We start from the raw sequence: 57,449 nt of genomic DNA on the forward strand, positions 1-57,449 counted from the left end.
TACGAGAGCGTTCAGTTTCGCGCACAGAATCTTCGGTCCGGGCAGCGATTTCAGCCTCCTGGGCGACGCGCAGGGTTTCAACCCGTTCCTTTTGTTCGATGCGGGCCTGCTCTTCGTCCTGCTCGATCAACAGTTTCTGACGCTGGGCCTCCATCGCCGCACGGCGCACCGACACATCAGCATCCGCATCAATCTGGGCGCGCTCCATCTTTGATGTCGCAATCACCTCGGCCAGCTTGCGCATACCAACAGCGTTAAAGGCGTTGTTTTCGTCCAGCGCTTCAAACGGGGTCTGGTCCAGCGCTGTCAGTGACACGGATTCCAGTGAGAGACCGTTTTTGGTCAGATCTTCGGAAACCGCGTTTTGCACCTCCTGGACAAAATCAGCCCGGTTTTCATGCAATCCATCCATGGTCATCTGTGCCGCAACCGCGCGCAGACCATCAATCAGCTTACCCTCGATCATCTCGCGCAGCTGCTCCACATCAAAGGTGCGATCCCCCAATGTCTGGGCTGCGCGGGCAATCCCCTCAGAGGTCGCCATCACCGAGACGTAGAATTCCACGCCAACGTCGACCCGCATCCGGTCCTGGGTGATCAGGGCCGCCTCGCCGTCGCGTTTCACTTCCAAGCGCAGGGTCTTCATGTTGACCGGGCTGACTTCATGCAGCAAGGGCACCACAAGAACGCCACCATCCATGATCACCTTCTTACCGCCTGAACCGGTTCTAATAAGGCTAACTTCGCGGGTTGAGCGCCGATACAAGCGCCCAAGCACCAGGCCAATAACAAGAAGAAGTGCCAGTACACTGGGCACACCAATAATCAGAAAATCCATTTGAATTTCTCCATCGTCCAATAAAATTTCGGCCGTTTGTTCGGTTGTTTGTTCAGCTGTTTGTTCGATTATTTGTTCGGTTGTTTTCTTGGCCATATCAAACCCGCCTTTGTGTCAGCAGATGAATGGCTGCAATAGGCGTCATTCCGACAATGGGATCAGAACATAGGCATCCTGCCGCCTGTCCCGGATCACCAGCACTTCGGTGCCCTGTGTAATCTCTTCGCCCTTGGCAAAGGGTTCGGCGCGCAGATAATGCGCATTGCCATAACGATCCATCACCCGCACCTCGGCGGCGCGCCCTGTGGCGGCAGTGCCTTGGGTGATGACCCCTCGCCGACGCCCCAGGCTACGATCTGATAGGGCTTCGGTTTCGGTCTGCGGCAAAACCCGCGCAAAGACAGCGCCAAAGCTGCGGGCAAACCACAGACCAAAGGCCCCCGCCGGAATCGCAACCAACCAGGCCGACAGCGTAGCGGACAACAGGGATTTCACCCCCAGTTGCAGCCCGATACCGCTCAGGCCGAAACCCAGTAGCAACACGGCAAGCCAGATCAGCATCGGCATTTTTCCCAGCCCCAGCCAGCTGCCAACCCCGCCAGAGGCGTCAACCGGCAGCGTGTCTTCGGCCAGGTCAACGCCATCAATATCCGCAAGATCAAGATCGCCCAGGGCATCCGTGTCCAGAGACAGGTCCCCCGCAACATCACCCATGTCGCCCAGTTCAGGCCCATCGGCGCCATCAAGGCCCGCCTCGGCCTCACCGCTGCCAAGGAAACTCGCACCGATAAGCAGGGCCGCCAGTTCCAACCCGGCAAGACCAAAGAGCAGCGCCAGCGCAAAGGTGAAGGGCAGAAAACCGGGATCAAACAGGTAGACAAACATCTATGGCAAGATCCTCGAGTCAAAAAATCGTTCAGTATGCAATGGTATGCATTCTATCTGGTGTCATGTCTGGGATACTTCAAGACATCCGGTGAATGACTCCCGTTATAGCTGCGCGGGAATAGATCGCAAACAAGTGTAAAAGCAGTGTAAATGGGACCTGATCCCAGGAGCGCTTTCAAAAATGCTCTGAAAGGTCCAGCCGGGGTTTTCGTGTCGCGCCGCATGGGGTAGACGGAGCTCTGACTTTACACATGGGTGGATGGCATGGCACGCGTTCTGATCACTTCGGCAATTCCCTACATTAACGGGATCAAGCACCTGGGAAATCTGGTTGGCAGTCAGCTGCCGGCTGATCTTTATGCCCGGTTCCAGCGCGCCACCGGCAACGAGGTGCTGTTTCTTTGTGCCACCGATGAACACGGCACCCCCGCCGAACTCGCCGCCGCCAAGGCGGGCAAGCCCGTCGAGGACTTCTGCGCCGAAATGCATGAAGTCCAGGCCGGGATTGCCAAGGGCTTTGGCCTCAGCTTTGATCACTTTGGCCGCTCTTCCAGCCCACAGAACCACGCGCTGACCCAGCATTTTGCCGGTAAGCTGGCCGAGGCAGGCCTGATCCGCGAAGTGGACGACAGCCAGATATACTCTCACGCCGATGGCCGCTTCCTGCCCGACCGCTATGTCGAAGGCACCTGCCCCAACTGCGGCTTTGAAAAGGCGCGCGGCGATCAATGTGAAGAATGCACCAAGCAGCTGGACCCCACCGACCTGATCAATCCACGCTCGGCGATCTCCGGCTCCACCGATCTGGAAGTCCGCGCCACCAAACACCTGTTCCTGTGCCAAAGCCAGATGAAGGACCAACTGGACGCCTGGATCAACAGCAAAGCCGACTGGCCAGTGCTGACCACCTCGATCGCCAAAAAATGGCTGCATGACGGCGACGGCTTGCAGGATCGCGGCATCACCCGCGATCTCGACTGGGGGATTCCGGTCAAAAAAGGCACCGAGGACTGGCCCGGCATGGAAGGCAAGGTGTTCTACGTCTGGTTCGACGCGCCCATCGAATACATCGCCGCCGCTGGCGAATGGGCCGAGGCCAATGGCAAAACGGATGCCGATTGGCAACGCTGGTGGCGCACCGACATGGGCGCCGACGATGTGAAATACGTCCAGTTCATGGGCAAGGACAACGTGCCTTTCCACACCCTGTCCTTCCCGGCCACCATCTTGGGCTCTGGCGAACCCTGGAAACTGGTCGACCACCTCAAAAGCTTCAACTACCTGAACTATGATGGCGGCCAGTTCTCCACCAGCCAGGGGCGCGGCATCTTCATGGATCAGGCGCTGGAAATCCTGCCCGCCGACTATTGGCGTTGGTGGCTGCTCAGCCATGCCCCCGAAAGCTCTGACGCCGAATTCACCTGGGAGAATTTCCAGCAGTCCGTGAACAAGGACCTTGCGGATGTGCTGGGCAACTTCGTCAGCCGCATCACCAAGTTCTGCCGCTCCAAATTTGGCGAAGCTGTTCCCGAATCCGCCCCCTATGGCGAACCAGAACAGGCGCTGATTGCGGACCTTACCAACCGCATTCGTGCCTATGAGCAGCACATGGAAAACATGGAAGTGCGCAAATCCGCTCAGGAGCTGCGGGCGATCTGGGTTGCCGGCAACGAATACCTGCAAAGCACCGCCCCTTGGTCCACGTTCAAGACCAATCCCGAACTGGCTGCCACCCAGGTGCGTCTTGGCCTCAACCTGATCCGGCTCTATGCGGTGCTGAGCGCGCCTTTTATTCCCACCGCCTCCGAGGCGCTGATGCAGGCGCTGAACTGCGACGACAGCAGCTGGCCGGCTGATGTAGAGGCCGCGCTGTCCAGATTGCCTGTGGGCCATGGGTTTAGCGTACCGGAAAATCTCTTTGCCAAAATCACCGACGAACAACGGGAAGACTGGCAAGAGCGCTTCGCCGGGACCCGCGACTAACAACGCCTCCTCAAGGTGCCAATCCGGCGCGCGCAAGCGCGCCAAAACCTGCAAAGCCCGCCTTATTCAAGGCGGGCTTTTCCTTTTGGTAGCGCCGCTTTTGCCCCTTTTGGTTCAGACAGGGAAAATCATCAACACTGTTTCCCGTTTGTGGAATAATACATCGCGAAGTAATATTTTCCGACAAAAATAGTCAGAAAGGGTTTTCTGATAGATTTAATCAGGTATAAAGCCCGCAGCCAACCTGACTCGACAGGCCAGCCCGGAGCCACATCACACAAATAGAAATTGCCACCATGTCGATCAAAAACCACCAGACCCGCACGCCTTCCCCCTGCCCCAATCCTGAAACGGCAGTGGAGCGCGAGGCAATTTGGGCCCCGGTTTTTGCCCCCAGCGGCGCCCTAAGCGGCCTGTGCCTGGAATGGCTTTTGGACAAGGCGGAATTCAACAATGGGCGACCCACATGAACCAGATGACATCAAACCCAGTGCCAACCACCGCAGCATCTCCCGAAGTATTCCCAACCTACCACGCTGAGGATCTCACCCGTGGGGGCATTCAGGCCCGCATTCTGCTCAACGGCCAAGTCTACAGCCTGCGCATCACCCGCGCCGGAAAGCTGATTCTGACCAAATGAGCCTACCGCAGGTCTGCAGACGTGGCAGCACTACGCCCCTGCCGACGCGGCTCCGGTGACCCATCATAGACCCCCTCAAGCGACACTATCCAAGGATTTCAAAATGAAAAATCTGTTTTTGACGGGCTCTGCCCTGGCAGGTCTCGCCCTCGGCGCGACACCAGTTATGGCCGCGAGCAAGGGCGAGGTTCTGGCCAACTATGCCAATATCGCCGAAGCCACCTACCAAGACAGCCTCGCCACCGCCCAGACGCTGCAAAGTGCGGTAAATGCCTTGGTCGCCGCGCCCTCCGCCGAGGCCCTGACCGCCGCCCGTCACGCCTGGCTGGCGGCCCGCGTGCCCTATCAGCAGTCCGAAGTCTTCCGCTTTGGCAATGCCGTTGTTGACGATTGGGAAGGCAAAGTGAACGCCTGGCCGCTGGATGAAGGCCTGATCGACTATGTGGATGCCGCCTATGGTGGCCCCAGCGATGAAAACGCTCTGGCAGCGCTGAACGTGATCGCCAATCCAAGCTTTGATCTGTCTGGCAAAACCATCGACACCAGTGCCATTACCCCGGCGCTGCTCTCCGATACGCTACACGAGGCCGATGGCGTCGAGGCCAATGTGGCCACCGGCTATCACGCCATTGAATTTCTGCTCTGGGGTCAGGATCTGAACGGCACCGACCACGGCGCAGGCAACCGCCCCTGGACCGACTATGCGACAGGTGACAGCTGCACCAATGGTCATTGCGACCGCCGTGGCGCCTACCTGAAAGCCGCTACCGACCTGTTGGTTTCTGATCTGCAATGGATGGCGGCCCAATGGGACGCGACCGGCGCAGCCCGCTCCACCCTGCTGACCAATGAAGGCGCCGGGATTTCTGCCATGCTCACTGGCATGGGATCTCTGTCCTATGGCGAACAGGCGGGCGAGCGCATGCGCCTGGGCCTGATGCTGAATGATCCCGAAGAAGAGCACGACTGCTTTTCCGACAATACCCACAACAGCCATTACTACGATGGCCTCGGCGTGCAAAACGTCTACCTTGGTGAATATGTACGGGTGAATGGCGCACTGATCTCTGGCCCGTCGCTGTCCGATCTGGTCGCCGCCGCCGAGCCGGGCCTGGACCTTGAAATGCAGACCAAACTGTCCACCACGATGCGGGCCCTAGGGCGGATCAAATCCACCGCCGAAGCCGGCTTTTCCTATGACCAGATGTTGCAACAGGGCAATGCCGCAGGCGAGGCCCTGATCATGGGGGGCGTCAATGGGCTGGTGGATCAAACCCGGTCAATCGAGCGCGTGGTCAAACTGCTCAATCTGAATGGTTTGGAATTTGAAGGCTCAGACAGTCTTGACAATCCTTCGGCGGTCTTCGAATAAAGCACCGCAACGTGATATCATAACAAATCATCAGAGCTAAGACCCAAGAGGCCTGGCAAATCCAAACAGCCAGGTCTCCCCACCAGAAAGAAGACCGTCCATGAATACCAAGACAAAAGCCGCGCTGGCTTTCAGCGCGCCCCTATTGCTGTGCGCAAATGCTGCCGCTGCCGAACAAGGCTTCACCTGGGAAGGTGAAATCGAAGTTGGCAACGAACAGGTTGTCTCCTCCGATGTGCCTGCCAATGAAATCCGCAACACCTATGCCATCATCACCGCCACCGGCACCTATACCTTTGGCAATGGTATGGCGATCTTTTCGACCCTGACCGGCGAGAGCGTCACCGATCCAACCGCCGATCGCACCTTTGACGACCTTGGGCTCTATGTCGAAGAGCTCGGCTTTAGCTTTGGCATCGGTGAATCCACCACCGTCGCCATTGGTAAGCTGCACCCGGTTTTTGGCTCCGCCTGGGATGACACTGCCGGCTTTTTTGGCGGCACGCTCGCCGAAGACTATGAGCTGACAGAACAGTTGGGCATCCTGGCCGATGTCGAGCTGAACGGTGCCGGCACCCTGTCCTTTGGCCTGTTCTTTGCCGATGACACCTCGCTCAGCCGCTCCTGGGGCACGGATCGTGGCCGCAACCGTTCCAATACCGGCGGCGCGGGCAACACCGGTAAGTTGGACAGCTTTGCCATTCAATGGAACCACGAGGTGGACAACACCCGTTTCCACATCGGCGCGCGGCACCTGAGCGCCAGTGTGGGCGACGTGGATGACGAACAGGGCTTTGTCGCCGGTCTTGGCCATTCCTTTGACGCTGACCTGGATGTCTTTGCTGAGGTTGCCAGCTTTAGCAATTTTGGCGGCACAGCCGATGACGCAACCTTTGTGACCCTGAACGCGGCCTATTCCATGGGCGACTGGACCCTGTCGGGCACCCTGTCGCAGCGTGACCTGGACAGTTCCGGCAAAACCGACCTTCACTCGATTGCGCTGGAGCGCGAGTTCAGCAACGGCATGGTTCTGGGCGGCGCTTTGGCGCGGCAGGATGATGGTGGCGTAAAAGATACCATTGTTGGTCTCAACCTGATCATCCCACTCGGCGGCTAACAGTGAGGATACCTGCGGGCTCAACACCGCAATTGCAGCTGATCTGACGGGTTACGCCTTCCCTCGGACCCCGCTAGAATCGCCACACGCCAGATGGGCCGCAGCTTTGCGGCCCATATTTTTTTTCAAACCCCTATTACCCGATAGAAACAATCAGATTTAACCCTTGTATTCCGATTATTTTAGTCAGATATTGCATCGACTCGATAGAACCACGGTGCCACACATTCCCAGGGGTCTTTTGCATGATCATCTGCCACTGCACTTCAATTTCGGACCACGATATCCATGCCGCCATTGACTGGATGCGCAGCGCGGACCCGGAAACCATTATCACCCCTGGGAAAATCTATCACGCGCTTGGCAAAGCGGCCGATTGTGGCGGATGCATGCCGCTCTTCCTCGACACCATGCGCAGCAATGATAGAATGAACGTACCGGCAGAGCTGCAGAACCTACGCCGCAGAACAACTCAGGAGAGCACCAATGAAGGGCGACCCCAAAGTCATCGACTATCTCAACAAAGCGCTGCGTCATGAGCTGACAGCGGTCAGCCAATACTGGCTCCACTATCGCCTGCAGGACGACTGGGGCCTGGGCAGCATGGCCAAGAAAAGCCGTGAGGAAAGCATCGAAGAGATGCAGCACGCGGACAATCTGATTGAACGAATTCTGTTTCTGGGCGGCCATCCCAACCTGCAAAAGCTGGATCCGCTGCGCATCGGTCAGACGCCTAAGGAAACGCTGGAATGCGATCTTGCCGCCGAAGAAAGCGCCCGGGCGCTGTACAAAGAGGCGCGCGAGGTCTGCAACGAGGCCGGCGATTACGTCACCATGAAGCTGTTTGAAACATTGATGGCAGACGAAGAAGGCCATATCGACTTCCTCGAAACCCAGCTTGACCTCCACGACCGGATTGGTGCCGAAAACTATGCACAACTCAACGCCACCAAAATGGAAGAGGTCGAAGAGTAAGCTCCTTCTGGCTGCCGCGCTTGCGGCGGCCTCTCCCGCCTTGGCCCAGGATCCCACACCCGCGCCACCCCTGGATTTGTCAGCTCTTTCGCTGGGGGATCCCCACCTAAACACCCTGCCGCGCAGCGCTGCAGAGCAGGCCCGCGTGACCAAGGTCGCGGCGGCGACGCAGGATTTCACCGCCCCCGAAGCGTTTGAGGACAACCCCGGCGGCAGCGCCACTGTTCGGGCGCGCCGCGATGATGAGGCTTTTTCCCAGCACAGCGCCAATCTCTCCTTTGAACAAGAGCTGGAATTCAAGCTCGGCAACGGCTTGTTCAAAAAGATCTGGGTGTTCGCGCCTGCCTCGACGCTGGCCTCCGACGGGCTGGGACCCCTTTATAATGCCCGCAGCTGCCAGCGCTGCCACATCAAGGATGGGCGCGGCGCGACTCCCAAAGGCCCGGACTATCGCTCGGCCTCGATGTTTTTGCGCATTTCCACCCCCGGTGAGACGCCGCAGAACTTGCAGGCGGTGACAGATTACATCGGCACTGCCCCTGACCCCACCTATGGCGGCCAGTTGCAGGATTTTTCCCCAGCCGGCATCGCGCCTGAATACCGGCTGGGGGTGGACTACAGCACATCGACCATTCCCCTGGCAGGTGGCGAAACGGCCGAGCTGCGCATCCCCAGCTACAGCGCCGCGGACCTTGGCTATGGCCCGCTGCACCCAGACTCCATGTTATCGCCCCGCATGGCACCGCCAATGATTGGTCTGGGATTGCTGGAGGCGATCTCGACAGCGGATATCCTCGCTAATGTCGATGAGGGTGACAGCAATGGTGACGGCATATCCGGGCGCGCCAACCTCAGCTGGTCGCGCGAATATCAGCAGATCATGCTGGGGCGCTTTGGCTATAAGGCCGGCATGCCAACCCTGCACCAGCAATCGGCAGCGGCCTTTTCCGGTGATATCGGCATCTCGACACCGCTGTTCCCCAGCCCAGCGGGGGATTGCACCGCAGCGCAAACCCGCTGCCTCAGCGCCCCCCATGGGGATGGCGATGTCCGTGGCAGCGAAATTGACCAGGCCAATATGGATTTGGTGACCTTCTATTCCCGCAACCTCGCCGTACCTGCGCGCCGCGACAGCGATGATGCTCAGGTGCTACGCGGCAAGGAGCTGTTTTACACCAGCGGCTGCACCAGCTGCCACACGCCCAAATTTGTCACCCAGCGGCTGGCGGATCGGCCCGAGAACAGCTTTCAACTGATCTGGCCCTATAGTGACCTGCTGCTACATGACATGGGCGACGGGCTGGCCGATAACCGCCCCGAAGGCCGCGCCACGGGTCGCGAGTGGCGCACCGCACCGCTTTGGGGGATCGGGTTGACCAAGCAGGTAAACCCGGACGCGACTTATCTGCATGACGGCCGCGCCCGCAGCCTGCTGGAGGCCATTCTATGGCATGGCGGCGAGGCAAAACCCGCACGTGATCATGTTATCTCGCTGTCACCCGATGACCGCGCCACCCTCATTCGTTTTCTGGAGAGCCTCTGATTTGAAACATCTTCTGTTTGCGCTTGCCGCCAGCCTCGCGCTTGTCACCACATCGGCGCGCGCCGATGTGGTGGATGAAATCCTCGACGATCAGATCCTGCCCGCCATGCAGGCCCTGGTCGACAGCAGCCAGGATCTGGCCGAAACCGCCGGTCGCACATGCCAACCCGATGTCGCCCCACTGCAAAACGCCTACAGCCAGGCCTTTGACGACTGGACCCGGGTCAGCCACCTGCGCTTTGGCCCTACTGAGACGGACAATCGCGCCTTTGCCCTGGCTTTTTGGCCCGATAGTCGCGGCAAGACACCCAAAACCCTGGCCAAACACCTGCGTGACGCCGATCCTGCCCTGCTGACGCCACAGGGCTTTTCTCAGTCCTCAATTGCCGGTCGCGGTTTTTATGCGCTGGAGTTCATGCTCTACGATGCCAGTTTTACCAGCGCCGAACCCGCGGAGTATCGCTGCGCCCTGATTGCCACCATGGCCCGCGATATTGCCACCACGGCTGAGGCCATTCAGCAGGACTGGCAACAATCCTATGCGGCGCAGATGCGCAGTGCCACCGGGCGCTATCAGGATAAAACCGAGGTCAAGCAAGAGCTTTTCAAGTCACTGAACACAGGGCTGCAGATGCTGGCGGATATGCGTTTGGGCCGCCCTTTGGGCAGTTTTGACAAACCCCGCCCCAAACGCGCCGAGGCCTGGCGCTCAGGCCGCAGCCAGCACCATATCGTCCTGGCTCTGCAAGCGCTGCAGCCGCTGGCCGTCGCGCTGGCGCAGGATGACGACGATCTGGTGGCGCGACTGGAAGCCGCCTTTCAAAAACCGATCCTGCGCGCCCTGCGTCTGGAAGATCCCAGCCTCGCAGGGGTTGCCGACCCGGCCAAACGGTTCCGCATCGAGGCGCTACAGCAAGAGGTCAACGATCTGCGGGCGCTGATTGAGAGCGATCTAGGGCCCGCGCTGGGGGTTTTGGCAGGCTTTAACGCACTGGACGGCGACTGACAGCCGTCAACACGGAACAGCACACGGCACAAAGGACAACCCATGACCTCTCGACGCGGTTTTATCGCCGGCCTATTGGCCACCGGCCTGGCCCCTGCCCCCAGCTGGGCGGACCTTGGCGGCCCGGCCTTTCTGGCGGCGGCCAAAGATCCCGGTGGGCACTACCTGCTGGCAGGCCTGTCTGAAACCGGGACACTGCGTTTTACCTGCCCGCTGCCGGGGCGCGGCCATGCCGCCGCCGCCCACCCCTTTCGCCCCGAGGCCGTTGCCTTTGCCCGCCGCCCCGGTCGCTTTGCCGATGTCATCGACTGTCGGGATGGAACCCATCTGGCCCGTCTGGAACCGCCGCAGGGGCACCACTTTTATGGTCATGGCTTGTTCTCGCGGGATGGCAGTCGCCTGTTCACGACTGAGAATGACTATGAAAATACCCGTGGCGTGATCGGCATTTGGGAGGTCACGCAGGGGTACCGTCGCATTGGCAGTTTTGGCTCTGGTGGGGTCGGGCCCCATGATATGCTGCTGCGCCACAGCCAGGACGGTGACCAGCTGGCCATTGCCAATGGCGGCATTGAAACGCACCCCGACAGCGGCCGCGCCAAGCTGAATCTGCCACAGATGCGCCCGAACCTCAGCCTATTGTCGCTGGAGGGTGAGGTGCTGGACGTGATGGAGCTGAATCAAGAGTTGCGCCTGAACTCGATCCGCCACCTTGCCCTGTCATCAACGGGCATCCTGGGTTTTGCCATGCAATGGCAGGGAGATCCCGGTGCGGAGCTGCCACTGCTGGGGCTTTATCAACCCGGCGCTGCACCGCAGCTATTGGCACAGGGCGACCCCAGGCTGCGCAATATGCGCAGCTATGGCGGCTCTGTTGCCTTTGCCGCCGACGACCAATCCATCGCGGTGTCCTCCCCCAGGGGCGGGCTGGTGCAGGTGCTGGACACCCGCAGCGGTGAAATCATTCGCGAACATATTCTGCAAGATGTCTGCGGCCTTGCCACCGCCAACACTGGGTTGATCGCCAGCACCGGGCTGGGCCAGATCTTGGCGTTGACCGAAGGCACAGCAAAACCACTGCAGTACCACGATCTGGCCTGGGACAACCACCTGATCCGCCTGACCTGATGCCCCCGCCTGAAAGCAGGGATACACACGCATGTGTTTTCGATATTTCATATATCGCAAGTCAAACGAAAACATGTGGTGACAAAACCGACATGATCCGATAGGCATTCCCACAAAAAGGAAAGCCCATGGACGCCACGAGTCGCCACAGCAAGATTCTAGACCTGCTGAACAGCCAGGAACGGGTGGAGGTCGAGGACCTCGCGGCGCGCTTTGGGGTGTCTTTGCAGACGGTTCGCACCGACCTGCGGGATCTATCTGCGCGCGGAGTGTTGTCGCGGGTGCATGGCGGCGCAGTGCGGGTTAGCTCTGCCGCCAATCGCGCCTATGCCGACCGGCGCAAGCAAAACGCCACCGCAAAACAGACCATGGCAACCCTCCTGGCCGAGTTTATCCCCGACAATTGTTCGCTGGCGATCAACATCGGCACCTCGACCGAACAGGCGGCACGGGCCCTGGAAAACCATCGCGGCCTTACCGTATTATCAAACAATATCAACATTATAAACCTAATGATGGGTGGCGAGGCAAAAGAGCTGATCCTGGTTGGCGGCACCGTCCGGCAAAGCGACGGGGCGATCATCGGCGAAGATGCGGTTGAATTTATCTCTCGCTACAAGGTCGACTACGCCATCATCGGCGCCTCGGCGCTGGATGAGGACGGCGCGGTACTGGACCATGATGCCCGCGAAGTCTCCGTCGCCCGTGCCATCCTGAAAAACGCACGGCGCACCATCCTGCTATGTGATGGCAGCAAATTTGCCCACTCCGCGCCCGTGCGGATCTGCGGTCTGGCCGACCTGGATGTGGTGATCACCGATCAACGGCCCCCCGCCCCCTTCTGCGAAGCCGCCCGTGCGGCAGGCACGCAAATCCTGTGCACGGAATCCCAGGAGATCAAAAACGAAAGCAGCGAAAATGACCGGATCCAAAATGACTGAGCCCAAAATCACCGATCTCTTTATCATTGGCGGCGGCATCAATGGCTGCGGCATCGCCCGCGACGCCGCCGGGCGTGGCCTCACTGTCACCCTGGCCGAAATGAACGATCTCGCCTCGGCCACCTCTTCCGCCTCAACCAAGCTGTTTCACGGTGGGTTGCGTTATCTGGAGTATTTTGAGTTCCGGCTGGTGCGCGAAGCCCTGATAGAACGCGAAGTTCTGCTGCAGGCGATGCCGCATATTTCCTGGCCGATGCGCTTTGTGCTGCCCTTCCACAAGGACATGCGGTTCGACAACGACACGCCGACCTCAAAACTGCTGACCACCTTTATGCCTTGGATGAAAGGGCGGCGTCCGGCCTGGCTGATCCGCCTGGGATTGTTCCTGTATGATTCCCTGGGCAAGCGCGGCATCCTGCCGGGCACCAGCACGGTGGATCTGACCACGAATGAGGCGGGCCGGCCGCTGAAATCGAAATTCAAAAAGGCCTTTGAATACTCCGATTGCTGGGTCGAAGACGCCCGGCTGGTGGTGCTCAACGCCCGCGATGCGCAGGCCCGTGGCGCCACGATCATGACCCGTACCGAAGTCTTGCATGCAGAGCGCCGCGCCGATCACTGGGTCATCACCGTCAAGGATCACGCCAGCGGCGAAACCGCAGAGCATCACGCCAAGATGCTGGTCAATGCAGGCGGGCCATGGGTTGCCGACCTGCTGCGCCAGACCCTAGGCCAAAACAGCCGCGAAACCGTGCGTCTGGTACGCGGCAGCCATATCGTGGTGCCAAAACTGTTCGACCACGGCCGCTGCTATTTCTTTCAGGGTGAGGACGGCCGGATTATCTTTGCCATCCCCTATGAGGAAGACTTTACCCTGATCGGCACCACCGATGCGGACCACCCGAACCCACAGGTCGCACCGGAATGCACCCCAGAAGAGCAGGATTATCTGGTCAAATTTGCCTCGCAGTATTTTGACAAGCCGATCAGCCGCGCGGATGTGGTCTGGACGTATTCCGGGGTGCGCCCGCTCTATGATGACGGGGCAAGCTCGGCCACGGCAGCAACGCGCGAATATGTGCTGACACTGGACCAAACCCAGGCGCCGCTGCTCAATGTTTTTGGCGGCAAAATCACCACGTACCGCAAACTGGCCGAGGCCGCCCTGGCCAAGATTGGCGAGGCCCTGCCGGGACTCTCGGACAACTGGACCGCCGGCGTGGCGATGCCCGGCGGCAATTTTTTGGTCGCGGATGTGGCCAGGCTGACGGCGAAACTGGCCAGCGATTATCCCTTCCTGTCCGCCTACGCCAGCCGCCGCCTGATGCGCGCCTATGGGCTGGAGGCCTGGGAGGTGTTGGGCGATGCCAAAACCGCGCAGGATCTGGGCCAGGAGTTTGGCGCAACCATCACCGCGCGCGAGCTGGACTGGGTAATCAAAAACGAATGGGTGCGCACTGGCGACGATTTCCTGCTGCGCCGCACCAAGCTGAACCTGCGCCTGGATCCTGATCAGCGCGCAGCGGTGGACACCTACATTCGCAACAAGCTGACCTAAGCGCCGCAACCACACCAATTGGCAGTATCAGCCCAGAGCACCCCCTGGGCTGATATGAACTTAAAATTCCACGCCTTTTTGCGCCTTAACACCAGCACGGAACGGGTGCTTGATCTGGCCCATTTCAGTGACCAGATCGGCAATCTCGATCAGTTCTTCCTTGGCATTACGCCCGGTCAAAACCACATGGGTCATTGGGGGCTTTTCTTCCACCAGGAATTCCAGCACCTCTTCCAGATCCAGATAATCATAGCGCAGGGCGATGTTGATCTCATCAAGCAGCACCATGGTATTGCGCTCGTCGCGGATCATCTCCTTGGCCTTTTCCCAGCCCTTCTTTGCCGCAGCAATGTCACGCGCCTTGTCCTGAGTTTCCCAGGTAAAGCCCTCGCCCATGGCGTAAAACTGGCACAGATCGCTAAAATTCTCTTCGATCAATGTGCGCTCGCCGGTCTGCCAGGCGCCCTTGATGAACTGCACCACCGCCGAAGGCATCCCATGGGCAATACAGCGCATGATCATGCCGAATCCCGAGCTGGATTTACCCTTGCCGGGGCCGGTGTGGACGATGATCAGCCCCTTTTCCCCATCCTTGTTTTTCATCATGCGATCACGCGCGGCCTTCTTCTTGGCCATCTTGGACGCGTGACGTGCCGCTTCCTCTTCTGAAATGCCGGTTTCGGACGTATCGCTCACGGTGTTCACTCCTGCTGTTTGCCCAAGTCTTGACAAGGAAGGCCTCGATAGCGCAAGGGGTTTTCGTTGGTTCCTGCAAATTGCAGGCGAAGAGGGAATGTGACAGGCTGATACTTGGCTTTGGTATCGGCTTTCAAGCACAGCCGCCCCCGCGACCGTGACCGGAGAGGTCTCTGATGCCACTGGCCCGTGTGTTTTGCACATCGTCGGGAAGGCAAGAGCACCGCAGACAGGCCCTGGCCTGTTGGAATCCGCAAGCCGGGAGACCTGCCAACGGATGAGACAACGAGCGGACGGGGTGTGTCGCGACTGGTTGTGGGAGTGCACCCTCTGCCCTCTCTCCACTGGCCCAGCCCCCGGTCCCTCACATACAAAGGACGCGCGCGCTGATGGCAGAAGATATGGCACTCCCCGCCACTGAAGATACCGCAGAGGTTACTTTGACCATCTGCACCACCTGCAAACGCGACGGCGTCGACCCCGAGGCCACCCGCCCCGGCGCGCTGTTGATGGCCGCCCTGTCCGATGCCAGCCTGCCTGCAGGTGTCACGGTGCGCGGTGTAGAATGCCTGTCGGCCTGCAAACGCGGCTGCGCCATGGTATTGACTGGCGGAGAAGCCCGCTGGAGCTACATCTACGGCGATCTCGACCCTGACGCCCATGTGGACGACATCCTGGCGGGCGCCGCCGCCTATGCCTCTACGACAGATGGGCTGGTGCCCTGGCGTGAGCGCCCCCAGGTGTTCCGCAAACAATCCATCGCCCGCATCCCTCCGATCACCCTGCCTTCCAAGGATTAAATCCCCATGAGCGACCTCAACAAGATCCCCGTCACCGTTATCACCGGCTTTTTGGGCGCGGGTAAAACCACCCTGATCCGCCACCTGATGCAGAACCCCCAGGGCAAACGTCTTGCGGTTCTGGTCAATGAGTTTGGCACCGCCGGTGTCGATGGCGACATCCTGAAGTCCTGCGCCGATGAAAACTGCCCGGAAAACAACATCGTAGAACTTGCCAATGGCTGCATCTGCTGCACCGTAGCGGATGATTTCATCCCCACCATCGAGGCCCTGATGGCGCTGCCGGAACAGCCCGAGCATATCCTGATCGAAACCTCCGGTCTGGCCCTGCCCAAACCCCTGCTCAAGGCCTTTGACTGGCCCGCGATCCGCTCGCGGATCACCGTGGATGGTGTCATTGCCCTGGCCGATGCCGAGGCCGTGGCCGCCGGGCAATTTGCTCCCGATCTGGCCGCCGTTGCCGCCCAACGGGAGGCCGACGACAGCCTCGACCACGAAACACCACTCTCCGAGGTGTTTGAGGATCAGATCTCCTGCGCCGACATCGTCTTGCTGTCCAAAGCCGATTTGGCGGGCGAGGCCGGTCTGGAGGCCGCCCGCAAGATCGTCCAAGCCGAAGCACCTCGCCAGCTGCCGATCCTGCCAATGAGCGAAGGGGTGATTGATCCGCGTATCATTCTGGGCCTGAATGCCGCCGCCGAAGACGATCTGGAGGCTCGCCCTAGCCATCACGATGGCCACCACGATCACGAACACGACGATTTTGAGAGCATTGTTGTCGATATGGGCGAAGTCGCCGACCCAGAAGGGTTGCAAAATGCCATCGTGAAACTTGCCCGCACCCGCAATATACTGCGCGTCAAAGGCTATGTTGCGGTGGAGGGAAAACCGATGCGCATGTTGGTTCAGGCCGTGGGCGAGCGCCTGCGGGCCCAGTATGACCAGCCCTGGGGCGACGCGCCACGTCGCACCCAGCTGGTGGTGATTGCAGAACACGACAATATCGACGGCGCTGCGATTCGCGCCGAATTGGGGGCCTGATCCCCATGGCCCTGCGCTTCATCTGTCCGGCTCTGCTGCGGAAAGGATCGCGCCCCTCCCAGGGGGAGCGCGCTCACGCCCGCCTTGGGGCTGGATCAGATGTGCGCGCGGGCGCAATCCAGGGCCTGAATGCAGGCCAATACTTTTCTCCATTTGCGCGAGGCAATAGCTGATGCATGTCGTCTTTCGCGAAAGCCACGGGTTGGATCAGACCGACACACCGCAGGATCTGGGGCAGACCCCTGCGGATCTGGTGGTGCTGTCGTTCTCTGACAGTGACCTTGGCGCTTTTGCGGCAGGCTGGCATCGCGCAAATGGAAACCTGCCCAGCCTCCGGCTGGCCAATTTGGTTGCGCTGAAACATCCCCTGTCGGTGGATACCTATGCGGAACAAACGCTGGAGGGCACCAAGGGTATTCTGGTGCGCCTCATCGGTGGCGAAAGCTATTGGCCCTATGGCCTGGCCACTCTGCAGGATCTGGCCCGCCGCAAGGGCATCGCCCTCGCCCTGCTGCCCGCAGATGGTCGCGAAGACCCCCGTCTCGACGAACTTTCTACCCTGCCGGTCTCAACCCTGCGTCGGTTGCAGGCGCTTTGTGATGCGGGCGGGGCTGTGGCGGCTCAGGCAGCGCTGGCCCAGCTTTCTTTGGCAGCCGGGCTTTATGCCGGACCGGTCCTGGGGCTCAAATCCACGCCTGAGTATGGATTCTATGACCCCGAAAAAGGCGTCATTCCCATCCCCACCCGAACCGACAAACCTTTGGTTCTGGTCAGCTTTTACCGTTCCTATCTGACGGCGGCGGATACTGCTCCGGTGGATGCACTGATTGCCGAGCTGCGCGCCCGTGGTTATGCCGCCTATGGGGTCTTTGCCGCCAGCCTCAAATCTCCTGACACGGCAAACTGGCTGCGTGATGCGCTGCCTGCTTTGGACCCTGCCGCCATCATCAACGCCACCGCCTTTTCGGCCCAGGGCAGCGATGGCAGCGCCTCGCCGCTCAATACCAGTGGCTGCCCGGTGTTTCAGGTGGCGCTGTCGACGGCCCGCAAAAAGGACTGGTCAGAGGCAGCCCGCGGGTTGTCGCCCGCCGATCTGGCCATGCATGTGGTGCTGCCCGAAGTAGACGGGCGCATCCTTGCCGGGGTGATCAGTTTCAAATCTCCCGGCAAGCAGGACCCAGCGCTGCAATACTCGCGGTTTGCCCATCGTCCCGTGCCCGATCGCATTGCCGCTGTCATCGACCGGGTGGAGGGCTGGCTGCGCCTCGCCACCCTGCCCAATGAACAAAAACGGCCCTGCCTGATCCTGTCGACCTACCCCGGCAAGGCCCATAACCTGGCCCATGCCGTGGGGCTGGACGCCCTGGCCTCCTGTAGCGAAATCACAACCGAGCTCGCCGCCCAGGGCTATGACATCACGCCCCAGAAGGATCTTGGTCAACGGCTGGGGTCGCAAACCCTTAGCTATTCCCTGGCCGACTATGTGACGGCTCTGGAAACGCTCCCTGAAGCGCTGCGCCAGACCCTGACCGCCGCCTGGGGCGCGCCTGAGGACGACCCGGACTGTCGCGACGGCGCCTTTCATTTCAAGGCAATCCAGGCCGGCAAGGCGCTGATCGCGCTGCAGCCAGAACGGGGCGAGGTACAGGCCCGCGTCGAGGATTACCACGATCTGGAGCGCACCCCGCGCCATGCCTATGTCGCCTTCTATCTCTGGCTGCGCCAGCGCAGCGACGCCCTGGTCCATATCGGCGCCCATGGCACGCTGGAATGGCTGCCCGGCAAATCCGTGGCGCTGTCCGACAGCTGCTGGCCCGAGGCGCTGACAGGCGACCTGCCGGTGGCCTATCCCTTTATTGTCAACGATCCCGGCGAGGCGGCGCAGGCCAAGCGCCGCATTGGCGCCGTGACCCTTGGCCACCTGCCGCCGCCCCTGGCTCGGAGCAGCCTGCCCGAGGGCATGGCCCGGCTGGAACACCTGCTGGATGAATACTCCACCGCTGATGGGCTGGACCCGGCCCGACGTGACCGGCTGCTAGAGGACATCCGCGCCGAGGCCCAGGGCACCGGCGTCGAGGCTGATCTGGGCCTCACCCCTGACTGTTCCGCCGCCGAGGCAATCACCAGAATTGATGCCTTTGTCTGCGACATCAAGGAAAGCCAATATGGCGAGGGGCTGCATATCTTTGGCGCGGGCGATTGTGGCAGCGAAGAACGCGCCGGGCTTGTGGCGGCTCTGGCGGGCAGGATGGTGCCCCCCGGTCCGTCTGGCTCGCCGTTTCGCGGCCGCTCTGATGTGCTGCCCACCGGGCGCAACCTCTTTACCACCGACCCACGCTCGGTGCCGTCACGGGCGGCGCATGCGCAGGGGGTCAAGCTGGCGGAAGAGCTGCTGCGCCGCCACCTTCAGGACCATGGCGACTGGCCGCAGGGGCTGGTGATTGACCTCTGGGGCTCTGCCACCATGCGCACCGCCGGAGAAGAATTTGCCATGGCCCTGCATCTGGCTGGTCTGGCACCGCAATGGGACAAGGATTCCGAGCGGGTCTCGGGCTTCGAAGTGCTGCCGCTCTCGATGCTGGGCCGCCCGCGTATCGACGTGACCCTACGGGTCTCGGGCCTGTTCCGTGATGTCTTTCCAGGTCTGGCGCAGATGTTCGAAGCCGCAGCAGCAGCGCTGGCTGCGCGCGAAGAAAGCAAGACAGACAATCCCTATCTGTCGCAGTCCCCGCGGGTCTTTGGGCCAAAACCGGGTCAATACGGCCTCTCCATGGGGCCCCATATCGACAGCTACAGCGACTCATCGCGCGCCGCAGCGGGCGAGGCCTGGCTGAGCGCCTCCTCCCATGCCATCGACGCCAAGGGCGACATCTCCGAGGCCCGCTCGGCACTGGAGGAGCGCCTGAAAACCGCCGACAGCTTTGTGCATCTGCAGGATCTGCCAGAAACCGATCTTTTGGTGGCTTCGGACTATGCCGCCCATGAGGCAGGTTTTGCGGCGGCCATGGCGCGGCTGGGCTCACCAGCTCCGGCCCTGTACCACATGGATGCAACCCGCCCAGACCGTCCTCAGGCGCGCTCATTGGGGGAAGAAATCGCCCGGGTGACCCGCGCCCGCGCCAGCAACCCGGATTGGGCCAGCTCCATGATGCGCCATGGCTTTCGCGGCGGTGCAGAAATTGCCGCCACATTGGATCACATGGCCGCCTTTGCCCATCTGGCCCAGGTGGTGCCCGCCCATCTGTTTGATCTCTACTTTGAGGCAACCCTGGGCCGCGAAGATCTGGTGGAATTCATGCAGGCGGAAAACCCGGCGGCGCTGCAGGCCATGCGCGATCGCTTTCGCGCCCTGGCAGAAGCCGGCCTCTGGGCTACCCGGCGCAACTCGATTATCGCCACGCTGGAGGGCGCCGCATGAGCCGTAGCAGCTCCTCTCCCGCTCCCAAAGTCTATGGCTGGTGCCCAGGTGCCCTGCGCCCGATGATGTCCGGCGACGGGTTGGTTGTGCGCATCCGCGCGCCTCTGGGCCGGTTGAGCCAGGCGCAGGCAAAGGCGATTGCCGGTTTGTCGCAGCAACATGGTAATGGACTGATTGATCTCTCGGCGCGGGCCAACCTGCAACTGCGCGGGATCTCAGACCACAGCCATGCTGCCGTGATCGCGGGCCTTCAGGACATGGGTCTTCTGGATCAGGACGCCGCAACAGAAAGCCGCCGCAATATTTTGCTATCTCCCTTTTGGCAGCCCGGCGATGCCAGTCACACCATTGCCCGCAGTCTGGAACGTGCATTAAAAGCGGCAGAAGATCTGGTGCTGCCCGGCAAATTTGGCTTTGTAGTGGATGCAGGGCCAAAGCCCCAGCTGCAAAGCTGTGCCGCAGATATCCGGATCGAGCGCAGCGGCGACAAGCTCCTCGTTGTCGCGGATGGAGCGCAGACAGGCTGCCCCATGGAGGTCGAGACCGCAGCCGAAGCCGCCCTTGATCTGGCCCGCTGGTTCCTGGACCAAGGCGGCGCGTCGATGGGACGTGGCAGGATGCAAGCCCTGATTGCGCGCCGCGCAGCACCCGCTTCACATTCCTCTCCGCGCAGCTCCAGCGCCCCCGATCCAAGCCCGGGCATGACCGCCTTCGGCCCGCTTGTGGCCTTGGAATTCGGCCAGATCACGGCAGAGGCCTTTGCCAGGCTGGCCGACCATGGTCCCCTGCGTTTGACCCCCTGGCGAATGATCCTGGTCGAAGGTGCCCCCGAGCTTGCCACCCTGCCCGGTGTGATCCTTGATGCAACAGATCCCCGCCTGCAGGTGCGTGTTTGCACCGGAGCGCCCGGTTGCCTGCAGGCGCTTTCGCCCACCCGCGATCTGGCCCGGGATCTGGCGCCCTTTGTGCCAAAGGGGCAGGTCTTGCACATCTCCGGCTGCGCCAAGGGCTGTGCCCATCCCGGCCCGGCCCCCCTAACGCTTACCGCCACGGCCACCGATACCTTCGATCTGATCCACCATGGCAAGGCCACTGATCAGCCATCCATAAAAACCCTTAGTGCCAGTGCACTCCGTGCTGCGCCAAAAATTCTGACAGAGGGCAGCTAACATGCTCCACACCTATGAGACCAACGGCGCTGCAATCTACGCTGAAAGCTTTGCCACCATCCGCGCCGAGGCGGACCTCGTCCGGTTCAACAAGGATGAGGAAAGCGTTGCGGTGCGCATGATCCACGCCGCTGGCATGGTTGGTCTGGAAGACCACATCCGCTTTTCTCCCGGCATGGCTGAAACCGCCCGCGCTGCCCTCGCCGCCGGTGCACCGATCCTGTGCGATGCGCATATGGTCAGCGAAGGTATCACCCGTCCACGGCTTGCCGCCAACAATGAGGTCATCTGCACCCTGCGCGACCCCAAGGTGCCTGGGATGGCCAAGGAGATGGGCAATACCCGCTCCGCCGCGGCGCTGGAGCTCTGGCGCCCCAAGCTCGACGGTGCGGTTGTGGCCATCGGCAATGCCCCCACGGCGCTGTTTCACCTGCTGAACATGCTCAAAGACCCCGCCTGCCCGCGCCCCGCCGCCATCATCGGCTGCCCGGTTGGCTTTGTCGGCGCCATGGAATCCAAAGAGGCCCTGATGCAGGACCTGCCAGTGCCCGCGATGATCGTCAAAGGTCGCCTGGGCGGCTCCGCCATTACCGTGGCGGCCGTCAACGCCCTGGCCAGTTGGAAAGAGTGACCATGACCAGCGAAACCGCGGGCAAAGTCATCTGTGCCGGCCTGGGGCCGGGCGATCCCGAATTGATGAGCGTCAAATCCTGGCGCGCCATTCAAGGCGCCCGCCATGTGGCCTATTTCCGCAAGGAAGGCCGCAAGGGTCAGGCCCGCAGCCTGGTCGAGGGCCTGTTGCCCGAGGGTGTCATTGAACACGCAATGGAATACCCGGTCACCACCGAGATCCATTTTTCAGACCCCGAATACAACCGAATGATGGCTGCCTTCTATGATAGCTGGGCCGATACCCTGGCCGAGATTGCCAAAACAGAGAATGTCGTGGTGCTCTGCGAAGGCGACCCGTTCTTTTATGGCTCCTACATGCATCTCTACACCCGGCTCCAGGGCCGCGCGGCGCAGGAAATAATTCCCGGCATCACCGGCATGTCCGGCTGCTGGACAGCCACCGGCCAGCCCATCACCTGGGGCGATGACGTCTTGACCGTGGCCATGGCCACCCTGTCCGAGGCGGAGCTCACCCGCCGCATCCAGGAGACGGATGCGCTGGTGGTGATGAAGATTGGCCGCAACCTGCCAAAACTGCGCCGGGCGCTGCAGGCTGCAGGCAAAACACAAGAGGCCTGGCTGGTGGAACGGGGCACCATGCCCAGCCAGACGGTGCAGAAACTCTCTGAGATCGAGGGAGAGGTGCCTTATTTCTCGATTGTGCTGGTGCATGGACAGGGGCGCCGACCATGACAGAAACAGCATCAACCGACCGGACAAAAACAGGCTGGGTGAAAATTGTCGGGCTGGGTCCTGGCGATGAAACCATGGTGACAACCCAGGTCCAAGGCGTGATCGCTGAGGCCACGGATATTGTCGGCTACATTCCCTATGTCAAACGCATCCCCGAACGCCCCGGCCTGACCCTGCATGCCACCGACAACCGGGTCGAAATCGAGCGTGCCACCCATGCGCTGGAGATGGCGGCAAGCGGCAAGCGCGTGGCGGTGGTCTCCTCGGGTGATCCCGGCGTCTTTGCCATGGCCTCTGCCGTGTTTGAGGCGCTGGAGGCGGCAAATAAGCCCGCCTGGCTGGATCTGGACATTCAGGTCTTGCCCGGTATCACCGCAATGCTGGCAGCATCGGCCCGGATTGGCGCCCCTATGGGGCATGATTTTGCCGCCATCAACCTCAGCGACAATCTGAAACCCTGGAGCCTGATTGAAAAACGCCTGCGTCTGGCGGGCGAGGCGGGCTTTGCCATGGGGTTTTACAATCCCCGTTCAAAATCGCGGCCCCATCAATTTGCCCGTGCGCTGGAAATCCTGCGTGAGGCCTGTGGCGGTGAGACGCTGATTTCCTTTGCCCGCGATGTCTCCAAACCCGATGAAACCATCACCACCGTGACCCTCAACGAGGCGACACCTGAGATGGCGGATATGCGCACCGTGGTGATTGTCGGCAACAAGGACACCCGCCGCGTCGGTACCCATGTCTACACCCCGCGCTATGCGCCCGACGCGGGCTGATCAGGGGTATGAAACAGCCAGGCCAACACTTCTGCCACATCCCCGTAGGTCATACGGGGCGGCACCTGAGGTCTGTCGATCATGATGATCGGCAGGGCGAAGGCGCGCGCGGCGGCAAGTTTGGCCGAGGCGCCCCGTCCGCCGGCATTTTTCGACACTACATGAGTGATGCCATGATGCTGCATCAGGGCCAGATCCCCGGCCTCATCAAAGGGACCACGGGCGATCTCGACGCTGCAATTGGGCAGCGGCAGCTCCGCCTCGGGCGCGTCCACCAGACGCAACAGATAGTGATGCTGCGGCTTGGCGGCAAAGTCCGCCAGGTTCTGTTTGCCAATCGCCAGGAACACCCGCGCCGGCCTCTCCGGCAGCGCCTGCACCGCTGCGTCCATATCGCCAACATGGATCCAGTTATCCCCCGCCGCCGGGCGCCAGGGCGGACGCTCATAGGCACAGAGCGGCAGGTTCGCTTCGGCGCAGGCCTGCACCACATTGCGGCTCATCTGGGCGGCAAAGGGATGGGTGGCATCCACCACATGACTGATCTCCTCCTCTCTGAGGTAGCGCAGCAGCCCGTCAACGCCGCCAAAGCCACCCACCCGCAGGGGCAGGGGCTGCGCCACCGGGTTGGCAGTGCGGCCAGCGTAGGAAAACACCGCATCCATGCCCGCCTCAGCCAGGGCTTTGGCCAGTTTGCTGGCCTCTGTGGTGCCGCCCAACACAAGGGTACGTGTCATGTCTGATCCTGTTGTCGCATCTATTGCCCCGCCGTGGCTGACGGTGATTGGTCTTGGTGAGGATGGACTGGCAGGCCTCTCGGAAGCAAGCCGGAATGCATTGCAGGCGGCGGAAGTCATTTTTGGCGGGCCACGTCATCTGGACTTGGTGAATGCCGGGACCAAAGCACGGCCCTGGCCGGTGCCCTTTTCCACTCAGCCCGTGTTGGAACTGCGCGGCAGCCCAGTGGTGGTGCTTGCCTCGGGCGATCCCTTCTGGCACGGCGCCGGGGGCTCTTTGATGAAGGATCTGGCAGCAGAGGAATGGGTTTCTTACCCGGTGCCCTCCTGCTTTGCCCTGGCGGCTAACCGTCTGGGCTGGAAACTGGAAGACACCCTCTGCCTTGGGCTGCATGCAGCGCCTTATGCCAAGCTCCTGCCGCTCTTGGGCCGGGGCACACGGGTGATCTGCACCCTGCGCGACGGCGCGGCCCCGGCTGAACTGGCCAGCTGGCTGGTTGAAAACGGGCAACCAGATGCAAAGCTGCATGTGATGGAACGGCTTGGCGGCCCCAAGGAACAACTGCAGCATGCCCTTGCTCAGGACTGGGATCTACCGCAAGGGGGGGCTCCGGTCCTTATGGCCATCGAGGCCATGCGGCCCGGGCTACCGCAGGCTGCGGGGCTGGCGGATTCGCATTTCGTGAGCGATGGCCAGATCACCAAACGCCCCATCCGCGCCCTGACCCTGTCGGCGCTGGCACCGCGCAAAGGCGAGCTGCTGTGGGATATCGGCGGCGGCTCTGGCTCGGTCTCGGTTGAATGGTGTCTGGCAGCCCCCGGCGCCCGCGCCATCACATTTGAGCCCCGCAGGGAGCGGCTGGAAAACATCCGCGCCAATGCCGCGCATTTTGGCCTGAGCCACCGTATGGCGGCAATGCAGGGTAAGGCCCCCGAAGTGCTTACGGGACATGCGCTGCCCGACTGCGTCTTTATCGGCGGCGGCGGTTCGCAAGCGCTGCTCGATCACCTCTGGCAAATCCTGCCGCCGGGCACCCGCTTGGTGGCCAATGGCGTCACCCTGGAGACCGAAACCCTGCTGATGCAGGCCCATGCGCAATGGGGTGGCCATCTGCTGAAGGCAGAAATCGCCGAGGCCGGACCGTTGGGGTCGATGCGCGACTGGCAACGTGCCCGTCCCGTCATTCAGTGGAGCGTGACACGATGAAAGTGGCCGGAATTGGATTTCGCGCCAATGCGACGCTGGCCGATCTGCGCAGCGTGCTGGCACTGACAGGGGCGCGCCCCGATGCCCTGGCCAGCCTGGCGGCAAAGGCGGCGCAACCGGCGCTGATTGAGCTTGCCCAGGAACTGGCGCTGCCGCTGATTGCCCTGCGCGAAGAGGACATCACCGGCGAACCCACCCTGACCTGTTCGCCCCGCATACAATCCCGATTTGGCACCGGCTCCGTTGCCGAGGCCTGCGCCCTGGTGGCGGCCCGCCAAGGCCCAGGCCCGGCCCGGTCCCGCCTGATCACCCCCAGACTTATCACCGCGGATGGGATGGCCACCGCGGCCCTTGCAGAAAGACTTGAGCAATGACCGTTCATTTCATTGGTGCCGGCCCCGGCGCCGCCGATCTTATCACTCTGCGCGGGCGCGACCTGATCGCCGCCTGCCCGGTCTGTCTCTATGCCGGCTCGCTGGTGCCCGAGGCACTGTTGCAGCACTGCCCCAAGGACGCCAAGGTGATCAACACCGCAGCCCTGTCACTGGATGAGATCATCGCCCATATCAAAGAGGCCCACGCGGCGGGTCACGATATCGCCCGGCTGCATTCCGGCGATCTGTCGGTCTGGTCCGCCCTGGGCGAGCAGCTGCGCCGCTTGCGCGCACTGGGCATTCCCTATGACATCACCCCCGGCGTGCCCGCCTTTGCGGCGGCGGCGGCGGCGCTGGGATCAGAGCTGACCCTGCCCGGTGTGGCACAATCGCTGGTGCTGACGCGAACCTCTGGCAAGGCTTCGGCGATGCCCGAAGGCGAAACGCTGGAGAACTTTGCCCGCACCGGGGCAACCCTGGCCATTCACCTCTCGGTGCATGTGCTGGAGGATGTGATTGCCCGGCTGACGCCCAGCTATGGCGCCGAGTGCCCGGTGGCCGTGGTCTGGCGCGCCACCTGGCCGGATCAAAAGGTGGTCAAGGCAACGCTTGGCACCCTAGAAGAAGCGACGGACGGGATGCGCGGGCGTACCGCGCTGATTCTGGTCGGACCAGCGCTTGGCAATGAAGATTTTGACGAAAGCTGCCTTTACGCGCAAGATTACGACCGCCGCTACCGGCCACAAAGCGCCGATAGCCAATGGGCCAACTGGAGCGAAGGTGATGACTGATTTCCCCAAAGGCCTGATGATCTCCGCGCCGGCCTCAGGCACCGGCAAAACCACGGTGATGCTGGGCCTGCTGCGCGCCCTGGCCGAAGATGGCCTGGCGGTACAGCCCTATAAGAGCGGCCCCGACTATATCGACCCGGCCTTTCACTTTGCCGCTGCCAAGCGCCCCAGTTTTAACCTGGACACCTGGGCGATGGATCCCGGACTGCTGGATGCCGTTGCCGGACAGGCAACAGGGGCTGAGATCTGCATCGGCGAAGGCTCGATGGGGCTGTTTGACGGGGTTGCCACCCGCGGGCAAAGCGGCTTTGGCTCCTCGGCGGAAACCGCCAAACGCATGGGCTGGCCGGTGGTGCTGGTGATTGACGTGGGCGGCCAAGCGCAATCCGCTGCTGCCACCGCTTTGGGGTTCAAATCCTATGACCCCGAGGTGCCCTTTGCCGGGGTGATCCTGAACCGGGTCGCCAGCCCCCGCCACGAACGCCTGACCCGGCTGGGGATGGAGCGCGCCGGGGTCAAGGTTCTGGGGTCGCTGCCCCGGCGCGGCGATCTGGCCCTGCCCGAACGCCACCTGGGCCTTATTCAGGCAGTGGAACACCCCGATCTTGAAGCCGCCATTGCTGGCTATGCCACATTCCTGCGCGATCATGTGGATCTGGACGCCATCAAAGCAGCCGCTATGGGCGCCGCCGCACCCGCCCCCAGCACGCTGCCAAAGCCTCCGGCGCAGCGCATCGCCCTGGCCCGGGATGCGGCGTTTTCCTTTACCTATCCACATCTTCTGACCGGATGGCGTGCTGCTGGCGCTGAAATCCTGCCGTTTTCACCCCTCGCGGATGAGGCCCCGGCCCAGGACGCCGATCTGGTCTGGCTGCCCGGCGGCTACCCGGAACTACATGGCGGCACCCTGGCCGCCGCCGAGACCTTCCGCGCGGGCCTGCGCAAACATGCCGAGACCAAGCCAGTACATGGCGAATGTGGGGGCTATATGGCGCTCGGCGCGGCGCTGATCGACAAAGAGGGCAACCGCCACCAGATGGCCGGGCTGCTGGGGCTGGTCACCTCTTATGAGAAACGCAAATTCCATTTGGGCTATCGCCGCGCCGAGCTGCAGGCGCCGATGCCGGGTTTTGCAACAGGCGCCGCCCTGCGCGGCCATGAGTTCCACTATTCCACCATTCTGGATGAACCCGACGCGCCGCTGGCCCATGTGATGGATGCCGACGGCAACCCGGTGCCCGAAACCGGATCCATCAAGGGTCATGTCACCGGAACCTTTTTCCATCTGATCACCGGAGAAGGCGCATGAGCGGCTTTGTCAGTTTTGTGTCCTCCGGCCCCGGCGACCCGGAGCTGCTGACCGTCAAGGCGGTCAAGAGACTGGAAACCGCAGATGCGGTGCTGTTTGACGATCTTTCCGCCGGGCCAATCCTGACCCATGCCAACCCAGAGGCCGATCTGGTGGGCGTGGGCAAACGCGCCGGACGCCCCTCGCCCAAGCAGGACCACGTCAGCCAACTGCTGGTGGACTACGCCAAAAGCGGCCTCAAAGTGGTGCGGCTGAAATCCGGCGACAGCGGCGTCTTTGGCCGCTTGGAAGAAGAGATCGCGGCTCTGCGCGGCGCAAATATTCCGTTTGAGATCGTCCCCGGTGTCACCGCAGCCTCCGCCGCAGCGGCAGCGGCCAATATCCCACTGACCCGGCGGCTGACCGCGCGCCGCATGCAGTTCATCACCGGCCATGACGTCACTGGTGGGCTGCCGGATAGCCTTAACATGGCGGCCCTGGCCGACCCGGATGCCACCACGGTTGTCTATATGGGCAAACGCACCTTTGCCGCCCTGGCGGAAAAGCTGATTGAGGCCGGCCTGCCGCCTGAGACCCATGCTCTGGTGGCCCTGGGTGTGTCGACGCCCCAGCAAGAGCTCAGCTGTCATACCGTTGGGGAATTGCCGCAGGTATTGCGACAGATGCAGACAACGGCGCCGGTGCTGATCCTTTATGGCCCGCTGGCAGATAGTGACCTGCCAGAGGTCACGTCAGCTGAAACGCCCTAAGCCCGCCGAATCTCTGCACCGGGCTGCACGCTGCAAATCAGGGTAAAGGCTGCAATTATGCCGCTTTTGGACCATGACTGCCGCTGCTGCCCGATTGACAGAACGAGCTGAAACGTGAGACCTGTAATCTATTGATGGTTCCAAAGACGCCCAAGGCTTCTGGATGAAAAGGGAATTCGGTGTGGTGTAGCCAAAAGGCGCCAAATCCGAAACTGCCCCCGCAACTGTGAGCGGTGAGCCACCGGGAAAAGCCACTGATCTGATTATCAGATTGGGAAGGCCCCGGCCAGGCCCAGACCCGCGAGTCAGGAGACCTGCCATCTCGTGCTGGCCAGTAGTGGCTGGCTTAACTGCGAACCGTACACATGTCGCCGGGGAGGCGACAGGGAGACAGAATTATGCATATCGAACCCGGCGTCGTCGACGCTGCAAAAATGACCCTCGCCTATGGCACAGCTGCCGGTGCAGTGGCCTATGCCGCCAAAGAAACCTTCAGCGATCTGCGCAGCAGTGGCATTGCCTCCTACGCGGGCCGGTCGGCGATTGCCGCGCTGGGTGTCTTCCTGTTCTTTGAAGTGCTGCCCCATTTCCCGGTTGGCGTCTCTGAGGTGCACTTCATCCTTGGCTCGACCCTGTTCCTGATCTTGGGTGCGGCGCCTGCTGCCTTTGGTCTGGCCCTTGGCCTGCTGGTGCAAGGCGCGTTCTTTGCGCCCACCGATCTGCCGATGTATTTTGTCAACCTGACCACCCTGCTGGTGCCGCTGTTTGCACTGCACGCGTTGGCAAGCCGCATCATCCCGGCCGGAACCGCCTATGTGGATCTCAAATACAGCCAGGCCCTGGCCCTGTCTGTTGCCTATCAGGCTGGTGTTGTTGCCTGGGTTGCCTTCTGGGTCTTCTACGGCCAGGGCTTTGGCGCCGAAACCATGGCCTCGGTCCTGACCTTTGGTGGGGCCTATATGCTGGTGGTTCTGGTTGAGCCTCTGGCCGATCTGGCCATTCTCGCCACTGCCAAGGCCCTGCGCGGTCTCGAAGGCAGCGGCCTGGTAACGCCGCGCCTGTACAAAGCTGCCTGATCGGGCCTCGCGCCTGAGCAAGAGATCAGCAAACATCGACACGGCCCCCACCGGGCCGTGTTTCTTTTTGACAGACCCGTTTTGACAGGCCCGTTTTATTGTCTTTGACAGGGCCTCTTCACATGAGCAGAAGTATGATCGAACTCTCCCTGATTGGCATCGGTACCGGCAACCCAGCGCATCTGACCCTGCAGGCCGCCGAAGCCATCCGCGCCTGTGATCTGATCCTGATCCCCAACAAGGGCAAAGGCAAAGATGATCTGGCCGCCCTGCGCCAGGAGATCTGCGCCCAGGTCATTGCCGATGCCGCCTCTGGCCCCCGTATCGTCGAGTTCGACCTGCCTGTCCGCGATCCGGCAATCGCCGATTACACCGCGCGGGTTGACCATTGGCATGATGCCATCGCCCGCGTCTGGGTTGAAACCATTCACGCCCAACTGCCTGCACCTGCGGCTGCGGCAAAGGTTGGCTTTCTGGTCTGGGGCGACCCTTCGCTTTATGACAGCACCATGCGCATTGCCGAGCGGCTAAAAACCACGCAGGAGGTGAGCCTTACGGTTATTCCGGGGGTGACCTCCATTCAGGCCCTGACCGCTGCCCATGCAATTCCACTCAACGAGATTGGCGCGCCTTTTACCGTCACCACCGGGCGCCAGCTGCGGGAAAACGGCTGGCCTGAAAGCGCTGATACCCTGGTGATCATGCTGGATGGGGAATGCTCGTTTCAAGCCATCGACCCCACTGGGGTGAATATCTGGTGGTCGGCCTATGCCGGCATGGAAAACCAGATCAGCCTGTCTGGCCCCTTGGCTGAGACCGCCGAGCAGATCATTCAAACCCGCGCCCAGGCCCGCGCCGATCACGGCTGGATCATGGACATCTATCTGCTGCGCAAATCCTGACACGCGCGCTGTTCAGCCTGATGTTCCCCGGTTTGCTGCTCCCAAAAGGCTAGACCTGGGGCATGCGACGCCCCGCCAGCCAAAGCGAGGACAGCCCGGAGAGGACAATCACCCCCAACCCCAAAAGCGCCAGCCCATCAGGCCAGGTGCCAAACACAAGCACCCCTAGAACCGTTGCCGCCAAAAGCTGGCTGTAGATCAAGGGGGCCACCACATTGGCGGGGGTGGTGCGGTTGACCATCACCAACAGAAAATTTCCCGCCGCAGATCCCAACGCACTGATAAGGATCAGGCTCCCCCCTGTGATATCAATGCTTTGCGGCATCTCATCATAGCTAAAGGGCAACAGCACCACAGAGCCAATGATCAGTTGGGAGATCAGCAGAAACTTAGGCCGATACCGCCCGGCCAGGCTGCGCGTCGCCACCAGGTAAGAGCCATGAAAGCAGCCCGCCAACAGGGCAAACCCCATACCGATCTGCATCCCAAACCCAGGCTTCACCACCAAAAGCACACCGACAAAACTGACCAGCAACAGCGCCACCCGGCCCGGATCCGCCTTTTCTTTCAGCAACAGCGCCGAGAGCGCAAAGGCCACTATGGGCCCAACAAAGAAGCCGCCAAAGACATTGGCGATGGGTTCGGTCCGCAACGCGGTGAGGATGCACAGGATCCCCGTTGCAATCAGCACCGACCGCAGAATAATCCGCCAGTCCAGAAAGCCGCGCAGCTCAGCGCTGCGCAGACCGGCAAAGGGCAACAGCACCACCGCCGCCACGGTAAAGCGAGACCAGGCAACAAAGAAGGGGCTGGCGCCAGAGACCGTCAGCGCCTTGCCGGCGGTATCGCCAATCACGATCAGCGTCATGGCCAGAACCACGGTGCCAAGCATGCCCAAAGGGATATTGTGTTTCATCAGATCACTCCGGCGCAGGCGGTCAGGTTCATCTGCATCAGCCCAGCCAATCTTTGCGCAGGATTGCATCGCGCAACGCAATCAGATCCTCGCGCAGTTGCTCCAGGCTAATCGGCCCGCCCAGGCAGACCCGCAGTGCCTCGCTGGGCTGGCCCACCACGGTAAAGGCATCGCTGGGCATGATGCCAATCTGCCGGTTTGCCATGCGCCCCATGACCTCAGCCCGGCTGGTGCCACGGGGCAGCTCCACCCACAGGTTAAAGGCCTCGGGCGCATTGGTCACAAAACACCCACATAGAATACCCCGCGCCAACTCCTGCCGCTGGGCCGCTGCGCGCCGCACAAAAGCCTGGATCTGGGCGGCGGTGCCGTCTTCGATCCAGTGCCCCAACAGGGCCAGGCTCAGCGGTGAGGCCATCACGTTGATACTGCGCAACGCCTGGGAAAACCCACCCATCTCGGCCCGTTGTGGCCCGGTGGTATAGGCAAGCCGCAGGCCAGCGCCAAAACATTTGGAGATCCCGGCCACATGCCAGGCCAGATCCGGCAGGTGGCTGGCAATCGGCGGCGGCGCGTCTGCGGCGACAAACCGGTAGGCGTCATCCTCGATCAGCTGAATGTCGTGCTGGGTCAGCACCTCTGCAATCTCGCGGCGGCGGGTCTCGGACATGGTTTTGGTGGTCGGATTCTGCAACGTGGGGTTCAGATATAGCGCGGCGGGCCAGTGCTCGGTGATTGCCCGCTCCAAAGCCTCTGGACGCAGCCCCTCCCGGTCGCTGGGCACCCCGACCAGCCGCAGGCCAAGACGGGCGGCAATGGAGCGAATACCGGGATAGGTCAAAGTCTCACACAGCAGGGTCTGCCCCGGCTCGCTCAGCAGGGTCAGGATCGCATATATACTGGCATGGGCGCCTGGTGTGATGGCAAAGCGGTCGGCGGCAAAATCCAGCCCGTTTGCCTGCATCCAGGTCCGGGCAATTTCCCGGTCAGCAGCGCTGCCGCGCACCGATTGATAGCGCAACAATGGCACCAGATTGGCCGCCACATGGCCCAGGCCACTGGCCATGCGGGCCACCAGGGCCGGATCATCCGGTTCCGGTGGCATGTTCATCATCGGATCTTCCTCCAGGATCCGGCGTGGATCCGGCGCCGCATTGGCCCCGTCAAGCAGCGCCTGCACGTCGGGTGTCCGGACAAATGTCCCACGGCCAACAAAGCTCTCAATATCTCCGCGTCGAACCGACTCTGCGTACCCTCTTGATACCGTGGAAAAATCTACCCCCAGATCCTGTGCAACCCCGCGCTGTGGTGGCAGCCGGTCGCCCGGCAACAGCAGGCCTGCATCAATATCTGCCCGAATCGCATCGGCAATCTCCAGATATCGCGGCTTGTCCGAAACCGGCAGCGTCGGGCTCCAGTGTTTCAAAGGGTCTCTCCCCACAGCAGTCTTTCCTTTTTTTCCAGCTCCAAAAGGCCGGCCAACACGGGCGTTACGCAGCAATACCCCCAAGCTCCGCATAATTGCAACCAGATTGATTGCATGATTGATTGCAATCAATTTAGAAACACCATAGAGGATAGCTTTGATAAGAATCAGAAATGGTGATACCCGAGATGCCCCAGGACGACACCACAACACCAGCCGCCCCAGAGCAGGCCAATCCGTCCGCTCAGACCGAGCAACGCCCCTGGAAACCAGCCGCGCTGCGCGGGCTGCGACTGCGCTGCCCCAATTGCGGCGAAGGCAAGCTGCTGAAAAGCTATCTCAAAGTGAAACACAGCTGCGACAACTGCGGTCAGGAGCTTTATCACAATCGCGCCGATGATGGCCCTGCCTACCTGACCATTTTGCTGGTCGGGCACCTGCTCGGCTTTGCGCTTCACATCACCTACATGCAGTTTCGGCCCGATCCCCTGACCCTGGCTTTGATCATGTCGCTGGTGACCATATCGGCCTCGCTTTTGTTGCTGCCGCGAATGAAGGGGCTTGTGGTTGCCTATCAATGGGCCAAACGCATGCATGGCTTCTAGATATTAGTTTTCCTGGCCCAATGGCGTGATCCTTTTGTTTGAATAAAAGGACGTATTCTGGGCCAGGATCGCCACAGGAATACTACCCCCCTACCCCAGGGCAGGAGATGCAAGCTCAGACTACGTTTGCGATTTTAGCCTTTGGCCCCCTGGCCACGGGCATATACATCCTCATAGCGGATGATGTCATCTTCCCCAAGATAGCTGCCGGTCTGCACTTCGATCAGCACCATGGGCAGTTTTCCGGGGTTCTCCATCCGGTGCACAGACCCCAGTGGGATATAGACCGACTGGTTCTCCGTCACCAGTTTCACCTCGTCATCCACCGTCACCTTGGCGGTGCCTTCCACCACAATCCAGTGCTCTGAGCGGTGGTGATGGCTTTGCAGCGACAGCGCCGCGCCGGGGTGTACATGGATACGTTTCACCTGGAACCGTTCGCCCACCACCAGGCTCTCAAACCAGCCCCAGGGGCGATGATCCATCGGGAACTCGGTGGCCTGCTTGGCGCCTTTTTCCTTCAGCGCGGCCACTGCCAGTTTCACATCCTGCGCACGAGAGGCATCCGCCACCAGCACCGCATCCGGCATCGCCACCGCAATCACATCCTGCAAACCAATGCCCACAACCGCCAGGCTATCATCTTCTGACCGCAGCAGGCTGTCGCGACAGTCAATCGCCGTGGCATTGCCGCTGGCAACCACGCCATTGGCATCGGCCTGGCTTTCGCGCCAGACCGCGTCCCAGCCGCCCAGGTCAGACCAGCCGGCCGCAAAGGGCACCACCGTCAGATTGTCGGCTTTCTCCATTACCGCGTAGTCGATCGAGATATCGTCCAGCGCCGCCCAGGCGGCAGGGTCCAGCCGGAAAAAGCCAAGGTCATTTTCACCCTCTGCAATCGCCGCCTCAACCGGGGCCACCAGATCGGCAGCATGGGCAGCAAAGGCCGCCAGGATAGTCTTGACCGAAAACAAAAAGATCCCGGCGTTCCACAAGAAATTGCCAGAGGCCAACATTGCCTCAGCTGTGGCTGCATCGGGCTTCTCGACAAAACGTTTGAGACCAATAGCGCGCGGGGAAAAATCGCCGGGATCGCCGGTGAGTTCAAGATAGCCATAGCCTGTTTCAGCATGGGTGGGTTTGATCCCAAAGGTGACGATCTGGCCCTGCTTCGCCGCATCCGCCCCAGCAGCCACCGCCGCACGAAAGGCCGCGTCATCGGGCACCACATGATCCGAGGGCGCCACCAGCATCAGCGCTTCGGGGTCGGATTGAGCCAAATACAGCGCCGCCGCCAGAACCGCAGGGGCCGTGTTGCGCCCGGCAGGTTCAATCAGAATGGCGCCGGGATCAATGCCAACGCTGGCCAGCTGTTCGGTCACGATAAAGCGGAAATCGGAATTGGTCAGCACCATCGGGGCCGCAAACTCTGCCCCCGAAAGCCGCTGCGCCGAGGCCTGAAACAGGGTGGTTTCCCCCACCAGGGGCACAAATTGTTTTGGGTAGCTCTTGCGCGACAACGGCCAAAGCCGGGTGCCGGAACCACCGCAAAGCAAAATTGGTGTAATCATAGATCCGTCCTTCAAAACCGCCTGCTGTGCTGATCATCCGCATCCTGCCGCAAAAACCAAGCGAAAGTATGATCAGGACCGATACTCAGCTTGATCAAAGTTGGCCCGCCGGGACGTCCCAGGATCCAGCCATCTGTGCCGCAGCCCAAATCAACGCCTGACCCTTTCATCAGCATTCTTACTTCCATACCCTCCGATACCCCAAAACCACAATATAAGACCACAGCAAGATGTTGATCTGTCTGTGCAACCAAAGACCCACATTCCTAGCCCCCTGCAATCAAACGGCTGCTGACGACACCAAGGCTGTCTTGCTTTTTAGTTGCGATGTTAATTATTATTGACAACGCAGAGCATCACTGGCTATGGTGCCTTTGCTTAACATGTAAAGGTTGCGGGATGCCCCATTTTCAGATCGAATACTCGGGAAATCTGGAACAGGTTTTGGACGTTACGGCGCTGTGCGAACATATCCGCGCCACCGCAGTTGAAATCGACACATTCCCCCTGGCTGGCGTCCGGGTGCGCGCCTTCCGCGCGGATCACTATGCCATTGCGGATGGCGATCCCAAACACGGCTTTGTCGATATCTCAATCCGCCTGCGCGCCGGCCGGACGCCTGAGGTCAAAACAGATGCCACACAGCGCATTTTTGACGCCGCGCAGGCCTTTTTGACACCCGCCATCGCCACCCATTCCATCGCTCTCTCGCTGGAAATGCGCGATATCGACCCCGCCCTTTCCCCCAAAACCGGCTCAATTCGCGCCCATCTCGGTCGCCCTTCGCAGGAGGTCTCCTCATGACTGCTCTGAACGACAATATCGCAAAGCTCAGCGGGTTTCTTGCCCGCTTTCAGGACACCGGCATCCAGAACCGGATCGCAGGCGTGGATCGCCCCGGCTCGGCTAGCACCTTTCAGTCCATCTCTCCGGTGGACAAATCGGTGATCTGTGAGGTTGCACATGGCACAGATGTCGATATTGACGCCGCCGCAGAGGCCGCCAAAGCCGCCTTTCCCGCCTGGCGCGACATGCCCGCAGTCGAGCGCAAAAAGATCCTGATCCGCATCGCCGAAGGTATCGAAGCCCGCGCCGAAGAAATCGCGCTATGCGAATGCTGGGACACCGGGCAGACCCTGAAATTCATGTCAAAGGCTGCCCTGCGTGGCGCCGAAAACTTCCGCTATTTTGCCGACCAGGTGGTACAGGCCCGCGATGGTCAGCACCTGCAATCGCCCACCTTGATGAATATCACCACCCGCAAACCCATTGGCCCGGTTGGCGTCATCACCCCCTGGAACACCCCCTTCATGCTGTCGACCTGGAAGATCGCCCCGGCCCTCGCAGCGGGCTGCACCGTGGTCCACAAACCCGCCGAAGACAGCCCGCTGACCGCGCGCCTGCTGGTTGAAATCGCCGAAGAGGCCGGCCTGCCCCCCGGCGTGCTCAACACCGTCAACGGCTACGGCCACGACGCGGGCAAACGGCTGACCGAACACCCCGCCATCAAGGCCATTGCCTTTGTCGGCGAAAGCCGCACTGGGTCGATCATCACCAAACAGGGCGCTGATACGCTCAAGCGCATGCACCTGGAGCTGGGCGGCAAAAACCCGGTCATCGTCTTTGACGATGCTGATCTGGACCGGGCGCTGGATGCGGTGATCTTTATGATTTATTCCATCAATGGCGAACGCTGTACCTCCTCCTCGCGGCTGCTGGTGCAGGATACCATCCGCGAAGAGTTCGAGGCCAGGCTGGTGGAGCGCGTCAACAAGATCAAGGTGGGTCACCCGCTGGATCCCAGCAGCGAAGTTGGCCCCCTGATCAGCCAAGAACACTACGACAAGGTGACCTCCTATTTTGACATCGCACAGGAAGACGGCGCCACCGTGGCCGCGGGCGGCACCACTCTGGGAGATGAGGGCTATTTTGTCCGCCCCACCCTGTTCACAGAAGCCAACAATAAGATGCGCATCGCCCAGGAAGAAATCTTTGGCCCCGTCCTGACCTCCATCCCCTTCAGCACCGAGGAAGAGGCGCTGCAGCTGGCCAATGACACCCAATATGGCCTCACCGGCTATCTCTGGACCAGCGACCTCACCCGCGCCCTGCGTTTCACCGATCAACTAGAGGCCGGGATGATCTGGGTGAACTCGGAAAACGTCCGCCACCTGCCCACCCCCTTTGGCGGGGTCAAGGCCAGCGGCATCGGCCGCGATGGCGGCGACTGGAGCTTTGACTTCTATATGGAGCAAAAGCACATCGGCTTTGCCACCGGCCAGCATAAAATCACCCGCCTGGGCAGCTGACCTCGGCTTTATTTGGCCAAAATATCCCGGGGTGAAGTTTCGAATGCCCATTTGAAACTGAGGGGCCGGCCCCTCCCCCACCTCATACAAGGAGTGTCCCCATGGGAGAGATCGTTCTCGCCGCCAAAATGACCCATGTCCCAACCATGCTGATGTCAGAGCAGGAGGGACCAATCAAAGGCAAACGTCAGGCCGCCATTGACGGGCATCGCGAAATCGCCCGCCGCGCCAAGGCGCTTGGGGCCACCACCGTGGTGATCTGTGACACCCATTGGGTGATCAATGCGGGCTTTCACATCAATGCCAACACCCGCTTTGAGGGCCTGTTCACCTCGAATGAATTTCCGCAGTTCATTCAGAACCTGCCCTATGCCTATGACGGCAATCCGGCCCTGGGCGAGGCCATCGCCAAGGCCGCCACTGACAGGGGGGCCTATACGCTCTGCCATCAGCTGGACAGTCTGGAGCTGGAATATGGCACCCTGGTGCCGATGCGCTTCATGGCCCGTGAACATGATATGAAAGTGGTCTCGGTTGCCGCCTGGGCCACAGTGCATGACCACGATGAAAGCCGCATTGTTGGCGAAGCGATCCGCGAAGCGATTGAGGCCTCGGATGAAAAGGTGCTGCTGGTGGCCTCTGGTTCGCTCAGTCACAAAATCTGGGCCAATAAGGACTATGCCGCCAACAATGGCACCTTTACCATCTCCTCCGAATTCAACCGGCAAATGGACCTGCATGTGCTGGAGATGTGGAAACAGGGTGATCACGCCACCTTCCTCAAGATGCTGAGCGAATACGCGCAATTCTGCTGTGGCGAAGGCTCGATGCATGACACGGCGATGCTTTATGGCGCCCTTGGCTGGGATAAATACACCGGCAAATGCGAGGTGGTGACGGAGTATTTCCCATCATCGGGCACCGGCCAGACCAATGTGATCTTCCCGGTCTAGCCGGGTATTTCAGAGAACAACATGACCCAAGGCAACGCCACAGGGCTTGCAGCGGAGGAGAAATCAGATGCGTTTTGCAACCTACACGGCCGAAGGTGAGACCTTCTATGGCGCCGTCACCGACACGGGCATGATCGCCCTGAATGACACCTGCCCACAATGGGCCACGCTTTACGATGTGATTGCGGCAGGTGCCCTGGAAGAGCTTGAGAAACTGGCGGCAGACAAGCCTGTCAGCCATACCGATTTCATCTATGAAATGGTGCTGCCCAATGCGCCGCGCATCTTGTGTGTTGGGGTCAACTTCCCCGATCGCAACGCCGAATACAAAGACGGCAGTGCCCAGCCAAAATACATGTCACTGTTTCCACGCTTTGCCAGCGGCTTTACCGGCCATGGGCAAAATCTGGTGCGCCCGCCGGAAAACCACACCCTGGATTATGAGGGCGAAGTTGCCATCGTCATCGGCAAAGGCGGCCGCCGCATTAGCCAGGATGACGCCTATGACCATATCGCCGCTCTGACGCTCTGCAATGAGGGCACCATTCGCGACTGGGTGCGCCATGCCAAATTCAACGTAACGCAAGGCAAGAACTGGGACAAATCAGGTGCCATCGGCCCCTGGCTGGTGCCCTTTACCGATGCCAAACAGCTGGATGACGCCCGCATCCTCACCCGCGTCAATGGCGAGATCCGCCAGGACGATGTGCTGTCGCGGATGATGTTCCCCATTCGCCGCGAGATCGAATATATCTCCACTTTCATGACCCTGCAGCCCGGCGACATCATCATCACCGGCACCCCCACCGGGGCCGGCGCCCGCTTTGATCCGCCGCGCTATTTGAAACCCGGCGATGTGGTCGAGGTAGAGGTCGAAGGCATCGGCACCCTGCGCAATGGCGTTGAGGACGAGGTGACATCATGACACCGCAAGACCACGTCCAGGCCGCCGCCGATCTGCTGCAGGCCGAAGCCACGGGCCAGCAGATCGGGTTGCTGACCAAACGCCACCCCGAGATGGGCATGGATGACGCCTATGGAGTGCAAAACGCCATCTACCGCGCCAAACTGGCGGCGGGCCAACAGGTGATCGGCTGGAAAATTGGCCTCACCTCCAAGGCGATGCAATATGCGCTCAACATCGACATCCCCGACAGCGGTATCCTGTTTGACGATATGTTGTTTGAAACCGGTGCGACGGTGCCAGCGGGGCGGTTTATCCAGCCCCGTATCGAGGCTGAGATTGCCTTTGTGATGAAAACCCCCATTGGCGGCGCCGATGTCACCCGCCAGGACGTCATTGCCGCCACCGACTATGTGGCCCCTTCGATCGAGATTCTGGATACCCGTATCCTGCGCGCGGACCCGGAAACCGGCCAGACCCGCAGCGTCTTTGACACCATCAGCGACAACGCCGCCAATGCGGGTATCGTGCTGGGCCGCGAACGCCACAGCCTTGACGCCCATGATCTGCGCTGGGTCGGCGCCATCACCAGCCGCAACGGCGAGGTGGAGGAAACCGGGCTCGGCGCGGGTGTTCTCAATGATCCGGTGGAAAGCGTTGTCTGGCTGGCCCGGCGCATGGCGCAGTATGGCCAGAGCATCGAACCCGGTCAGGTGATCCTGTCCGGCAGCTTTATCCGCCCCATTGAATGCCCGTCCGGCGCTGATATTCACGCCGATTTTGGCGCCTTTGGCTCGGTTGACATTCGCTTCGCCTAAGGCTCCTGTGACATCAGATCTTATCTATAAGGACATTGCCCATGCCCGCTCCGCACAACCCGTTCAAAGCCGCGCTGAAAGCCGGAAAACCCCAGATGGGCTGCTGGCTGGGGCTGGCTGACCCTTACGTGGCGCAGATCAGTGCCGGGGCTGGGTTTGACTGGTTGCTTATCGACGCCGAACATGCCCCCAACGATCTGCGCTCGATCACCGCGCAGATGCAGGTGCTGGCCGGGTTCGACAGCCATGCCATCGTCCGCCCCACCATCGGTGAAACCTGGATGATCAAACAGTATCTGGATGCCGGCGCCCAGACCCTGCTGATCCCCATGGTCGAAAGCGCCGAACAGGCGCGGGAATTGGTGCGCGCGGTGACCTATCCGCCCCATGGTGTGCGTGGCGTTGGCTCCGCGCTGGCGCGGGCCTCGAACTTTTCCGGTATTCCCGACTATCTGCAAACCGCAGATGCCGAAATCTGCCTGCTGGTGCAGGTGGAAAACCGCGCAGGCATGGCGGCACTGGATGAGATTTTGCAGGTCGAAGGCGTAGACGGTGTGTTTATCGGCCCGGCAGATCTGGCCGCTGATATGGGGTTCATCGGCAATGCAGGTGCCCCCGAGGTCGAAGCCGCCGTGCTGGGCGCCATGGGCAAGATCGTCGCCGCGGGCAAGGCCGGCGGTATCCTGACCCTGGACCCAAAGATGCAGCGGGCCTGCCTTGATGCCGGTGCCACCTTTGTCGCCACCAATATCGACGTCACACTGTTTGCCGCTGCCATGCGCAACACCGCCAAGGCGGCGCTGGCGCTGCTGCCGGATCAGGCCGCGACCGGTAGCGCAAAAACTGAAAACGCCAGCCGCTATTTGCAACAGCTGTGCAAACACTGGTCGCACAAAGCCACAGCAGAATTTGACGCGGCCCAGGGCAGCATCACTTTTGACACTGGCAACCGGGTTACGATGACAGCCGCAGCCGACCAATTGGAGATCACCGCCACCACCGGGCCGCGGGGCGATCTGACACGCTGGAAACAGGTGATCACCGATCACCTGGTGCGTTTTGCCTTTCGCGAAGAACTCAGTGTTGAATGGGCAGATTAAATAACCCGCCCCAGCCACCGCGCTGGGGCAGTCACGCCAAACTGCGCGATTTTTAGTCGGTGCCCGACAGGTCACGGGTAAAGATCTTGTCCTCTACATCGCGGATGTCATCGGTCACCCGGTTGGCGACGATGACATCTGACACCTGCTTAAAGGCCTCCAGATCCCGTACCACCGCTGAGCCAAAGAACTCATCTTCCTGCAAGACCGGTTCATAGACCACGACCTTGATGCCCTTGGCCTTGATCCGCTTCATGATGCCCTGGATCGAGGAGCGGCGGAAATTGTCTGATCCGGCCTTCATCACCAGCCGGTAAATGCCCACCACATTGGGCGCCTTGGCAATGATCTGATCCGCCAGGAAATCCTTGCGGGTATGGTTGGCATCGACAATGGCGCGGATGAGGTTCTGTGGCACCTCGGAGTAGTTCGCCAACAGCTGTTTGGTATCTTTGGGCAGGCAATAGCCGCCATAGCCAAACGACGGGTTGTTGTAGTGATTGCCGATGCGCGGATCGTATCCAATGCCCTCGATGATCTGACGCGCCTCCATGCCGCCCGCCATGGCGTAGCTGTCCAGCTCGTTAAAGAACGCCACCCGCATGGCAAGATAGGTATTGGCAAACAGCTTGATCGCCTCCGCCTCGCTGGGATCGGTAAATAGAACCGGCACGTCCTTTTTCACCGCGCCCTCGATCAGCAGATCGGCAAACCTGCGGGCTGCCTCACGTTGTGAGCCAACAATGATCCGCGAGGGATGCAGGTTATCGTAGAGCGCCTGACCTTCGCGCAGGAATTCAGGCGAAAACATCAGATTGTCGATGCCGAGCTCTGCCCGCAGCCGCTGGACGAACCCCACCGGAATGGTCGATTTGATGACAATTGTCGCCGCAGGGTTCACCGCCAGAACCTGAGCTATCACCGTCTCGACACTGGAGGTGTCAAAGTAATTGGTATCGGTATCGTAATCCGTAGGCGTAGCGACAATGACAAACTCAGCGTCGCGATAGGCCGCCTGCGCATCCATTGTCGCCGTCAACTGCAGGGGTTTATCCGCCAGAAAGGCCTCCAGCTCTGCATCGACAATGGGGCATTTACGGGCATTGATCATATCGACCCGTGCCTGTGTCACATCCACCGCCACCACCTGATGGTTCTGCGCCAGCAAAACGGCGTTCGACAGGCCTACATAGCCAATTCCAGCAACGGCGATTTTCATTCCACACCTACAATACTCTGTCCCTATAAGGCCTTGTATGTACTCGAAACCACAAGCCAAGCCAAACCGGAAAGCAGCAGACAGATCAACAGACCGCGACAGCACATTGGCAGGGCTGGTCGCCTGCCCTGTGAAGAGCTATATGGGCATTTAAGAATACGCGTCAGCATCCAGGTGCCACGGCAATGCAGGAGCAGAGTTTGCAGGATCAGATTTGCATTATTGGCCTTGGCTATGTTGGCCTGCCCCTGGCAGCGGCCTTTGGTCGTCACCGTCCCACAGTGGGTTTTGACATTGACCACAAGCGCATCACCGAACTGCGCGCCGGCAACGACCAGACTGGCGAGACCTCTGCGACAGAGCTGACCGAGGCCGTGCAATTGACGCTCACCTCGGACCCCGCCGCCATTGCCGAGGCCACGATCTATATCGTCACCGTTCCCACCCCGGTTGACGCCAGCCACCGCCCGGATCTGCGCCCCCTGCTGGCAGCCTCCAAAACCGTTGGCGCCGTGCTGAAACCCGGCGATCTGGTGATCTATGAAAGCACAGTCTACCCAGGTGCCACCGAGGAAGACTGCGTGCCGGTACTGGAGGCGGAATCCGGCCTGCGCTTTAACCAGGATTTCCACACCGGCTATTCGCCAGAGCGGATCAATCCCGGTGACAAAACCCGTCGACTGGCGGACATAACCAAGGTGACCTCAGGCTCGACCCCCGAAGTCGCAGCGCGCGTCGATGCGCTGTACAATGAGGTGGTCACTGCCGGCACCCATCTGGCCCCCAGCATTCGTGTCGCCGAAGCCGCCAAGGTGATCGAAAACAGTCAGCGCGATATCAATATCGCCCTGATCAATGAGCTGGCGATGATCTTTAACCGGATGGGGATCGACACCGAGGCGGTGCTACAGGCTGCAGGCAGCAAGTGGAATTTCCTGCCCTTCCGCCCTGGCCTGGTGGGCGGCCACTGCATTGGTGTGGACCCCTACTATCTGACCCATAAGGCAGAAAGCCTGGGCTATCACCCCGATATCCTGCTGGCAGGGCGACGTCTAAACGACGGGATGGGAACCTATGTAGCGCAACAGATGATCAAGGCCCTGGTCAAGCGCGGCAAGCCGATGCGGCGGGTGTTGGTGATGGGGCTGACCTTCAAGGAAAACTGCCCCGATCTGCGCAACACCCGCGTCATTGACGTGGTGCGCGGATTGGAAGATTACGGGCTGAGCGTCGATGTCTGTGACCCCTGCGCTGACCCGGTTGCGGCACGTGAAAGTTTTGGTTTTGAGCTCATTCAAGCTCCAGAAAAAGACACCTATGATGGGGTAATCATCGCCGTCGCACACGCGGAATTTGCCAAACTGACGGAACAGGATTTTCGCGCCTTTGGCACGCAGGATGCCGTGCTGTATGACCTCAAATATGTGCTGCCCGCTGCAGCGTCAGATCTGCGGTTGTAGCCCTATGGCGGGGGCCCGCAGCTGGCCACAGATCACCGCTCATACCACGAAGGACCGCCCTCTATAGCAGGGTGATGTTGGCAGCGGTCCAACCCTGGCAAGGGTCAGTTCACATAATACTTGCGACCGTATCGGGATTGATCTTGCAAAGCCGATTCACGGAAAAGTTGTAACTTATGCCTAAGTTTGCCCATGGGGATTCGCGCCAGCACCCTCGGCTCGGTTCTATTTCTTGAATACTTGACCATTCTGTGCAGGACTAATTGGAAACCAAAATGACGGTGAGATTGACAGCGGGGGAGCGCGTGCTTCTGCCCATCAAGGATAGAAAGTAATAATCGACACCCAAGGACTCAATCCTCTGATTACATTGGGTTTCCAATCTTTTGAAGTAGTGAGTTTTTGAATGCAGCAATTGGCATCACCAGTGAATGAGTGGAAAAACCAAGGCAGTTCTGATGAATTGTTGGTCCTCTCCAGCTCAACCGGACGTGACTTTATCCAGTTTTTTGCTGAAACTCTGGCTGATTGTTTCGAGATTGACTTGGTCACCATAGGCGAGCTTTTGGTGATGGAGAACGAGCGGATTAGTGTCCTGGCCGGCAGTATGGACGGTAAACCGCTGGAAGATTTCGATTATCAGGCCTGCTTGACCCCCTGCATCGCGGTGATTCAAACAGCCCAGCCGATAATCCTGCTCAGCGATGTTCAAAAATCCTACACAGAGGACAACCTGCTGCGCGAACAGGGTATTCGCAGCTACATCGGCATTCCCCTGAAAAACTCCGAAGGAGAGCTCATCGGTGTGGTGCAGGCCTCCTGGCGGCGGGAAATTGATCCGGAAGAGGCCGAGCATGTGCTCGAAACCATAGACATGTTTGTCGCCCGCCTTAGCGCCGAACTGGTCACTCTTCATGCCATGCGCATTTTGGCGGCCCTGGCTGAGGGCCCAAGCCTGATCGGCAACCTGGACACGCTGCGGCTGCTCACGGAACAGATGCAGACCGCGCTGAAAGTACGGGTTGCCTTTATTGCGGAAACACTGCCCGAAGACGATCACAGCTTTCGCCTGTTGACCTATTGCCAGGATGGCAAACTCATCCCCGACGTGGAAAACGAAATTGTTCCCTATGCGGGCACACCCTGTACCCATCTCAAAGACAAAGACGTCTTTATTGTCCGTACCGAGCTACAAGAGGTCTTTCCCACCCAGATGCAATACAAGGAGGCCAATCTGGTCTCCTATCTTGGCCAGAACATCCGGGATGAATCTGGTCAGGTGATCGGCCATTTTGCGCTGCAACATGATCGCGAACTTCTGGATAAGATTCTGCAAGCCGACCTGTTTAAACTCTTTTCCGCCCGTTTGAATCTGGAGCTGCGCAAATTCCATGCCGAGCAACACCAGCGCGACGGCGGGGAAACGCATCCCCCCACGATGGCCCAAGACGCCGCAGGAAAAACACTGCCGCCAGCACTCGCTCAGAGTGTCAGTGAAAAACTCGCCGCGTTGCAGGATCGCGTTGCAGGTTTGGAGAAGTCATTGGAAAATGGCGGCGCGCCGCAAGTGCCTGCCGACCTGAAAGCCTTGCAGGCAGAGCTGGTCGCAACACAAAAGCTCCTCTCGTCACGCTGAGCCCCTGACATCGCTCAGATGTAAGGGTCGTAGGCCCATTGCAAAAGGGCCTGCCTTTGTCGTGGGCGGCAAAAGACATCGCCTGGATAACAATTGGCGCGGATCTGCCCGGCATGGCGGGCAAAGCCGCGCCAGCGTTTGATCTGGATTTGATCAACCTCAGCCAGACGGCGCCCCAGGTAATAGCGGCAATACCACTGAAACCACCCGCGCGGATCCGGCCCATAGATCCATCCCTTGTCTTGCCAATGGCCCAGGGGTTGGCGGCTTTTGATGCCAAAATAATTCAGCGACGCATCTGGCTGCGCTGACAGCCGGGCCTTTTCAAACCAGTTTTCCGGGAACTCATTGCGGCAGTCATTGAGATATTTGCCCTCAAAGACCCCCAGCGCCAGCATCTCTGCCGGGCTGTGAAACGGGGTAAAGCTCTCATCAAAGTCTTCCCCCATTTTGGCCGTCAAACGGTAGCTGTACCCCTCTTGCATCCGGTCCGAGACTGAAATCAGCGTATCGTTTTGGTCGCTCATTGCTCAAACGCCTCCGGTTCCATCTCCTGCCAAAAGGCAATGATTGCGCTGGCATTCAGGGCTGAGCGCCAACCATGGACGCGGAAATTCTCGCGCTCCAGATCGTCTTCCAGCCCGGCCATGAACAGCTGCTTGTCCGCATCCCGCTGGGTGGGGTTTCGCCGCGAAACCAGATCCTCCACCAGATCAAGCCGCCGCGCCCGCTCTTGCCGCTCAGTTTGGCGCGCCGCATAGTCCGCCGCCTCCTTGGCCCGCTGCTGATCCCGCAGCCGAGCCGCTTCTTTTGCCTCAGGGCTGGGCTCTGCCTTTGCTGCGGGTTTGTGAGGCTGGTAATCATCGCGCAGCGCTGCCGACAGATAGCCCACCGAGCTTTTGACCTCGGCCTGTTCCGTCATCAGCGACAGTTTCTGTTTCACATAGTCCTCGCCGTGTTCGGTGATCCACTGGCGCGCCAGACGGTCAGAGACCCCCTGCCCGCGCAACGCCTTGTAGGTCGCCAGATTGCGCATGCCGTCGCTGTCATCAATCTGGAACATCGCCATCTGCGGGTTCGACTTGATCAGAAAGCGGATCTCGGTCACCGCCCTGCCCTTCTTTTGAAACTCCGGCGTGATGATAATGTCTGAGCTTTTGTTGACCTCCGCTACCGCTGGTTTGATGATCTTGGCATTCAGATGTTTGAAGCTCTCATAATAGCTGGAGCCATCAACCCCCATCAGCTTGCGGAAGGTCTCTAAGCTCCACCAGCCGGTCGAGTGGGTGCGCACAAAGCGGTAGCAGTTTTCATACAGCGCCAGCCCATGCCCCGAGCTGAAGTTGCGCTGGATATGTACATTGATCAGCGCGTAAATTTTGGGGTCATGCAGTTTTTGCGCCAGAGCCGGGGAATAGGCATATTCACAAACCCCGTTCTTTAGCTTGGCAAAGGACAGCAGCGAGGACACGCCCCATTCCTGACGCCCCTTGTCATCCAGCATATCCCATTCCGCCACGGTTTCTGCCAGCGCCCGCAGGCTGGCGCGCAGGGTGTCAAAATCGTTGGAGTTGTAGCCGACAATTGTCGCCAGGGTTCGTGCATCAATGGTATGGCTCTGCGCCGTGGTCAGCGCGTCATAGGCATTGAGCAACAGCACATTTGACAGCTTGCGTTGCAACAGGCTGAGCTTGCCGCTGATATGAATTGCGGCCACATTCTTTTTCACCGTTTCCCGCCGCAAGGGGCCGGAGAGTGAATCCATGTCGATCTGGGAATCGCCCATACTATTTGCCTGCTCGATTTTTCCCACATCATGCCATATAAGGTACCCAACGATCAATCACGCCCAGGTTCCTGAGCCCAAGATATTAAGGTACCCATATACAGGAGCCCCAGCTTGATCCGAATCCATCCCCTGCGGGCATACGACTCACACCGCGCAAAAGAAGCCGCGACAGAGGTCGCGACCCAAGCCCGACACAGAGTCGCTTTAGAGCCTAAGCCCCCACAAGAGAGCCTTATAGCGCTTGACAGCCCGTCCCGAGAATCGGTGCCCCTTATCCCGCGCCAAGGAGTCCTTTATCCCGTTGATGGGTACCTATGGTCCCGCAGACTGGTGCCTTTCATCCTGTTTTCAGGCACCCAAGTTAGATTAACCCACTGAAATAAAACTACTTATCCTGAGCAAAGATTCTAAATTCCCTAAAAGAACTAAACCTATGTTGTGCCTAAGATTCTGATTTCACTAGGTTTCGCCGCGAAACCGGTGAATTTGTCACGATTGTGCAAATGTATCATATCCATGCTGGAATGATCATAAGATGTCCGCTAGTTTCGCTGATATCCGCCGAATAGGCGAACATGATATGAGGCAACGATATGAGCAAACCCCCCTCACCTGCCCTGCCCCCCTATCTTAATCTGGATCCAGAGGCCGCCGCAAAGAAGCTGCCTGATCCCATTGGCACTGCACGATTTGCCAAGGCCGCGGCCTTTTGTGGCAAGGGCCGCGAAGACCTGGCACGGCGCGGTTACGCCCCGGATGGGCAGAAACGATTACGCAAATTTTCCACCTGGGAAATCACCAAGTACCTGATACCGGTGGCGCCCGCCCATCTGCGCCGGGTGCTCAAAGCCAACCCTGATCTGCCCCAGGGCGAGGGGGAAGGCGGTTCCAAATGGTTCACCCTGGAAGAGGTCTTGGCGCTGCGCCAACACTTTGACAGCGAAGGCGTCAGCACCAAGGAATATGTGCCTTACCGTCCAGAAGGTCTGCCGGCCAAAGTTGTCGCCGTGGCCAATTTCAAAGGCGGTGTTGGCAAAACATCGACCGCAGCGCATCTTGCCATGTCCGCCGCTTTGGATGGCTACAAGGTGCTGGTGATTGACCTGGACAGCCAGGGCTCGATGACCTCGATCATGGGCGGCAAGGTTGCAGACGAATGGCAGACGGTTTTCCCGCTGGTGGCCAAGGACTACGCCAAGGCCGTCACCAGCGAAAACCAAATACGCGCCGCTGCTGGCCAGCCGGAAATCCCGTTGGATGAAACCCTGCAAGAGGCGCTGAAGACCACACCGCAGGACGTTATTCAGAAAACCCACTGGCCCAATATTGATCTGATCGGGGCGCAGCTGAACCTCTATTGGGCGGAATTCCAGATCCCGGTTTGGCGCATGGGATTGCGCAGCTGGCCACTGTGGGACGGGCTGACCAATTTTCTGCAGGATGAAAGCATCCTCGATGAATACGACGTGATCTTTCTCGATACCCCGCCCGCGCTTGGCTATCTGACCATCAATGCGCTGGCGGCGGCTGACATTCTGCTGGTTCCCCTGGGGGCGTCCTATCTGGAGTTTGATTCGACCGGGCGTTTCTTTGATATGCTTTACACCACCTTTGCCTCGATTGAGGACGGTGAAAATTCCGCACAGCGCGCGGCGGGGTTACCTGAAATAAAGTTCGAATGGGATGTAGTACGGGCCATTGTCACCCGGTTTGATGCCAGTCAGCAAACCGACATGGCCAATGTGATCCAGGCCTATTTTGGGGACTTTATGAATGCCTACCGGCAGGACTATACGGCCTTGGTTGGTCAGGCGGGGGAGCAGGTGAACGGCATCTACGAGGCCGATTACCGTGATTTCAACCGCGACACCTATGTGCGGGGGCGGGAAACCTTTGATCGCACCTATGCGGAATTCAAGGAACTGTTGATCGGCTGCTGGTGGCGCGATGCAAATATGGGAGACGAACAGAATGGCTAAACGCAGAAGACTGATCGCCCCGGATGCCAGCGAATTGCAAGAGCTGGAGGAGGGTTTCGCGACGAAACCTTCGGCCAATCCGTTTGAGACCAAATCCGCCGTGCCGCCGATTGCCCAGGTCGCAGCCGAGGCGGCCAGCCTCAACAGTATGGCCGGGGTCACTGACCGGGTGGCACTGGCGCGGGATCAGGGCGATGCCGCCCGCTGGCGCGAGGCTGAAAAGGACGGCCTGATTGTGCAGATCCTGGCCGTTGCGGACATCGACCAGGATTTCATCCGCCGTGACCGTCTGGTCGAAGACGCCGAAGCCATGGCGGAGCTGCAGGCCTCGATCAAGGAAAACGGCTTGCGGGCGCCTATCGAGGTGGCCAAGACGGAAACCGGCTATGGCCTGATCTCTGGCTTTCGCCGACTGCAGGCCTATCGCGCGCTCGCAACAGGGGATGCGGGCTTTGCCCAGATCCCGGCCTTTGTGCGCGAGGCCGACGCGGGGCAGGCGGCCTATGTTTCCATGGTGGAAGAAAACGAGGTGCGCGCCAACCTCAGCCATTATGAACGCGGGCGCATTGCGGTGTTGGCAAAGGGACAAGAGGTCTTTCCCAGCATTGAGGCCGCGGTGGACGCGCTGTTTGCGGCGGCCTCCAAGGCAAAACGATCCAAGGTGCGCAGCTTTGCCCTGGTGCATGAGGCCCTGGGTGATCTGTTGCAGTTCCCAACCGGGCTGACGGAAAAGGCGGGGCTTGCCCTGGCTACCGCGCTGCGGGATGGGCGCCAAACCCAGTTGCGCGCGGCCCTGGCAGAGGCAGATGTCCAGGACGCCAAATCCGAATGGGCTCTGCTGCAGAAGACACTAAAGGACGCAAGCACAGCGCCGCGTGACAGGTCTCGCGGTGGACGGCCTCAGGAAATCACCCGGCTGCCAAGCCGCGATCTGCCCAAAGGTGGCGCGCTGAGTGCCGAGGTGTCATCCGATGGGCTGCGGATCGAGCTGAAGGGTAGGGTGATCAATGCCGATACGGCAGAGCAGATCCTGAAACTGATCGCCCGTCAGATTGGCTAAGGTCATAGGGCAGCTGCAAAACCGGGGCTGCTATTTCTGGTAGTAGTCCCGGAACCAGGCGACAAAGCGATCAATACCGTCGCGGAAGTTGGTCTGTGGCTGATAGCCGGTCAATTTTTTCAACAGCGTTGCGTCTGCCCAGGTCGCTGGCACGTCGCCGATCTGCATTTCCATGTAGTTGCGAATGGCCTTTTTGCCGAGGCTGGTTTCAATGGCGTCGATGAAATCCAGCAGGCGCACTTTTTCGGAATTGCCGATATTGACCACCCGGTAGGGCGCCACCGGAGATAGGCTGTCGCCTTCCGCAATCTCTTCCTTGCTGGCGGGGCGCTGGGGCACCACGTCGATCAGCAGGCGGATACCGCGCACCAGATCGTCGATATAGGTGAAATCGCGGTACATCTCACCGTGGTTGTAGATGTCGATGGGGCGCTCTTCGAGGATGGCATCGGCAAATTTGTAAAAGGCCAGATCCGGCCGCCCCCAGGGGCCATAGACGGTAAAGAACCTAAACATTGTGGTGGGCAGATCCCAGAGATGCGCATAGGAATGGCCCATGCTCTCGTTTGCCTTTTTGCTGGCGGCATAGATGGTGAGCGGCGCGTCGGTGTGATCCAGCTCGGTAAAGGGCATCACGTCATTGCCACCATACACCGAGGAGGAGGAGGCCATCAGCAGATGGTCGACCTTCAAACGGCGGGCGGCCTCCATCACGTTGAAGGTGCCCATCACATTGGTTTCCAGATAAGATCTAGGGTTTTCAAGGCTGTAGCGCACACCTGCCTGCCCAGCGAGGTGAATGACCACCTGAGGCGCAAATTCATCCGCCATGGCGTCAAATGCTTCCGCGTCTTCCAGCATCGCTTCGGTGGCTGAAAAATTGGGGTGCTGCAACAACATGGCATGGCGGCGCTGTTTCAGGGTGACATCGTAGTATTCGGTCATGCCGTCAAAGCCATGCACACGAAATCCTTCGTCCAGCAGCAGTTTGGCAAGGTGAAAACCGATGAAGCCGGCAGTGCCGGTAACAAGAACGCGTTTCATGTGATGTCTTTAAGTCCTGCGTTCGGGTCGCCAAAGGGGCTGCCCTGGTGATGATGGCGTTGCTATACCACGGCGAACCGCCCTGCGCGAGGGGGCAGGGCGGTCCGATCACACTAGTTTGAAGCCAATGATTTTATTGAACTATCCGGAAAACACCGGGGCGCTTTACCGGTGCTTTCCTGCCAGCGACCAATTGAACGCCGGGTTTTGAAGCCAACCAATCCATCGGCGCCCCCCACATCATGGCCCAGGGCCTCCAGCCCGCGCTGCATCGCCGCAACATCAGATCGGTAGAGCTTGTCGAGGCCCTGCCAGCGGGCAGTGAAATCGCCAACCCCGTATTGGATGCGATCGCCAACATGGCCGACAAACAGCGCATAGAGATCGCTTTTGTTGTAGTCTTTCAGCACGTAAAAATTTGGCGTGACGATAAAGGCGGGGCCATAGCGCCCGGCGGGCATCATCAAAAATCCCTGGCCTGCACGTTCCGCCGCCGGGAAGGGGCGGCCAGATATCCGGGTGATGCCCAAGGCTTCCCAGTCGGCAATGCTGCGGCCCTGATCTGGGCCTTCCAGGCCGCAAGAAACCTTCGCCGGGACATTGACCTCAAAGCCCCAGTCGCGGCCCTTTTGCCAGCCATGTTCCGCCAGGAAATGCCCGATGGACATCAATGTGTCGGCCTCGGAACCCCAAATATCGGCGTGGGTGTCGCCATTGCCGTCGCGGGCATATTTCAGGAAGTTGCTTGGCATAAACTGGGGCTGCCCCAGGGCGCCGGCCCAGCTGCTTTTCATGCTTGCGGCGTTGACGTGGCCAGCCTGGGCGATTTGCAGCGCCGCGATGAGCTCCGCGCTGAAATAGTCTGCGCGGGTGCTCATAAAGGCCTTGGTGCCCAGAACCCGGAACACATTATGGGGGATTTTTGCGCGCCCGTGGGCGCTTTCGCGGCCCCAAATGGCAATTAGGATCCGCCCCGGCACCCCGGTTTCAGTCTCGACTTGGGCAAGGGTTTTGGCATGGGCCTGCAGCATTTTGCGACCCATGGAGGTTGCTCCTGCCAGCCCGCCCGGGCTGAAATATTTGGCGGGGACGCCAAATTCGGCCTGACGTTGCTGTTTTGGCACCTGGGGTGTGCTGCCGGGGGGCACCAGATCGGGCAGATCCCAGTTTAGCGTCACCCCGGAAAACGCGGCTTTAAAGGTCTTGCGGCTGACGCCTGCCGCCTTTGCCTCGGGCCAGATTTCTTGCTGCAGCCAGTCCTGAAACTGGCGCTCCACCTTGGCGCGGTTTAGGGCCGCGGCGGGCAGGGGCAGCAGCCAAAGCACCGCGAGCAAAACAAGAAAACGACTGAACATGATGTAGGCTCCGGCGTGCAAAAGAGAATGTGCACCTGCCAGCCTAGCGGGGTTTGGCAAAAATGCCACCCAGGCCTGGGCGGGTTTCAGCGCAGTTAGGGCACCGCAAACGTAATAACAAAGCAGGCACCGCTGTGGCTGGGCTGAAGGGATATATCGCCGCCATGGACGCTCAGCATATTGCGCAGGATTGTCAGCCCCATGCCGGTGCCGCCTTGGGCGCGTTTGGTGGTGAAAAACGGGTCAAAAACCTGCGCGGCATTGCCGGGGGAGATGCCTTTGCCATCGTCGGTAATCCTGAGCTCCACACCGGTAGACAGTAGCTGAGCCGCAATGACAGCCCCTTGCGCTCCCTGTTCGCGGGCGTTGTTCAGCAGATGGGTGAGGATGATCTGTAACCCGCTTGCCCCGATGGGTAGCGCCAGATCGTGGCCCGCAAGCGCCAGTTGCAGATCGGCAAATTCGCCCTGAAGCCAGGTGTTTACCGCGCTGAGGCTGCTGCTGCCCTGGTGGTTTATTTCACGGGCGCGGGCGACCTCGCGCAGGGCGGTGAGCTGGTCTTCGATCTGGCGCGCGGCTCCGTCGATCTGGGTCAGAAGCTTTTGGTCTTCGCAGGGCAGGGCGGCGCCATCCTCGATCAGCTCTGTCGCGGCACGAATGGCGGAAACCGGGGTTTTGATCTCATGGCTGACGTGGTCGGTAAAGCTGCGGATGGTCATTTCCCGGTTGCGCAGGTGATCTGCCATGTCGATCACGTTTTGGGCCATCTCATGCAGCTCGGCAGTGCCGGAATGATATGGTGGATCAACGGGTTGGCCCTGTTTTCTGCGCACTTCAGCGGTATAGGCGTTGAGGGCGCGAATGGGGGAAAGCAGTAGTCGCACCAGCAGCCAGCCGAGAAATGCGGTCGCGAGGAGGATCAGGGTGCCCAGCAGCGCCGCCGCATTGCGAAAGCCAATTTCCGGCCCCAGATAGCGCAGCGCCACCAAACCGATCAGCGACAGAACCAGCGTGCCTGCTAGCCCACCGCCCAGCACCAGCGCCAGCGAGGGGCGCCACTTTTTTACCAGTTTCCCAGGCATCAAATTACCGGGCATCAGCGCAGCGCCCTAAGCCGGATGCCAACGGCGTGGACGGTCTCGATCAGATCAGTGCCCCCGGCCTGTTCCAGTTTGGCGCGCAGGTTGCGCAGATGGCTGTCCAGGGTGCGATCCGAGACCTGACTGCCAGCCCCCCAGATCTGGGTGATCAGCTCGGCGCGGCTGCGAATGCGGCTGGGGTCTTGCAGCAGCAACAGCAAAATGCCCTGTTCGCGGGCGGTCAGTGATATGTCTTGCCCGGCGATCTGGCAGCGGTGCGCTTGCGGATCAAGGCAAAGATTCCCGTGGGTCAAAACTGTCGGAGCCTGGGTTTTCTGACTGCGTTTCAGGATAGTGCGGATACGGGCCACCAGTTCGCGCGGGCTAAAGGGTTTGGTGACATAATCATCGGCGCCCAGTTCCAGCCCCAGAATGCAGTCCACCTCATCGTCGCGGGCGGTGAGAAACAGGATCGGCACCTCGGATCGCTGGCGGATGCGGCGGCAGACCTCAAACCCGTCCAGCTCTGGCAGGCCAATGTCCAGCACGATGAAATCCGGCAGCTCGCGGCTGGCATGCAGCAGCGCCTCTTGCCCATCGGCAGCGGTTACCACCTGCCAACCCGCGCGTTCCAGCGCGATGCGCACCAGATCGCGCAGGCGGGGGTCGTCATCGACCAGGAGAATCTTCATCGGGTTTTGCCTTACCTGCGCTTGCGCCGTCAAAATCTAGCCCAGCATAAGAACTTATCCGCCAGGAGCGAAAGCCCCATTCGCGCCAGTTGTCACCCTCAGAAGGCTGCTGCCAGCAGCTGTGGTAGCCGGATGGGATGCGCAAGGTTGGATCCGCTTGCAGTGCGGCGTGGATGCCACTGGTTGCAGTGGGTCCAAGAGTACAGAGGTAATACAAATCCAGCATTTTTGTTGATTTCATAGTCAGGTTCTGGGCGGCAATCAGGCTGGCAAAGTTGATAAAGGCACAGATGTACAGTGTCACCAGCCCCAGCCCGGTACAGCGCAGCAAAAGCCAGCGGTTGGAGCGCACCTTGAGGATCTGCCAAGCGGTCAGCAGCAGTCCCACCACCACCAGCCCAATCCAGATCATCGCATAAAGCCGCAGATAGGTGAGGCCAAAGCTCGCCATATAGAGGTCCAGCCGCAAGACCGAGCTCAGGCCGAGCAGGGCGTTCTGGCCAAGCCAGAGCATCATCAGCGGTTTCAGGCTGGCATGGCTTCCCAGATAGGGCCGCGCCGCGAGGGCAAACCCCCCGGCCAGCATGGCTGTGATCAACAGCGGATAGGCGCCGCGATGGGCATATGTCGCCAGCGTCATGCCCTCTGGCAGCTCCGCTCCACCAATGAGAATGGAGAGATCCATCAGGCTTTGCACCCCGAGGATTAGATTAAACACCACTAGGGCGCGCAGCACTGATCCGGCATTGAGCCCAAAGCTCACTCCCCGGCGGCGGGCGGGCGTATCGGCTTTTGCTTTAGGCGCTTCGCCTTGTGGTGTGGGCACGAGAAAGGGCCAGGTCATCAGCGCCGTGCCGCTCCAGAACAACACCCGGAGCAGCAGCGGTATGATATCCAGATCAAAACTCAAAAGGTCCACCAGCCCCTGTTCCAGCAGCGGATTGGCCTGCAGCAGCAGGGTGATCAGCACCAGGGCACCGCCCAGCGGAAAGCTCCAGTTGCGCAAATGTTTTGACAGGGAGGAGGCGGCCTTTTTGTCGTTGTTGTCTTGGCTGGTCTTTGGTTTGGCCACTGGGGCGTTCTGGTGCAGGCTGTGCACCAGCGTGCGCAGGCCGGATAAGGGCAGGGCGCGCGCTAGGTGCAGCGCGGCCGCTGGTATTGCCGCCAGGCGGGCCTTGGATGGCTGATGTATCCAGGCGACGGCGGTGATCAGGCCAAACAGCTGAAACCCCAGGGATAGAGCCTGATAATGTTCTATTACTGGCAGGCTGGTGAGCAGCAAAAACAGCAGCGCTGGTTTGCTGTGGGCCTTGTCGGGGGTGTTTACCAGCAAGGCGGCGCCAAACAGCGCCCAGCTGAACAGGGCGATAGACAGCCCCGGCGCATAGCCCCAGAACAGCCAGTCCGCCAGCGCTACCAGAACCACCAGCGCCAGCATCGCGCTGCCGCCCTTGCGGCCCAGATCTGTCCAGTTGCGCGGCGGCTTTGGGGCGACGGGATCCGGCTGTTCTGCGCTATCGCAGCTCAACCACCAGCCATCTTGTTGCAAAGACGCGGGCACCCCGCGCACGATGTATTCACCTGTCATCTTCTGTTCCCTCTGTCTCATTTTATCGTTGAAAGGACAGGGGAGGGGATGCCACAGGCGCCGCGCAGCGCTTGCGCAAGAGATGTGCAGGATCTGTGCAGATCTGTAGAGCAGTCTTCGGCGGGGAGGCGCCCAGCGGTGGCGGCTGTGCCTGCGCCAGGATTGCAAGCGGGATGAGATGCGCTAGGGTAAAAGAAAACAGCGAGCAGTGATGATGAGTTTTTCCAAGACGACAACGACCCAAATTTCCCGACGGAGTTTTGGCTTTGGCTTTGCCGCCTTTGGGCTGGTGGCCTGCGGCAATGTTACCTCGGCGGATCAGCGTGGCGTGCAGGGCAGCACGCCGCTGGCAAAACCTGGATTGCCCGCCGACCTGCGGCCCACTCCCAATGTCGGCTATGACGCCTGGGTGGATGGGTTTTACAGCCGCGCCCAGGCTAAGGGCATATCCGAGGCAACCCTGCGGGCCGGGTTTCGCAATGCCGGCTATCTGCCCGGGGTGGTGAAACGCGATCGCAACCAGACCGAATTCAAACGCACCCTCGAGGATTACCTGTCGATCGCCGTCTCAGACGAGCGGGTCAGCAAGGGCCGCGCCGCCTATCAGCGGCATCGCAAAACCCTGCTGGCGTTGGAGGCCAAATACGGCGTTGACGCATCCATTATTGCGGCGATCTGGGGGCTTGAGAGCTTTTACGGCGAACGGCGCGGTGATGTGCCGGTGGTTTCGGCCACCTCGACACTGGCCTATGACGGGCGGCGCGGGGCATTTTTTGAAAAGCAGCTGCTCGCGGCGCTGAAAATCCTGCAAAACGGCGATATCACTGCCAACAGGATGACCGGTAGCTGGGCCGGGGCCATGGGTCATACCCAGTTCATTCCCACGTCGTACCAGGCCTTTGCGGTGGATTTCACCGGGGACGGGCGGCGTGACATCTGGTCTGAGGACCCAACAGATGCGCTGGCGTCGACCGCGGCCTATCTGCAACGCAATGGCTGGACACGCGGCACGCGTTGGGGGCGTGAAGTCACCGGCGCGGCAGCTGCTGGCGCCTTGCAGCCACAGCCGGGCGGGCCAAGCTTTGCGGTGACGGGCAATTTCAAGGCGATCAAACGCTATAACAACTCGGATGCCTATGCCATTGGCGTCGGCCATCTGGCAGACCGCATCGCCGGGGGGGCGCCTTTGCGCGGTACATTCCCACCGGATGCCAACGGGCTGACCAAGGATGACCGGGTTGCGTTGCAAAAACGTCTGACTGCCAAGGGCTTTGACACCGATGGGGCAGACGGGATTTTGGGCCCCAAAAGCCAGGCCGCGATCAGCGCTTATCAGTCCAGCATTGGCCAGCCCGCCACCGGCACCCCATCGCAGGAATTGCTGCGCGGGCTGAAATAATGCTTTTCTAGACCGGATGTCGTGGGACAGGGGCTGATGCTTGGTCTGTTTGTCAGCATCCAGGGCGCCGGTCTACGGCGCCTGATGCATGCCCCGTGGTCAGGCCCGTTGTCAGGCCGGTGGACCTCGCGAAACTGTGCTGCCGCGC

General features: G+C 60.4%; 53 protein-coding genes, 1 pseudogene and 2 riboswitches (1 of these 56 only partly in view). Of the genes and pseudogenes, 39 read left to right on the plus strand and 15 right to left on the minus strand.

Translation table 11 applies throughout. The annotated features are described in order from the left end of the window. Together N1037_22165 and N1037_22170 are read right to left on the minus strand one after the other, a co-directional pair. Positions 1-838 carry the 5' end (the start) of an SPFH domain-containing protein gene (locus tag N1037_22165; protein ID UWS81938.1) on the minus strand. The gene continues 872 nt to the left of window position 1, outside the view, so the window shows 838 of its 1,710 coding nt (coding positions 1-838); its start codon is at positions 836-838; the stop codon falls past the left edge of the window. A 141-nt stretch (positions 839-979) separates the two neighbouring features. Then, the gene (locus tag N1037_22170) at positions 980-1,723 is read right to left on the minus strand and encodes a YqiJ family protein (protein ID UWS81939.1); all 744 of its coding nucleotides are present in this window, start codon (positions 1,721-1,723) and stop codon (positions 980-982) included. Positions 1,724-1,990: 267 nt separating this feature from the next. Between N1037_22170 and metG the strand changes: the two genes are divergently transcribed. From metG to glpD, 12 genes are all read left to right on the plus strand, one after another. Continuing rightward, on the plus strand, positions 1,991-3,709 hold the full coding sequence (gene metG / locus N1037_22175; protein UWS81940.1) for a methionine--tRNA ligase: 1,719 nt from the start codon (positions 1,991-1,993) through the stop codon (positions 3,707-3,709). Positions 3,710-4,005: 296 nt separating this feature from the next. Next, positions 4,006-4,179, plus strand: a complete 174-nt coding sequence (locus N1037_22180) for a hypothetical protein (protein ID UWS81829.1) — start codon at positions 4,006-4,008, stop codon at positions 4,177-4,179. After that, positions 4,176-4,349 carry a hemin uptake protein HemP gene (locus N1037_22185; GenBank protein ID UWS81830.1) on the plus strand — a complete coding sequence of 58 codons (174 nt, stop codon included), beginning with the start codon at positions 4,176-4,178 and terminating at the stop codon, positions 4,347-4,349. The genes N1037_22180 and N1037_22185 overlap by 4 nt, the downstream gene beginning before the upstream one ends. 103 nt (positions 4,350-4,452) lie before the next feature. After that, positions 4,453-5,721: a peptidase gene (locus N1037_22190; protein ID UWS81831.1), complete on the plus strand. Its 1,269-nt coding sequence runs from the start codon at positions 4,453-4,455 to the stop codon at positions 5,719-5,721. Between the two features lie 100 nt (positions 5,722-5,821). After that, positions 5,822-6,838: a porin gene (locus tag N1037_22195; GenBank protein ID UWS81832.1), complete on the plus strand. Its 1,017-nt coding sequence runs from the start codon at positions 5,822-5,824 to the stop codon at positions 6,836-6,838. A 245-nt stretch (positions 6,839-7,083) separates the two neighbouring features. After that, positions 7,084-7,377 (plus strand): (2Fe-2S)-binding protein, encoded by a 294-nt coding sequence (locus tag N1037_22200; protein UWS81833.1) that lies wholly within the window; start codon positions 7,084-7,086, stop codon positions 7,375-7,377. Next, positions 7,325-7,813 (plus strand): bacterioferritin, encoded by a 489-nt coding sequence (bfr, locus tag N1037_22205; protein UWS81834.1) that lies wholly within the window; start codon positions 7,325-7,327, stop codon positions 7,811-7,813. The genes N1037_22200 and bfr overlap by 53 nt, the downstream gene beginning before the upstream one ends. Beyond that, on the plus strand, positions 7,770-9,356 hold the full coding sequence (locus N1037_22210; protein UWS81835.1) for a c-type cytochrome: 1,587 nt from the start codon (positions 7,770-7,772) through the stop codon (positions 9,354-9,356). Before bfr ends, N1037_22210 begins: the two co-directional genes overlap by 44 nt. A gap of 1 nt (position 9,357) precedes the next feature. Then, the gene (locus tag N1037_22215; protein ID UWS81836.1) at positions 9,358-10,362 is read left to right on the plus strand and encodes an imelysin family protein; all 1,005 of its coding nucleotides are present in this window, start codon (positions 9,358-9,360) and stop codon (positions 10,360-10,362) included. Positions 10,363-10,404: 42 nt separating this feature from the next. Then, complete coding sequence (locus tag N1037_22220) at positions 10,405-11,490, plus strand: DUF1513 domain-containing protein (protein ID UWS81837.1); 1,086 nt, start codon at positions 10,405-10,407, stop codon at positions 11,488-11,490. Positions 11,491-11,618: 128 nt separating this feature from the next. Then, positions 11,619-12,431: a DeoR/GlpR family DNA-binding transcription regulator gene (locus N1037_22225; protein ID UWS81838.1), complete on the plus strand. Its 813-nt coding sequence runs from the start codon at positions 11,619-11,621 to the stop codon at positions 12,429-12,431. After that, entirely contained in the window at positions 12,424-13,989 is a 1,566-nt protein-coding gene (glpD, locus tag N1037_22230) for a glycerol-3-phosphate dehydrogenase (protein ID UWS81839.1), read from the plus strand. Before N1037_22225 ends, glpD begins: the two co-directional genes overlap by 8 nt. A gap of 60 nt (positions 13,990-14,049) precedes the next feature. On the opposite strand, the gene cobO is transcribed toward glpD, so the two are convergent. Next, positions 14,050-14,685: a cob(I)yrinic acid a,c-diamide adenosyltransferase gene (gene cobO, locus N1037_22235; GenBank protein UWS81840.1), complete on the minus strand. Its 636-nt coding sequence runs from the start codon at positions 14,683-14,685 to the stop codon at positions 14,050-14,052. A gap of 50 nt (positions 14,686-14,735) precedes the next feature. After that, a riboswitch (cobalamin riboswitch) is annotated at positions 14,736-14,975 on the plus strand. A 99-nt stretch (positions 14,976-15,074) separates the two neighbouring features. On the opposite strand from cobO, the gene N1037_22240 reads away from it, so the two are divergent. The 7 genes from N1037_22240 (at position 15,075) to cobJ (ending at position 23,254) form a co-directional block, all read left to right on the plus strand. Continuing rightward, the gene (locus N1037_22240) at positions 15,075-15,485 is read left to right on the plus strand and encodes a DUF1636 domain-containing protein (GenBank protein UWS81841.1); all 411 of its coding nucleotides are present in this window, start codon (positions 15,075-15,077) and stop codon (positions 15,483-15,485) included. A 6-nt stretch (positions 15,486-15,491) separates the two neighbouring features. Next, on the plus strand, positions 15,492-16,526 hold the full coding sequence (gene cobW, locus N1037_22245; GenBank protein ID UWS81842.1) for a cobalamin biosynthesis protein CobW: 1,035 nt from the start codon (positions 15,492-15,494) through the stop codon (positions 16,524-16,526). 172 nt (positions 16,527-16,698) lie between these two features. Continuing rightward, a complete protein-coding gene (gene cobN, locus N1037_22250) occupies positions 16,699-19,944 on the plus strand; it encodes a cobaltochelatase subunit CobN (GenBank protein ID UWS81843.1) in 3,246 nt (1,081 codons plus the stop codon). Continuing rightward, positions 19,941-21,113: a precorrin-3B synthase gene (gene cobG, locus N1037_22255; GenBank protein ID UWS81844.1), complete on the plus strand. Its 1,173-nt coding sequence runs from the start codon at positions 19,941-19,943 to the stop codon at positions 21,111-21,113. The genes cobN and cobG overlap by 4 nt, the downstream gene beginning before the upstream one ends. A 1-nt stretch (position 21,114) precedes the next feature. Next, a complete protein-coding gene (locus tag N1037_22260) occupies positions 21,115-21,744 on the plus strand; it encodes a precorrin-8X methylmutase (GenBank protein UWS81845.1) in 630 nt (209 codons plus the stop codon). A gap of 2 nt (positions 21,745-21,746) precedes the next feature. After that, positions 21,747-22,478 (plus strand): precorrin-2 C(20)-methyltransferase, encoded by a 732-nt coding sequence (locus N1037_22265; protein UWS81846.1) that lies wholly within the window; start codon positions 21,747-21,749, stop codon positions 22,476-22,478. Further along, a complete protein-coding gene (cobJ, locus tag N1037_22270; GenBank protein UWS81847.1) occupies positions 22,475-23,254 on the plus strand; it encodes a precorrin-3B C(17)-methyltransferase in 780 nt (259 codons plus the stop codon). Before N1037_22265 ends, cobJ begins: the two co-directional genes overlap by 4 nt. On the opposite strand, the gene N1037_22275 is transcribed toward cobJ, so the two are convergent. Then, positions 23,233-23,991, minus strand: a complete 759-nt coding sequence (locus N1037_22275; GenBank protein UWS81848.1) for a cobalt-precorrin-6A reductase — start codon at positions 23,989-23,991, stop codon at positions 23,233-23,235. The genes cobJ and N1037_22275 overlap by 22 nt on opposite strands. On the opposite strand from N1037_22275, the gene cbiE reads away from it, so the two are divergent. The 7 genes from cbiE (at position 23,990) to cobF (ending at position 30,399) form a co-directional block, all read left to right on the plus strand. Continuing rightward, a complete protein-coding gene (cbiE, locus tag N1037_22280) occupies positions 23,990-25,198 on the plus strand; it encodes a precorrin-6y C5,15-methyltransferase (decarboxylating) subunit CbiE (GenBank protein ID UWS81849.1) in 1,209 nt (402 codons plus the stop codon). The genes N1037_22275 and cbiE overlap by 2 nt on opposite strands. After that, positions 25,195-25,572, plus strand: coding sequence for a cobalamin biosynthesis protein (locus N1037_22285; protein UWS81850.1), 378 nt, complete (start codon positions 25,195-25,197; stop codon positions 25,570-25,572). The genes cbiE and N1037_22285 overlap by 4 nt, the downstream gene beginning before the upstream one ends. Continuing rightward, the gene (gene cobM / locus N1037_22290) at positions 25,569-26,363 is read left to right on the plus strand and encodes a precorrin-4 C(11)-methyltransferase (GenBank protein ID UWS81851.1); all 795 of its coding nucleotides are present in this window, start codon (positions 25,569-25,571) and stop codon (positions 26,361-26,363) included. The genes N1037_22285 and cobM overlap by 4 nt, the downstream gene beginning before the upstream one ends. After that, positions 26,356-27,672, plus strand: coding sequence for a cobyrinate a,c-diamide synthase (locus N1037_22295; GenBank protein ID UWS81852.1), 1,317 nt, complete (start codon positions 26,356-26,358; stop codon positions 27,670-27,672). Before cobM ends, N1037_22295 begins: the two co-directional genes overlap by 8 nt. Further along, complete coding sequence (cobA, locus tag N1037_22300; protein ID UWS81853.1) at positions 27,669-28,421, plus strand: uroporphyrinogen-III C-methyltransferase; 753 nt, start codon at positions 27,669-27,671, stop codon at positions 28,419-28,421. The genes N1037_22295 and cobA overlap by 4 nt, the downstream gene beginning before the upstream one ends. Positions 28,422-28,539: 118 nt before the next feature. Further along, positions 28,540-28,758, plus strand: a riboswitch (cobalamin riboswitch). 61 nt (positions 28,759-28,819) lie between these two features. Continuing rightward, entirely contained in the window at positions 28,820-29,497 is a 678-nt protein-coding gene (locus N1037_22305) for an energy-coupling factor ABC transporter permease (protein UWS81854.1), read from the plus strand. Between the two features lie 134 nt (positions 29,498-29,631). Beyond that, positions 29,632-30,399: a precorrin-6A synthase (deacetylating) gene (gene cobF / locus N1037_22310; GenBank protein UWS81855.1), complete on the plus strand. Its 768-nt coding sequence runs from the start codon at positions 29,632-29,634 to the stop codon at positions 30,397-30,399. Between the two features lie 49 nt (positions 30,400-30,448). Here the strand turns inward: cobF and N1037_22315 are convergent, their stop codons facing one another. Together N1037_22315 and N1037_22320 are read right to left on the minus strand one after the other, a co-directional pair. Continuing rightward, positions 30,449-31,315, minus strand: a complete 867-nt coding sequence (locus tag N1037_22315) for a DMT family transporter (GenBank protein ID UWS81856.1) — start codon at positions 31,313-31,315, stop codon at positions 30,449-30,451. A gap of 37 nt (positions 31,316-31,352) precedes the next feature. Then, on the minus strand, positions 31,353-32,741 hold the full coding sequence (locus tag N1037_22320) for a PLP-dependent aminotransferase family protein (GenBank protein ID UWS81857.1): 1,389 nt from the start codon (positions 32,739-32,741) through the stop codon (positions 31,353-31,355). A gap of 188 nt (positions 32,742-32,929) precedes the next feature. Here N1037_22320 and N1037_22325 point away from each other — a divergent pair, with 188 nt between their 5' ends. Beyond that, on the plus strand, positions 32,930-33,346 hold the full coding sequence (locus N1037_22325; GenBank protein UWS81941.1) for a DUF983 domain-containing protein: 417 nt from the start codon (positions 32,930-32,932) through the stop codon (positions 33,344-33,346). 134 nt (positions 33,347-33,480) lie between these two features. Here N1037_22325 and N1037_22330 read toward each other — a convergent pair whose 3' ends face one another. Further along, positions 33,481-34,917, minus strand: coding sequence for a mannose-1-phosphate guanylyltransferase/mannose-6-phosphate isomerase (locus tag N1037_22330; protein UWS81858.1), 1,437 nt, complete (start codon positions 34,915-34,917; stop codon positions 33,481-33,483). A 399-nt stretch (positions 34,918-35,316) separates the two neighbouring features. Here N1037_22330 and N1037_22335 point away from each other — a divergent pair, with 399 nt between their 5' ends. The 7 genes and pseudogenes from N1037_22335 (at position 35,317) to N1037_22365 (ending at position 41,001) form a co-directional block, all read left to right on the plus strand. Continuing rightward, the gene (locus N1037_22335) at positions 35,317-35,721 is read left to right on the plus strand and encodes a 5-carboxymethyl-2-hydroxymuconate Delta-isomerase (protein UWS81859.1); all 405 of its coding nucleotides are present in this window, start codon (positions 35,317-35,319) and stop codon (positions 35,719-35,721) included. Continuing rightward, positions 35,718-37,226: a 5-carboxymethyl-2-hydroxymuconate semialdehyde dehydrogenase gene (gene hpaE / locus N1037_22340; GenBank protein UWS81860.1), complete on the plus strand. Its 1,509-nt coding sequence runs from the start codon at positions 35,718-35,720 to the stop codon at positions 37,224-37,226. The genes N1037_22335 and hpaE overlap by 4 nt, the downstream gene beginning before the upstream one ends. Before the next feature lie 101 nt (positions 37,227-37,327). Further along, on the plus strand, positions 37,328-38,179 hold the full coding sequence (gene hpaD / locus N1037_22345) for a 3,4-dihydroxyphenylacetate 2,3-dioxygenase (protein ID UWS81861.1): 852 nt from the start codon (positions 37,328-37,330) through the stop codon (positions 38,177-38,179). Between the two features lie 67 nt (positions 38,180-38,246). After that, complete coding sequence (locus tag N1037_22350; protein ID UWS81862.1) at positions 38,247-39,104, plus strand: fumarylacetoacetate hydrolase family protein; 858 nt, start codon at positions 38,247-38,249, stop codon at positions 39,102-39,104. Next, positions 39,101-39,901, plus strand: coding sequence for a 2-oxo-hepta-3-ene-1,7-dioic acid hydratase (gene hpaH / locus N1037_22355; protein UWS81863.1), 801 nt, complete (start codon positions 39,101-39,103; stop codon positions 39,899-39,901). Before N1037_22350 ends, hpaH begins: the two co-directional genes overlap by 4 nt. Positions 39,902-39,942: 41 nt before the next feature. Continuing rightward, positions 39,943-40,677 (plus strand): annotated as a pseudogene (locus N1037_22360) (aldolase/citrate lyase family protein). Then, on the plus strand, positions 40,678-41,001 hold the full coding sequence (locus N1037_22365; protein UWS81942.1) for a DUF2218 domain-containing protein: 324 nt from the start codon (positions 40,678-40,680) through the stop codon (positions 40,999-41,001). Positions 41,002-41,053: 52 nt separating this feature from the next. On the opposite strand, the gene N1037_22370 is transcribed toward N1037_22365, so the two are convergent. Then, the gene (locus tag N1037_22370) at positions 41,054-42,220 is read right to left on the minus strand and encodes a nucleotide sugar dehydrogenase (GenBank protein ID UWS81864.1); all 1,167 of its coding nucleotides are present in this window, start codon (positions 42,218-42,220) and stop codon (positions 41,054-41,056) included. A 185-nt stretch (positions 42,221-42,405) separates the two neighbouring features. On the opposite strand from N1037_22370, the gene N1037_22375 reads away from it, so the two are divergent. Further along, the gene (locus N1037_22375; GenBank protein UWS81865.1) at positions 42,406-43,680 is read left to right on the plus strand and encodes a nucleotide sugar dehydrogenase; all 1,275 of its coding nucleotides are present in this window, start codon (positions 42,406-42,408) and stop codon (positions 43,678-43,680) included. A 406-nt stretch (positions 43,681-44,086) separates the two neighbouring features. Then, the gene (locus tag N1037_22380) at positions 44,087-45,316 is read left to right on the plus strand and encodes a GAF domain-containing protein (GenBank protein UWS81866.1); all 1,230 of its coding nucleotides are present in this window, start codon (positions 44,087-44,089) and stop codon (positions 45,314-45,316) included. A 14-nt stretch (positions 45,317-45,330) separates the two neighbouring features. On the opposite strand, the gene N1037_22385 is transcribed toward N1037_22380, so the two are convergent. Both N1037_22385 and N1037_22390 read right to left on the minus strand, forming a co-directional pair. Beyond that, entirely contained in the window at positions 45,331-45,843 is a 513-nt protein-coding gene (locus N1037_22385) for a hypothetical protein (protein UWS81867.1), read from the minus strand. After that, a complete protein-coding gene (locus N1037_22390; protein UWS81868.1) occupies positions 45,840-47,102 on the minus strand; it encodes a replication initiation protein in 1,263 nt (420 codons plus the stop codon). The genes N1037_22385 and N1037_22390 overlap by 4 nt, the downstream gene beginning before the upstream one ends. Positions 47,103-47,698: 596 nt before the next feature. On the opposite strand from N1037_22390, the gene N1037_22395 reads away from it, so the two are divergent. Together N1037_22395 and N1037_22400 are read left to right on the plus strand one after the other, a co-directional pair. Further along, on the plus strand, positions 47,699-49,084 hold the full coding sequence (locus N1037_22395) for an AAA family ATPase (protein ID UWS81869.1): 1,386 nt from the start codon (positions 47,699-47,701) through the stop codon (positions 49,082-49,084). After that, complete coding sequence (locus N1037_22400) at positions 49,077-50,144, plus strand: ParB/RepB/Spo0J family partition protein (protein ID UWS81870.1); 1,068 nt, start codon at positions 49,077-49,079, stop codon at positions 50,142-50,144. The genes N1037_22395 and N1037_22400 overlap by 8 nt, the downstream gene beginning before the upstream one ends. Positions 50,145-50,174: 30 nt before the next feature. Here the strand turns inward: N1037_22400 and N1037_22405 are convergent, their stop codons facing one another. From N1037_22405 to N1037_22425, 5 genes are all read right to left on the minus strand, one after another. Continuing rightward, on the minus strand, positions 50,175-51,188 hold the full coding sequence (locus N1037_22405; GenBank protein UWS81871.1) for a GDP-mannose 4,6-dehydratase: 1,014 nt from the start codon (positions 51,186-51,188) through the stop codon (positions 50,175-50,177). 113 nt (positions 51,189-51,301) lie between these two features. Further along, positions 51,302-52,543, minus strand: coding sequence for a lytic murein transglycosylase (locus N1037_22410; protein ID UWS81872.1), 1,242 nt, complete (start codon positions 52,541-52,543; stop codon positions 51,302-51,304). A gap of 95 nt (positions 52,544-52,638) precedes the next feature. Further along, positions 52,639-53,640, minus strand: a complete 1,002-nt coding sequence (locus tag N1037_22415; GenBank protein ID UWS81873.1) for a HAMP domain-containing histidine kinase — start codon at positions 53,638-53,640, stop codon at positions 52,639-52,641. Further along, complete coding sequence (locus N1037_22420; GenBank protein UWS81874.1) at positions 53,640-54,314, minus strand: response regulator transcription factor; 675 nt, start codon at positions 54,312-54,314, stop codon at positions 53,640-53,642. The genes N1037_22415 and N1037_22420 overlap by 1 nt, the downstream gene beginning before the upstream one ends. After that, complete coding sequence (locus tag N1037_22425; protein ID UWS81875.1) at positions 54,292-55,902, minus strand: DUF4173 domain-containing protein; 1,611 nt, start codon at positions 55,900-55,902, stop codon at positions 54,292-54,294. Before N1037_22425 ends, N1037_22420 begins: the two co-directional genes overlap by 23 nt. 214 nt (positions 55,903-56,116) lie before the next feature. Between N1037_22425 and N1037_22430 the strand changes: the two genes are divergently transcribed. After that, complete coding sequence (locus N1037_22430; GenBank protein ID UWS81876.1) at positions 56,117-57,301, plus strand: lytic murein transglycosylase; 1,185 nt, start codon at positions 56,117-56,119, stop codon at positions 57,299-57,301. Positions 57,302-57,449 lie beyond the last annotated feature (148 nt).

It is taken from the genome of Phaeobacter sp. G2 (assembly GCA_025163595.1).
Taxonomy (GTDB): domain Bacteria; phylum Pseudomonadota; class Alphaproteobacteria; order Rhodobacterales; family Rhodobacteraceae; genus Pseudophaeobacter.

Excerpts from the sequence above, each read along its gene's own strand:
- N1037_22200 (UWS81833.1), top strand. The coding sequence starts at position 7,084 with ATGATCATCTGCCACTGCACTTCAATTTCGGACCACGATATCCATGCC.
- cbiE (UWS81849.1), top strand. The coding sequence starts at position 23,990 with ATGTCTGATCCTGTTGTCGCATCTATTGCCCCGCCGTGGCTGACGGTG.
- N1037_22275 (UWS81848.1), bottom strand. The coding sequence starts at position 23,991 with ATGACACGTACCCTTGTGTTGGGCGGCACCACAGAGGCCAGCAAACTG.
- N1037_22375 (UWS81865.1), top strand. The coding sequence starts at position 42,406 with ATGCAGGAGCAGAGTTTGCAGGATCAGATTTGCATTATTGGCCTTGGC.
- N1037_22335 (UWS81859.1), top strand. The coding sequence starts at position 35,317 with ATGCCCCATTTTCAGATCGAATACTCGGGAAATCTGGAACAGGTTTTG.
- hpaH (UWS81863.1), top strand. The coding sequence starts at position 39,101 with ATGACACCGCAAGACCACGTCCAGGCCGCCGCCGATCTGCTGCAGGCC.
- N1037_22380 (UWS81866.1), top strand. The coding sequence starts at position 44,087 with ATGCAGCAATTGGCATCACCAGTGAATGAGTGGAAAAACCAAGGCAGT.
- N1037_22185 (UWS81830.1), top strand. The coding sequence starts at position 4,176 with ATGAACCAGATGACATCAAACCCAGTGCCAACCACCGCAGCATCTCCC.
- N1037_22260 (UWS81845.1), top strand. The coding sequence starts at position 21,115 with ATGCTCCACACCTATGAGACCAACGGCGCTGCAATCTACGCTGAAAGC.
- cobM (UWS81851.1), top strand. The coding sequence starts at position 25,569 with ATGACCGTTCATTTCATTGGTGCCGGCCCCGGCGCCGCCGATCTTATC.
- N1037_22315 (UWS81856.1), bottom strand. The coding sequence starts at position 31,315 with ATGAAACACAATATCCCTTTGGGCATGCTTGGCACCGTGGTTCTGGCC.
- N1037_22220 (UWS81837.1), top strand. The coding sequence starts at position 10,405 with ATGACCTCTCGACGCGGTTTTATCGCCGGCCTATTGGCCACCGGCCTG.
- N1037_22350 (UWS81862.1), top strand. The coding sequence starts at position 38,247 with ATGCGTTTTGCAACCTACACGGCCGAAGGTGAGACCTTCTATGGCGCC.
- N1037_22295 (UWS81852.1), top strand. The coding sequence starts at position 26,356 with ATGACTGATTTCCCCAAAGGCCTGATGATCTCCGCGCCGGCCTCAGGC.
- hpaD (UWS81861.1), top strand. The coding sequence starts at position 37,328 with ATGGGAGAGATCGTTCTCGCCGCCAAAATGACCCATGTCCCAACCATG.
- N1037_22390 (UWS81868.1), bottom strand. The coding sequence starts at position 47,102 with ATGGGCGATTCCCAGATCGACATGGATTCACTCTCCGGCCCCTTGCGG.
- hpaE (UWS81860.1), top strand. The coding sequence starts at position 35,718 with ATGACTGCTCTGAACGACAATATCGCAAAGCTCAGCGGGTTTCTTGCC.
- cobW (UWS81842.1), top strand. The coding sequence starts at position 15,492 with ATGAGCGACCTCAACAAGATCCCCGTCACCGTTATCACCGGCTTTTTG.
- N1037_22195 (UWS81832.1), top strand. The coding sequence starts at position 5,822 with ATGAATACCAAGACAAAAGCCGCGCTGGCTTTCAGCGCGCCCCTATTG.
- N1037_22330 (UWS81858.1), bottom strand. The coding sequence starts at position 34,917 with ATGATTACACCAATTTTGCTTTGCGGTGGTTCCGGCACCCGGCTTTGG.
- N1037_22410 (UWS81872.1), bottom strand. The coding sequence starts at position 52,543 with ATGTTCAGTCGTTTTCTTGTTTTGCTCGCGGTGCTTTGGCTGCTGCCC.
- N1037_22265 (UWS81846.1), top strand. The coding sequence starts at position 21,747 with ATGACCAGCGAAACCGCGGGCAAAGTCATCTGTGCCGGCCTGGGGCCG.
- metG (UWS81940.1), top strand. The coding sequence starts at position 1,991 with ATGGCACGCGTTCTGATCACTTCGGCAATTCCCTACATTAACGGGATC.
- N1037_22430 (UWS81876.1), top strand. The coding sequence starts at position 56,117 with ATGAGTTTTTCCAAGACGACAACGACCCAAATTTCCCGACGGAGTTTT.
- N1037_22190 (UWS81831.1), top strand. The coding sequence starts at position 4,453 with ATGAAAAATCTGTTTTTGACGGGCTCTGCCCTGGCAGGTCTCGCCCTC.
- cobG (UWS81844.1), top strand. The coding sequence starts at position 19,941 with ATGAGCCGTAGCAGCTCCTCTCCCGCTCCCAAAGTCTATGGCTGGTGC.
- N1037_22170 (UWS81939.1), bottom strand. The coding sequence starts at position 1,723 with ATGTTTGTCTACCTGTTTGATCCCGGTTTTCTGCCCTTCACCTTTGCG.
- N1037_22305 (UWS81854.1), top strand. The coding sequence starts at position 28,820 with ATGCATATCGAACCCGGCGTCGTCGACGCTGCAAAAATGACCCTCGCC.
- N1037_22370 (UWS81864.1), bottom strand. The coding sequence starts at position 42,220 with ATGAAAATCGCCGTTGCTGGAATTGGCTATGTAGGCCTGTCGAACGCC.
- N1037_22325 (UWS81941.1), top strand. The coding sequence starts at position 32,930 with ATGCCCCAGGACGACACCACAACACCAGCCGCCCCAGAGCAGGCCAAT.
- bfr (UWS81834.1), top strand. The coding sequence starts at position 7,325 with ATGAAGGGCGACCCCAAAGTCATCGACTATCTCAACAAAGCGCTGCGT.
- N1037_22210 (UWS81835.1), top strand. The coding sequence starts at position 7,770 with ATGCACAACTCAACGCCACCAAAATGGAAGAGGTCGAAGAGTAAGCTC.
- N1037_22425 (UWS81875.1), bottom strand. The coding sequence starts at position 55,902 with ATGACAGGTGAATACATCGTGCGCGGGGTGCCCGCGTCTTTGCAACAA.
- N1037_22400 (UWS81870.1), top strand. The coding sequence starts at position 49,077 with ATGGCTAAACGCAGAAGACTGATCGCCCCGGATGCCAGCGAATTGCAA.
- N1037_22225 (UWS81838.1), top strand. The coding sequence starts at position 11,619 with ATGGACGCCACGAGTCGCCACAGCAAGATTCTAGACCTGCTGAACAGC.
- cobF (UWS81855.1), top strand. The coding sequence starts at position 29,632 with ATGATCGAACTCTCCCTGATTGGCATCGGTACCGGCAACCCAGCGCAT.
- N1037_22415 (UWS81873.1), bottom strand. The coding sequence starts at position 53,640 with ATGCCCGGTAATTTGATGCCTGGGAAACTGGTAAAAAAGTGGCGCCCC.
- N1037_22405 (UWS81871.1), bottom strand. The coding sequence starts at position 51,188 with ATGAAACGCGTTCTTGTTACCGGCACTGCCGGCTTCATCGGTTTTCAC.
- N1037_22385 (UWS81867.1), bottom strand. The coding sequence starts at position 45,843 with ATGAGCGACCAAAACGATACGCTGATTTCAGTCTCGGACCGGATGCAA.
- N1037_22180 (UWS81829.1), top strand. The coding sequence starts at position 4,006 with ATGTCGATCAAAAACCACCAGACCCGCACGCCTTCCCCCTGCCCCAAT.
- cobA (UWS81853.1), top strand. The coding sequence starts at position 27,669 with ATGAGCGGCTTTGTCAGTTTTGTGTCCTCCGGCCCCGGCGACCCGGAG.
- N1037_22365 (UWS81942.1), top strand. The coding sequence starts at position 40,678 with ATGCGCAACACCGCCAAGGCGGCGCTGGCGCTGCTGCCGGATCAGGCC.
- cobJ (UWS81847.1), top strand. The coding sequence starts at position 22,475 with ATGACAGAAACAGCATCAACCGACCGGACAAAAACAGGCTGGGTGAAA.
- N1037_22240 (UWS81841.1), top strand. The coding sequence starts at position 15,075 with ATGGCAGAAGATATGGCACTCCCCGCCACTGAAGATACCGCAGAGGTT.
- N1037_22420 (UWS81874.1), bottom strand. The coding sequence starts at position 54,314 with ATGAAGATTCTCCTGGTCGATGACGACCCCCGCCTGCGCGATCTGGTG.
- N1037_22285 (UWS81850.1), top strand. The coding sequence starts at position 25,195 with ATGAAAGTGGCCGGAATTGGATTTCGCGCCAATGCGACGCTGGCCGAT.
- glpD (UWS81839.1), top strand. The coding sequence starts at position 12,424 with ATGACTGAGCCCAAAATCACCGATCTCTTTATCATTGGCGGCGGCATC.
- cobN (UWS81843.1), top strand. The coding sequence starts at position 16,699 with ATGCATGTCGTCTTTCGCGAAAGCCACGGGTTGGATCAGACCGACACA.
- N1037_22395 (UWS81869.1), top strand. The coding sequence starts at position 47,699 with ATGAGCAAACCCCCCTCACCTGCCCTGCCCCCCTATCTTAATCTGGAT.